This window comes from Psychroserpens sp. BH13MA-6 (assembly GCF_052983595.1).
This window is the reverse complement of sequence record NZ_JBRJGE010000004.1, coordinates 57,672-115,342: the sequence shown is the minus strand read 5'-3', so window position 1 is coordinate 115,342 and position 57,671 is coordinate 57,672. Positions and strand designations below refer to the sequence as shown.

At 36.6% G+C, this 57,671-nt stretch carries 50 protein-coding genes (2 of these 50 cut by a window edge); 15 read left to right on the top strand and 35 right to left on the bottom strand.

Going from position 1 to position 57,671, the window contains the following annotated elements; all coding sequences use genetic code 11:
• Positions 1 to 1,988, top strand: the 3' portion of a protein-coding gene (gene secA, locus ACU8DI_RS09605; RefSeq protein ID WP_447112557.1) for a preprotein translocase subunit SecA. Its footprint begins 1,369 nt before the window's first position; 1,988 of the gene's 3,357 nt are visible here — the last part of the coding sequence; its start codon lies beyond the left edge, outside the window; it ends in the stop codon at positions 1,986 to 1,988.
• 53 nt (positions 1,989 to 2,041) lie between these two features.
• Here secA and ACU8DI_RS09600 read toward each other — a convergent pair whose 3' ends face one another.
• The 5 genes from ACU8DI_RS09600 to ACU8DI_RS09580 form a co-directional block, all read right to left on the bottom strand.
• Positions 2,042 to 2,731 (bottom strand): peptidoglycan DD-metalloendopeptidase family protein, encoded by a 690-nt coding sequence (locus ACU8DI_RS09600; protein WP_447112556.1) that lies wholly within the window; start codon positions 2,729 to 2,731, stop codon positions 2,042 to 2,044.
• Between the two features lie 5 nt (positions 2,732 to 2,736).
• Positions 2,737 to 4,248 carry a serine hydrolase gene (locus ACU8DI_RS09595; protein ID WP_447112555.1) on the bottom strand — a complete coding sequence of 504 codons (1,512 nt, stop codon included), beginning with the start codon at positions 4,246 to 4,248 and terminating at the stop codon, positions 2,737 to 2,739.
• 41 nt (positions 4,249 to 4,289) lie between these two features.
• Positions 4,290 to 5,870 carry a hypothetical protein gene (locus ACU8DI_RS09590; RefSeq protein WP_447112554.1) on the bottom strand — a complete coding sequence of 527 codons (1,581 nt, stop codon included), beginning with the start codon at positions 5,868 to 5,870 and terminating at the stop codon, positions 4,290 to 4,292.
• Between the two features lie 71 nt (positions 5,871 to 5,941).
• Entirely contained in the window at positions 5,942 to 6,526 is a 585-nt protein-coding gene (locus tag ACU8DI_RS09585) for a hypothetical protein (protein WP_447112553.1), read from the bottom strand.
• A complete protein-coding gene (locus ACU8DI_RS09580) occupies positions 6,510 to 7,067 on the bottom strand; it encodes an RNA polymerase sigma factor (RefSeq protein WP_447112552.1) in 558 nt (185 codons plus the stop codon). The genes ACU8DI_RS09585 and ACU8DI_RS09580 overlap by 17 nt, the downstream gene beginning before the upstream one ends.
• Positions 7,068 to 7,231: 164 nt before the next feature.
• Here ACU8DI_RS09580 and ACU8DI_RS09575 point away from each other — a divergent pair, with 164 nt between their 5' ends.
• Together ACU8DI_RS09575 and meaB are read left to right on the top strand one after the other, a co-directional pair.
• Complete coding sequence (locus ACU8DI_RS09575) at positions 7,232 to 7,804, top strand: DUF2911 domain-containing protein (protein WP_447112551.1); 573 nt, start codon at positions 7,232 to 7,234, stop codon at positions 7,802 to 7,804.
• A gap of 6 nt (positions 7,805 to 7,810) precedes the next feature.
• On the top strand, positions 7,811 to 8,887 hold the full coding sequence (gene meaB / locus ACU8DI_RS09570; protein WP_447112550.1) for a methylmalonyl Co-A mutase-associated GTPase MeaB: 1,077 nt from the start codon (positions 7,811 to 7,813) through the stop codon (positions 8,885 to 8,887).
• Positions 8,888 to 8,895: 8 nt separating this feature from the next.
• Here the strand turns inward: meaB and ACU8DI_RS09565 are convergent, their stop codons facing one another.
• Complete coding sequence (locus tag ACU8DI_RS09565; protein ID WP_447112549.1) at positions 8,896 to 9,834, bottom strand: NAD-dependent epimerase/dehydratase family protein; 939 nt, start codon at positions 9,832 to 9,834, stop codon at positions 8,896 to 8,898.
• A 95-nt stretch (positions 9,835 to 9,929) separates the two neighbouring features.
• Here ACU8DI_RS09565 and ACU8DI_RS09560 point away from each other — a divergent pair, with 95 nt between their 5' ends.
• A complete protein-coding gene (locus ACU8DI_RS09560; RefSeq protein WP_447112548.1) occupies positions 9,930 to 10,646 on the top strand; it encodes a glycosyltransferase in 717 nt (238 codons plus the stop codon).
• Between the two features lie 4 nt (positions 10,647 to 10,650).
• Here ACU8DI_RS09560 and ACU8DI_RS09555 read toward each other — a convergent pair whose 3' ends face one another.
• Genes ACU8DI_RS09555 through ACU8DI_RS09545 form a run of 3 tightly spaced genes read right to left on the bottom strand, consistent with a single transcriptional unit; the run spans position 10,651 to position 12,839 of the window.
• Positions 10,651 to 11,223, bottom strand: a complete 573-nt coding sequence (locus ACU8DI_RS09555; protein ID WP_447112547.1) for a phosphatase PAP2 family protein — start codon at positions 11,221 to 11,223, stop codon at positions 10,651 to 10,653.
• Positions 11,223 to 11,450 (bottom strand): hypothetical protein, encoded by a 228-nt coding sequence (locus ACU8DI_RS09550; protein ID WP_447112546.1) that lies wholly within the window; start codon positions 11,448 to 11,450, stop codon positions 11,223 to 11,225. Before ACU8DI_RS09550 ends, ACU8DI_RS09555 begins: the two co-directional genes overlap by 1 nt.
• 6 nt (positions 11,451 to 11,456) lie before the next feature.
• The gene (locus tag ACU8DI_RS09545; protein ID WP_447112545.1) at positions 11,457 to 12,839 is read right to left on the bottom strand and encodes an MATE family efflux transporter; all 1,383 of its coding nucleotides are present in this window, start codon (positions 12,837 to 12,839) and stop codon (positions 11,457 to 11,459) included.
• A gap of 368 nt (positions 12,840 to 13,207) precedes the next feature.
• On the opposite strand from ACU8DI_RS09545, the gene ACU8DI_RS09540 reads away from it, so the two are divergent.
• Positions 13,208 to 13,417 (top strand): hypothetical protein, encoded by a 210-nt coding sequence (locus tag ACU8DI_RS09540; protein ID WP_447112544.1) that lies wholly within the window; start codon positions 13,208 to 13,210, stop codon positions 13,415 to 13,417.
• A gap of 300 nt (positions 13,418 to 13,717) precedes the next feature.
• Here the strand turns inward: ACU8DI_RS09540 and ACU8DI_RS09535 are convergent, their stop codons facing one another.
• The 5 genes from ACU8DI_RS09535 to ACU8DI_RS09515 all read right to left on the bottom strand — a co-directional run bounded on the left by ACU8DI_RS09535 (position 13,718) and on the right by ACU8DI_RS09515 (position 19,461).
• Entirely contained in the window at positions 13,718 to 14,812 is a 1,095-nt protein-coding gene (locus ACU8DI_RS09535; RefSeq protein ID WP_447112543.1) for an ATP-grasp domain-containing protein, read from the bottom strand.
• A gap of 46 nt (positions 14,813 to 14,858) precedes the next feature.
• Entirely contained in the window at positions 14,859 to 15,806 is a 948-nt protein-coding gene (locus ACU8DI_RS09530; RefSeq protein WP_447112542.1) for an NAD(P)H-dependent flavin oxidoreductase, read from the bottom strand.
• A gap of 1 nt (position 15,807) precedes the next feature.
• Positions 15,808 to 17,415: a S8/S53 family peptidase gene (locus tag ACU8DI_RS09525; protein ID WP_447112541.1), complete on the bottom strand. Its 1,608-nt coding sequence runs from the start codon at positions 17,413 to 17,415 to the stop codon at positions 15,808 to 15,810.
• A 72-nt stretch (positions 17,416 to 17,487) separates the two neighbouring features.
• Positions 17,488 to 18,675 (bottom strand): tRNA 2-thiouridine(34) synthase MnmA, encoded by a 1,188-nt coding sequence (mnmA, locus tag ACU8DI_RS09520; RefSeq protein ID WP_447112540.1) that lies wholly within the window; start codon positions 18,673 to 18,675, stop codon positions 17,488 to 17,490.
• 78 nt (positions 18,676 to 18,753) lie between these two features.
• Positions 18,754 to 19,461: a toxin-antitoxin system YwqK family antitoxin gene (locus tag ACU8DI_RS09515; RefSeq protein WP_447112539.1), complete on the bottom strand. Its 708-nt coding sequence runs from the start codon at positions 19,459 to 19,461 to the stop codon at positions 18,754 to 18,756.
• Positions 19,462 to 19,541: 80 nt separating this feature from the next.
• On the opposite strand from ACU8DI_RS09515, the gene ACU8DI_RS09510 reads away from it, so the two are divergent.
• On the top strand, positions 19,542 to 20,960 hold the full coding sequence (locus tag ACU8DI_RS09510; RefSeq protein WP_447112538.1) for a fasciclin domain-containing protein: 1,419 nt from the start codon (positions 19,542 to 19,544) through the stop codon (positions 20,958 to 20,960).
• Between the two features lie 164 nt (positions 20,961 to 21,124).
• On the opposite strand, the gene yidC is transcribed toward ACU8DI_RS09510, so the two are convergent.
• The 7 genes from yidC to guaA form a co-directional block, all read right to left on the bottom strand.
• Positions 21,125 to 23,038 (bottom strand): membrane protein insertase YidC, encoded by a 1,914-nt coding sequence (gene yidC / locus ACU8DI_RS09505; protein WP_447112537.1) that lies wholly within the window; start codon positions 23,036 to 23,038, stop codon positions 21,125 to 21,127.
• A gap of 67 nt (positions 23,039 to 23,105) precedes the next feature.
• Positions 23,106 to 24,743 carry a CTP synthase gene (locus ACU8DI_RS09500; protein ID WP_447112536.1) on the bottom strand — a complete coding sequence of 546 codons (1,638 nt, stop codon included), beginning with the start codon at positions 24,741 to 24,743 and terminating at the stop codon, positions 23,106 to 23,108.
• A gap of 137 nt (positions 24,744 to 24,880) precedes the next feature.
• Complete coding sequence (locus tag ACU8DI_RS09495; RefSeq protein ID WP_447112535.1) at positions 24,881 to 25,342, bottom strand: DUF2383 domain-containing protein; 462 nt, start codon at positions 25,340 to 25,342, stop codon at positions 24,881 to 24,883.
• 178 nt (positions 25,343 to 25,520) lie between these two features.
• Entirely contained in the window at positions 25,521 to 25,751 is a 231-nt protein-coding gene (locus ACU8DI_RS09490) for a DUF3820 family protein (protein ID WP_447112863.1), read from the bottom strand.
• Between the two features lies 1 nt (position 25,752).
• Positions 25,753 to 26,295 (bottom strand): DUF922 domain-containing protein, encoded by a 543-nt coding sequence (locus tag ACU8DI_RS09485; protein ID WP_447112534.1) that lies wholly within the window; start codon positions 26,293 to 26,295, stop codon positions 25,753 to 25,755.
• Between the two features lie 162 nt (positions 26,296 to 26,457).
• On the bottom strand, positions 26,458 to 28,365 hold the full coding sequence (locus tag ACU8DI_RS09480) for a LysM peptidoglycan-binding domain-containing protein (protein WP_447112533.1): 1,908 nt from the start codon (positions 28,363 to 28,365) through the stop codon (positions 26,458 to 26,460).
• A gap of 28 nt (positions 28,366 to 28,393) precedes the next feature.
• The gene (gene guaA / locus ACU8DI_RS09475; RefSeq protein WP_447112532.1) at positions 28,394 to 29,929 is read right to left on the bottom strand and encodes a glutamine-hydrolyzing GMP synthase; all 1,536 of its coding nucleotides are present in this window, start codon (positions 29,927 to 29,929) and stop codon (positions 28,394 to 28,396) included.
• Between the two features lie 192 nt (positions 29,930 to 30,121).
• Here guaA and ACU8DI_RS09470 point away from each other — a divergent pair, with 192 nt between their 5' ends.
• The 4 genes from ACU8DI_RS09470 (at position 30,122) to ACU8DI_RS09455 (ending at position 36,179) form a co-directional block, all read left to right on the top strand.
• Entirely contained in the window at positions 30,122 to 30,967 is an 846-nt protein-coding gene (locus ACU8DI_RS09470) for a hypothetical protein (protein WP_447112531.1), read from the top strand.
• Positions 30,968 to 31,120: 153 nt separating this feature from the next.
• Positions 31,121 to 32,986, top strand: a complete 1,866-nt coding sequence (locus ACU8DI_RS09465) for a tetratricopeptide repeat protein (protein WP_447112530.1) — start codon at positions 31,121 to 31,123, stop codon at positions 32,984 to 32,986.
• Positions 32,987 to 33,218: 232 nt separating this feature from the next.
• Positions 33,219 to 34,886, top strand: a complete 1,668-nt coding sequence (locus ACU8DI_RS09460; protein ID WP_447112529.1) for a hypothetical protein — start codon at positions 33,219 to 33,221, stop codon at positions 34,884 to 34,886.
• A gap of 57 nt (positions 34,887 to 34,943) precedes the next feature.
• Positions 34,944 to 36,179, top strand: coding sequence for a choice-of-anchor J domain-containing protein (locus ACU8DI_RS09455; protein WP_447112528.1), 1,236 nt, complete (start codon positions 34,944 to 34,946; stop codon positions 36,177 to 36,179).
• Positions 36,180 to 36,231: 52 nt separating this feature from the next.
• Here the strand turns inward: ACU8DI_RS09455 and bshC are convergent, their stop codons facing one another.
• Positions 36,232 to 37,833, bottom strand: coding sequence for a bacillithiol biosynthesis cysteine-adding enzyme BshC (gene bshC, locus ACU8DI_RS09450; RefSeq protein WP_447112527.1), 1,602 nt, complete (start codon positions 37,831 to 37,833; stop codon positions 36,232 to 36,234).
• Positions 37,834 to 37,952: 119 nt separating this feature from the next.
• On the opposite strand from bshC, the gene ACU8DI_RS09445 reads away from it, so the two are divergent.
• Entirely contained in the window at positions 37,953 to 40,445 is a 2,493-nt protein-coding gene (locus ACU8DI_RS09445) for a M14 family metallopeptidase (protein ID WP_447112526.1), read from the top strand.
• Positions 40,446 to 40,514: 69 nt separating this feature from the next.
• Here ACU8DI_RS09445 and ACU8DI_RS09440 read toward each other — a convergent pair whose 3' ends face one another.
• The 3 genes from ACU8DI_RS09440 to ACU8DI_RS09430 are packed head-to-tail and all read right to left on the bottom strand — an operon-like array spanning position 40,515 to position 43,957.
• Positions 40,515 to 42,797 carry a hypothetical protein gene (locus tag ACU8DI_RS09440; protein ID WP_447112525.1) on the bottom strand — a complete coding sequence of 761 codons (2,283 nt, stop codon included), beginning with the start codon at positions 42,795 to 42,797 and terminating at the stop codon, positions 40,515 to 40,517.
• 11 nt (positions 42,798 to 42,808) lie between these two features.
• Complete coding sequence (locus tag ACU8DI_RS09435; RefSeq protein WP_447112524.1) at positions 42,809 to 43,456, bottom strand: hypothetical protein; 648 nt, start codon at positions 43,454 to 43,456, stop codon at positions 42,809 to 42,811.
• Between the two features lie 3 nt (positions 43,457 to 43,459).
• Positions 43,460 to 43,957, bottom strand: coding sequence for a T9SS type A sorting domain-containing protein (locus tag ACU8DI_RS09430; protein WP_447112523.1), 498 nt, complete (start codon positions 43,955 to 43,957; stop codon positions 43,460 to 43,462).
• 459 nt (positions 43,958 to 44,416) lie between these two features.
• On the opposite strand from ACU8DI_RS09430, the gene ACU8DI_RS09425 reads away from it, so the two are divergent.
• Positions 44,417 to 46,285, top strand: coding sequence for a tetratricopeptide repeat protein (locus ACU8DI_RS09425; RefSeq protein WP_447112522.1), 1,869 nt, complete (start codon positions 44,417 to 44,419; stop codon positions 46,283 to 46,285).
• A 224-nt stretch (positions 46,286 to 46,509) separates the two neighbouring features.
• Positions 46,510 to 47,463, top strand: coding sequence for a cadherin repeat domain-containing protein (locus ACU8DI_RS09420; RefSeq protein ID WP_447112521.1), 954 nt, complete (start codon positions 46,510 to 46,512; stop codon positions 47,461 to 47,463).
• Between the two features lie 136 nt (positions 47,464 to 47,599).
• On the opposite strand, the gene rimO is transcribed toward ACU8DI_RS09420, so the two are convergent.
• Entirely contained in the window at positions 47,600 to 48,904 is a 1,305-nt protein-coding gene (gene rimO, locus ACU8DI_RS09415; protein ID WP_447112520.1) for a 30S ribosomal protein S12 methylthiotransferase RimO, read from the bottom strand.
• A gap of 127 nt (positions 48,905 to 49,031) precedes the next feature.
• Between rimO and ACU8DI_RS09410 the strand changes: the two genes are divergently transcribed.
• Both ACU8DI_RS09410 and ACU8DI_RS09405 read left to right on the top strand, forming a co-directional pair.
• Positions 49,032 to 50,354, top strand: a complete 1,323-nt coding sequence (locus tag ACU8DI_RS09410; protein ID WP_447112519.1) for a fibronectin type III domain-containing protein — start codon at positions 49,032 to 49,034, stop codon at positions 50,352 to 50,354.
• A gap of 144 nt (positions 50,355 to 50,498) precedes the next feature.
• The gene (locus tag ACU8DI_RS09405) at positions 50,499 to 51,587 is read left to right on the top strand and encodes a serine hydrolase domain-containing protein (protein ID WP_447112518.1); all 1,089 of its coding nucleotides are present in this window, start codon (positions 50,499 to 50,501) and stop codon (positions 51,585 to 51,587) included.
• Here ACU8DI_RS09405 and ACU8DI_RS09400 read toward each other — a convergent pair.
• The 9 genes from ACU8DI_RS09400 to ACU8DI_RS09360 all read right to left on the bottom strand — a co-directional run.
• Positions 51,584 to 53,254 (bottom strand): amidase family protein, encoded by a 1,671-nt coding sequence (locus tag ACU8DI_RS09400; RefSeq protein WP_447112517.1) that lies wholly within the window; start codon positions 53,252 to 53,254, stop codon positions 51,584 to 51,586. The two genes, ACU8DI_RS09405 and ACU8DI_RS09400, sit on opposite strands and share 4 nt — an antisense overlap.
• Before the next feature lie 58 nt (positions 53,255 to 53,312).
• Positions 53,313 to 53,741: an SRPBCC family protein gene (locus ACU8DI_RS09395; protein WP_447112516.1), complete on the bottom strand. Its 429-nt coding sequence runs from the start codon at positions 53,739 to 53,741 to the stop codon at positions 53,313 to 53,315.
• A 2-nt stretch (positions 53,742 to 53,743) separates the two neighbouring features.
• Positions 53,744 to 54,718 (bottom strand): signal recognition particle-docking protein FtsY, encoded by a 975-nt coding sequence (gene ftsY, locus ACU8DI_RS09390; RefSeq protein WP_447112515.1) that lies wholly within the window; start codon positions 54,716 to 54,718, stop codon positions 53,744 to 53,746.
• Between the two features lie 144 nt (positions 54,719 to 54,862).
• A complete protein-coding gene (locus tag ACU8DI_RS09385; RefSeq protein ID WP_008271041.1) occupies positions 54,863 to 55,015 on the bottom strand; it encodes a DUF4295 domain-containing protein in 153 nt (50 codons plus the stop codon).
• Positions 55,016 to 55,022: 7 nt separating this feature from the next.
• A complete protein-coding gene (gene rpmG / locus ACU8DI_RS09380) occupies positions 55,023 to 55,205 on the bottom strand; it encodes a 50S ribosomal protein L33 (protein WP_031444791.1) in 183 nt (60 codons plus the stop codon).
• Between the two features lie 27 nt (positions 55,206 to 55,232).
• Complete coding sequence (gene rpmB, locus ACU8DI_RS09375) at positions 55,233 to 55,469, bottom strand: 50S ribosomal protein L28 (RefSeq protein WP_299224996.1); 237 nt, start codon at positions 55,467 to 55,469, stop codon at positions 55,233 to 55,235.
• 81 nt (positions 55,470 to 55,550) lie between these two features.
• Positions 55,551 to 56,798: a competence/damage-inducible protein A gene (locus tag ACU8DI_RS09370; RefSeq protein WP_447112514.1), complete on the bottom strand. Its 1,248-nt coding sequence runs from the start codon at positions 56,796 to 56,798 to the stop codon at positions 55,551 to 55,553.
• Positions 56,798 to 57,139, bottom strand: a complete 342-nt coding sequence (locus ACU8DI_RS09365) for an Hpt domain-containing protein (RefSeq protein WP_447112513.1) — start codon at positions 57,137 to 57,139, stop codon at positions 56,798 to 56,800. The genes ACU8DI_RS09370 and ACU8DI_RS09365 overlap by 1 nt, the downstream gene beginning before the upstream one ends.
• Positions 57,140 to 57,141: 2 nt before the next feature.
• A protein-coding gene (locus ACU8DI_RS09360) for a fumarylacetoacetate hydrolase family protein (protein WP_447112512.1) crosses the window boundary here: on the bottom strand, positions 57,142 to 57,671 show its 3' portion. Its footprint extends 82 nt past the window's final position; the window shows 530 of its 612 coding nt (coding positions 83–612); the start codon falls outside the window, past its right edge — the gene reads right to left on this strand; it ends in the stop codon at positions 57,142 to 57,144.

Below are 57,671 nucleotides of genomic sequence, written 5' to 3'. Positions count from 1 at the left end.
CTAAAATTGAGTCACAAGGCTTATCCAAAGAAGAAGAAGCTGAAGCCAAAGAAGAATTGTTTAGAGATTTCGGTATCAAATCGGAACGTATCCATACCTTAAATCAATTATTAAAAGCTTACGCTTTATTTGAAAAAGACATTCAATATGTCGTGATGGATAATAAAGTGATGATTGTAGATGAGCAAACGGGTCGTATTATGGATGGACGTCGTTATAGCGATGGTCTGCACCAAGCGATAGAAGCCAAGGAAAATGTAAAAATTGAAGATGCCACGCAAACCTTTGCTACAGTGACGCTTCAGAATTATTTCAGAATGTATCGCAAACTCTCTGGTATGACAGGTACAGCAGTTACAGAAGCTGGTGAGTTTTGGGAAATTTACAAATTGGATGTGGTTGAAATTCCAACCAACAGACCTATCGCACGTGATGACAGAGAGGATTTGGTGTATAAGACCAAACGTGAAAAATACAATGCGGTTATTGACGAAGTGACCAAATTATCACAAGCTGGCAGACCAGTTCTTATTGGTACAACATCTGTAGAAATTTCAGAATTGCTCGGAAAAATGTTGAGTATTCGCAAAGTACCGCATAATGTACTGAACGCGAAATTACATAAGAAAGAGGCTGATATTGTTGCTGAAGCTGGACAACCAGGACAGGTAACTATTGCCACAAACATGGCAGGTCGTGGTACAGATATTAAACTAACGGATGCCGTAAAAGAAGCTGGTGGTTTAGCCATCGTTGGTACAGAACGCCATGATTCACGTCGTGTTGACAGACAGTTACGTGGTCGTGCTGGTCGTCAAGGAGATCCAGGTAGTTCACAGTTTTATGTGTCATTGGAAGATAACTTGATGCGTCTTTTTGGTAGTGAACGTATTGCTAAGATGATGGATAAAATGGGTCTTCAGGAAGGTGAAGTAATTCAGCATTCTATGATTTCCAAGTCCATTGAGCGTGCTCAGAAAAAAGTTGAAGAAAACCAGTTTGGTGTTCGTAAGCGATTATTAGAATATGATGATGTGATGAACGCACAACGTGAAGTGGTTTACAAACGTCGTCGTCATGCCTTACATGGAGAGCGTTTACGTGTAGATTTAGCCAACATGATTTATGACACTTCGGAAGGTATTGCTACGACAAATAAAGAGGCGAGCGATTATAAGAATTTCGAATTTGAATTGATTCGTTACTTCTCTATGAGTTCTCCAATTTCCGAAGCGGAATTCGATAAGTTATCTACTCAAGACATTGCAGGTAAAGTTTACAAAGCGGCATTTGAACATTACAAAGAAAAAATGCGTCGCAATGCTGAATTGGCATTTCCGGTTATTGAAAGTGTGTATGAAAATCAACGTGATAAGTACAAAAGAATCGTGGTGCCATTTACGGATGGTGTCAAAAGTCTTCAGGTTGTAACCGATTTAGAAAAAGCTTACGAATCGAAAGGCACACAGTTGATCAACGATTTTGAGAAAAATATCACCTTGGCTATTGTGGATGATGCTTGGAAAACCCATTTGAGAAAAATGGACGAATTAAAGCAGTCGGTGCAATTAGCCGTTCACGAACAAAAAGATCCTTTATTGATTTATAAGTTTGAGGCCTTTGAATTATTCAAAGAAATGATTGACCAAGTGAATAAAGATGTGATTTCTTTCCTATTTAAGGGCGAGTTACCAACGGAAACACAAGATACAATTAGAGAAGCTAAAGCTAGAAAGCGAGAAAAGCTTCAAACGCAAAAGGATGAAATCCCGAATATGGATGAGCGTGCGGCTCAAAGTCGAGCAGCAGGTCAAAATACACAGCGTCAACCAGAGGTTGTGGAAACGATTGTTCGTGATAAACCAAAAATTGGACGTAATGATCGTGTCACCATTAAACATGTGATGAGTGGTGAAAATAAAGTGGTTAAATACAAACAAGCAGAACCCTTAATTGCAAAAGGCGAATGGGTTTTGATTGAAGATTAAATTCATTACTACCTATATAAAAGTAGCCCAAGTTGTTAAACGACTTGGGTTTTTTATGTTTTAAGACGCAGCAGTAAGTTTGGATCAGGACAATTGTTTTTATAAAACGCCAAATTAATTTTAGAGCAAACACCAGGATAATCCCCATCATGGTCTTGTAAATCTTTTATGATTTGAAAATGCAAATGTGGTGCATAATCACCATTCACGCTGGCGTCACCTAACGTCGCTATTTGTGCTCCTTGTTGAAATTGTTGTCCCACACTTAAACCTTGGATAGAAGCCAAACTCAAATGGCCGTATAAGGTGTAAAATTCCATACTATCAATCTTGTGCTTCAAAATAATCGTGGGTCCATAATCACCGTAATTGGTATTATTTTTAAAGCTGTGAACCTCGCCATTTAATGGTGCGTAAACTGGTGATTCCTCAGCTAGCCATAAATCGAGACCCAAATGGATATTGCGCTCAGTTTGCGGATTGGCGTTCTTAAAATAACGGCTACGTTGGTAGATATTACGGGTTTCCAAATAGCCGCCATAAGCAACGGTTGCCTGATGTTTTTGTTTATGCTCATTGATATAAGCCTCTAAAATTTCCGAAGAAGACACATCTAAAGCTGCCAATTCGGAATTCGACTGAGACAAATCCAATGGAACAAATTCAGATTCGGGAATAGAAGGCTCCAAAACACCAGCTTTAGGTAATGAATTTAAAACAGCTTCCAGTGACTCTCTAACCATAGTGTTTACTCTTGAAATTTATAGGCAATTTCCAAGGCTTCTACTTTGTCTTGAGCATATTGCAGCGTGCTATCCATTTCTATGCACTTTCGGTAATTCTTCAAGGCGTTTAACGTATCCCCATTTCTAACCAAAGCATCGGCATAGCTATCGTAAGTATTGGCGGAATTTGGGAATTCTTTGGTGTTTAGTTTAAATATGGCAAGTGCATCATCGATTCGATTTTCATTAAGCAATTGATATCCCAATTGATTAAGATCCTCCTCAAAATCCTCGTAATGTAATGTGTCTGTTTTTACTTGGTGATAATGTGAAATGGCTTTGTTTACATCTTCTTTAAAAATAAGTTTCGCCATCTCGTTATGAATTCGATTCTTAGGTAATTCATAGTTACCTCCTGCTCTTATAGTTGCAATACCGGTTAAAATATCACTGTAATAATTAGTGGTGTTGTTTGTTAACATAATAAAACCGCTTTTAGTTTCCACTTCATTGAATAAGAATGTTCCAAAGCCAACCCATCCACCTGAATGAAAAACGGTTTGCGGTTTCGAGGTGTCATCTTCAATAAACCAACCAAAACCGTATTCTGTAACTTCACCATTATTCAAAGTTCCAGGTGTCCAAGCTTCATCTAAATAGTCTTTTGAAATAATGGTGTGATTCACTAATGCCATATTCCATTTATACAAATCGTCAAGGGTGGAATAAATACCTCCATCACCTCTCACATCATTGACAATATCGTAATCGTTTAGTTCTAAATCTTCTTGATTTAGTTTTTTTCTATAGCCAAACACGCGATTAGGCATATTTGGGTCTGCTTGCTGTTGATACTTGTATAGTGTGGTATTTGTCATCCCTAAAGGCTCTGTTATTTGCTCCTTTAGAAATGTTCTAAAATGTTGTCCTGATACTTTTTCTACGATGGATGCTAGCACCATATAACCTGTGTTGCTATACTCCCATTTGTCACCAGGTTGAAAATCAAGTGGTGGATCTACCCGATAAAATTCTTTAAGAATTTCGTCATTGCCTAATATATAAGTTTTAGTCGTGTCTGATTTTACAAAATTTTCAGCAATTAAACGCTCGTAATCAGTGAGACCAGATGTGTGATATAATAGGTGACGAATGGTGATATTATCATATGGAAAATCGGTTAGAATGGTTTGTACATTCTGATCGTAATCTAATTTTTCGGCTTCTTTTAGCTTCATAATCGCCATTCCCGTAAACTGTTTGCTAACGGATGCTAACCTGAACTGATCGTCTAGACTTAAAGAATCTATAGGATTGATGGATCGTAATCCTCGTGAGCTTTTAAAAATAACTTTACCTTGATCATAAACTAGGATATTTCCAGTCGCAATTCCTAAACTATCCATATCACTGATAAAATGAGCATAAGTATCGGTGATTTCATTTGCTGAGATAGTGGCTTTGGTATCGCTTTTACATGAAAAAAAGCATGCCGAAATAAGACATACTAGTGCAAGTTGTTTGAAGGATGACATACGATTTAGTTTAAGTAGTTCTATGTCATAAATGTAATCTTTTAATTCTTAAGTACCACATCACTAAATTTAGCATTCAGGACAATGGTTTTTCCAGAGCTCAAATTATTTGGCGTGTGATCGATGGTTTTTTGAGTCGTTAATTCATTATTTAACTTTGAGCGATTGCCTTTAAAATAAACACTACAAGCGGTATTTGGTAACTTAATCACTGCTTCACTATTTTCCAATATGATATTTAAATGTGTGAACGTTTCTGCAATATTGGCTATGGATAGATCTCCAAAACTACCATCAATAATGGCATTATCAGTCAGGTTATCTATGTACATATCTGAAGAGTTACTATTGAGTCTCAAACGCTCAACAGTTTTCAGATGTGCCTCTTCGACATATTTCAAATGAAGTTCACCATCACTCCATAACGTCACATTCACTGGTGAATAAGACACATTGATGGAAGTCTCACTTCCATCAATGTGATTAGCTACTAAAGTCGCATGCGATATATCGGCTTTTAGGTTATTAATGACCGAAGACATCTTTAATTCACCATGTCTTACATTCAAATTCAATTTAGCGCCTTTAGGCATTTTGATCTTTATGGTTTTTTTCACCTTATCTCCGCGAAGTTCTAAACGCTTGACATTATGCTCACGACGTTTTTCATGTACTTTTTGGCGTTCTTCCATACGTTTAGCAATTTCCTCTTGGCGCTTAACTATTTCCTTATCGCGCTTAGCCATTTGCTTATCACGTTCTGCTATATGTTTTTCACGTTCTGCCAATCGTAACTCCATCACCTTAGCTCGTTCTTCCATTTGCTTACCGTATTTTTCGCCCCAAGCTTCCATCTTTTTGGACCACTCACCATCAAACCTTTCAGCAAACTCATCGCCCCAAGCCTCCATTTTTTTACTGTATTCTTCGCCAAATTGCTTACCGAATTTTTCACCCCAAGCTTCCATTTTTCGCTCATAGGCCGTAAAATCCATTTTCGCCATTTCACGTGCCCATTTTTTCATTTTCTCTTTGTATTCGGCACCGTACTTTTGCTCATAGTCTTTGCTCCATTTTTCCAAATAAGCTTCACCGCCTTTTTTATAAGCTTCTGTGTCAAAGCTCACGTTATTAACACCTTCAGGCAGTTCAGGAAGTTCCGGCATCTCTGGCATCTCTGGCATTTCCATACGTGCTATTTCAGGCATTTCAGGCATTTCTGGCATCTCTGGCATGTCCCCTAAATCCAAATCATGAATAATCATCATGGGTTCGAAATCCAATTCGATATTACCCAATTGGTCTTCCCATGAACCATGTAAACCGCCTTCTGAAGAAATACTTACCCGACTTCCTGAGCCTTCAACTTTTAAACGCCAGTCTTTCAAGGCCTTTTCAAGTGCTTCTTGAGACAATTTCTCACCTTCAATATAGGCTTCAACTTCTAAGGTTTTCTTATTCCAAGTGTCAATTTCAATTTGCACAAAACTGGTATTTAAATCGATGTTCACATCTTTGGTCACATCTATGCTCTTGGACAACTTGGTTAATTTCTGCTGAGCAGCAACACTCAAAGTGACGCCAAAAAGCATGACTACTACTAATTTTAATTTTGTTTTCATTGGTTTAATGTGTTTACTCTAATCACTGGTGATAATACTATGATGTCATAGTGAATCCAGATCATTTTTGTTTATACTTTGCTGGCTTCTTCTGAAGCGTTTAAATCATGTAATTGTTCTTTAAGACGATATAATAAGTTCAATCGAAGTTTGAGATTATCAATCAGTGCGCTTACGGTCAATTCATTTGGACCGTTTTCGGTAAGCTCTAACGACAATTTCTTGTATTCTTGATTCAATTCTCCCAATCGGATGACATACCCATCAAATAGCTCTTTATTATCTGGTGTCAATTTCACTTTAGACAATTCCAAATTAATATGCGCTAGATAATAATCTTCAACCTTTTTTAAGTCGGGAGAAATATCTCCCAAAGATTTGAGCTGTTGCTCCTTCACATGACTATCTGTATCTGCAATGCTTTCAGTGCTATCTCCAACAGGCTTCTGAAAAACATGATAGATCCCATATCCCAAACCTAATAGCAATAGGAAACTTGCCGCTATTTGCCACATTTGGAACCGCCATCCCACAGGTTTAGCTATTGGAATGGCCTGGTCTAATTTATTAAGAAACCGCTCTTCATGGCCTTCAGTCATGTGCAATGTGGATTGCTTGTCTTTTTCTTTGAATAAGTCTCTAAGATCTTGTGCCATTTTTTATGGGTATTAATAGTTCTTTTAATTTCGATTTACCTCTTGATAACTGTGTCCTAGAAGCGACCTCAGTGATATTTAATATGTCTGAGATTTCTTGATGATCGTATCCTTCCACCAAATAAAGCATCACAACATAGCGATATTTATCTGGCAATCGTTCAATCGCCTCCTTTACTGCGTGCACGGTTATCGTGTCATCTACCAACCATTCGTTGTCATAGTCATCATCAACTACTTTGAGGTGCACCTCGTCTAATTCTTGCAAATGCTGTTTCTTAGACTTTAAGCAATCGATGGCTTTATTAACAACGATACGTTTTAACCAAGCTCCAAAAGTGACCTCAGCGCGATACTGATTGAGTTTTGCAAAGGCTTTTATAAAGGCTTCCTGTACGATATCTTCAGCTTCCATGGAATCCTTGACAAAACGCATAGCTACCGTATACATCCCATCGCAATATTGGTTGTATAATTTTAGCTGAGCAGTTCGATCATTCTGCTTGCATTGCTCAATAATGTCTATTTGAACGGTATTCAAATGTCTTTTGGTTTGGTTGTGTTCATTATAAAGACGACACAAAAAAGGAAGTGTTGCAAAAAATAAACGATTTTCATAAATTAATAAGAAAAATTGATATCTCACCGTTATTAATTTAGCTTTTCATTTATCTTTGAATTTAAATTAGTTACAATTTTATTGCTATGAACACGTTTTTAAAACGCCTACTGATTGTACTCACCGTGGTTGCTGTTGGCCTATTTCTTTACTCCTATTTTGTTGAAGATATTTTTTCAAAACGATTAAGCCCTAAGGATACCGTAGAGTTTAAACTCAACGATTTGGAGCTAGAAGTCTTTTACAATAGACCCTTTAAAAAAAATCGAGAAATCTTCGGAGCTTTAGTGCCTTACGAAAAGGTCTGGAGAACAGGTGCGAATGAAGCGACAACATTTGAAACTAATAAAAACTTATTGATCAAAGGACTCTATCTTCCTAAAGGAAAATATACCTTATGGACGGTTCCTGGTGACTCTTCTTGGAATGTGATTTTTAATACCAAACAATATAAATGGGGTGTTGATGAAGAAATGCAACCGATGTGGGATCCTAACTATGATTTATTGGAAATTGATGTTCCTGTAGAACAACTTGATACTGTTGTTGAGCAATTCACCATAGCATTTGATAACACGACAGATAACCTTAAACTGACCATGGCTTGGGATAACATAAAAATTGCTGTACCTTTAAATGTAGTAAAAGACAAAAACTAGAAGCACTTGTCTAAGCGATCAAAATCTTCAGCCATACATGAAAATGAAGGGGTTTCTCCATCAGATATCACCAACACGGCTTCTATTCAAAATATTAAAAACAAACGCAAGTCTCAACCTGATTCAAAAACTTTAGTTTCAGACATCTTAAAAGGTAATATTACAGCGCTAAGCAGAGCGATTACACTTATAGAAAGTGCCAATCCGAAACACCAAGAAAAAGCCAACGAGATTATCAATAAGTGTTTAGCACATGCCAATCAATCGGTGCGTATTGGGATTACGGGTGTTCCTGGCGTTGGTAAAAGCACCTTTATAGAAGCTTTGGGCTTACATTTAACCAACATGGATAGAAAAGTGGCTGTCTTGGCTGTAGATCCAAGTAGCAGTTTAAGTAAAGGCAGTATTTTAGGTGACAAAACTCGCATGGAGGATTTAGTTAAAAGCGATAGTGCCTTTATTAGGCCTTCTCCTTCCGGCACCTCCTTAGGTGGTGTTGCCAGAAAAACACGTGAGACTATTATTTTGTGCGAAGCTGCAGGATTTGACACCATAATTATTGAAACTGTCGGTGTTGGTCAAAGTGAAACAGCCGTGCACAGTATGGTAGATTTCTTTTTATTACTTAAAATTGCAGGTGCTGGTGACGAATTACAAGGTATTAAACGTGGCATTATTGAAATGGCAGATACGATTGCCATCAACAAAGCAGATGGCGACAATCTTAAAGCTGCCAAATTAGCCAAAGTAGAATTTAATAGAGCGTTACATCTGTATCCTGAAAAAGATTCAAAATGGCAACCTAAAGTAGTGCTTTGTAGCGCTTTGGAACGACATGGGATTTCAGACATATGGGAAGTAATTTCGTCTTATATCGAACATACAAAAACGACCAACTATTTTGAAAGCCATCGTAGGGAACAGAATAAGTTTTGGTTACTTCAAACCATCGAAGAGCGATTGAAGTCGGATTTTTTCAATAAACCCATCATTAAATCAGAACTCAACAAGCAATTGTCTCTCATTGAAAAAGGTCAAACAACTCCCTTTATGGCTGCAGATTATTTGTTGCAATTACCCTAAATAAAAGATTAAAAATTTTCCTTGTACCATTCCACCTGCTTTTCTACCGCTTGCAATAAGGTGGTTTGAGGATTATAATTTAGCAATTTTCTCGCCTTATCTATGTTCGCTTTGGTTCGATTTTGATCTCCAGGACGTTTTGGAATGACGTTAATTGCGATAGACCTTCCTAGTACCTTTTCAACCGCTTCGATCCCTTCTTGAGTGGTGTGTTCTACTTCGGTACCTAAATTAATGATCTCGCCATTGACTTTTTCTTCATTGCCAATGACACTCACAATACCATCAACGATATCACCAACATAGGTAAAGCTCCGTAGGTGTTTGTCGCTCCCTTCAAACAATGGAAACGCCTTTCCTTCCAATCCTAAGGCAATAAGCTTGGTATACATTTTCTCAGGACGCTCTCTTGGCCCAATCACAGAATATAGTCGTAATGAGCAAGCCTTCATTTGCTGTTCTCTGCTCTTTTGAAGTACCAACTGTTCCGCAGCTAATTTGGTCACACCGTAATAAGACGCTGGTTTTGGAGCTACATCTTCTGGAAAGGTTGCTTCTAATCCGTAAATTGATGATGTCCCAATATTGACAAATAATTTTAAGTCGCCACAAGACAAGGCAAAATCTACCAAATTCTTTGTTGCGATCACGTTATTTGAAAAATAATCTTCAAAAGTAGAAGTTTGTGAAATACCTGGTTGTGCCGCAAAATGAATGATGTACTCTATATCGTTTGGTAAGCTATCGACGAAGCTAGCATCGCGTAAATCCAGATTTAAAACTTCGATACCCTTATCTGTCAAAGCTTTAGCGTTTAACTGTTTCAATGCTAAACTGTAGTAGTCATTAAAATTATCTAATGCGATGACCTGATGTCCCAGACCATGCAAACGTTCAGCAGTGTGAGAGCCAATAAAACCGACAGCGCCAGTAATGAGTATTTTCATTGATAAAATTTGAATTCAAAAATAACAATTTTTAAATCAAACACATTAACCGAAAAGCGGATAAAAGAATATTTTTGTCTTAACATTGTTAAATCATGACATACCAATTTACCATTATCGTACCGATTTTTAATGAAGAGGACAACTTAGTTCGATTAGGTAAAGCATTGAATGCGTATGTAAATATCGCGAGCTTAACAACCAAAATAGTTTTAATTAACGACGGATCCACAGACCATAGTCAACAGTTCATTGAACAGCTTTGTTCCGAATATGCGCATTTTGAATTTCTTGAATTTAGTAGTAATCAAGGTTTAAGTACGGCATTGAAAGCTGGTTTTGATTATTGTAGCAGTGAACTTATAGGTTATATCGATGCTGATTTACAAACCGCACCTGAAGATTTTGAATTGTTACTGCCGTATCTTTCCACTTACGATTTAGTGACGGGAATACGTGTTGACAGGCATGATGGACTTATCAAAAATTGGTCTTCCAAAATTGCCAACGCCATCCGAAGATTCTTTACTCAAGATGGTATGGATGATACCGGTTGCCCTCTAAAAGTCATCAAAACTGACCATGCTAAAAACATTCCAATGTTTAAGGGATTACACCGTTTTCTTCCTGCCATGATTTTACTTCAAAATGGCACCATCAAGCAAGTCCCTGTGCGACATTTTCCAAGAACAGCTGGAAACTCTAAATTTGGTTTTAGAAATCGGCTTCTAGCATCTTTAAGTGATTGTTTTGCCTACGCATGGATGAAACGAAAAAGCATTCATTACGACATCAAGAACAAAAGCAGATAGGTAGTTAACGTAACTGAAATCGCGATTGCAGGTATTTATCTAATTTATAAAATCCTAATCCTGAAAGTCCGCCAAACAACATGCCACTTAGTACATCCAATGGATAATGCGCTCCTACATAAATGCGACTATATCCCATGGCAAAAGCCCAAATAATTAAAAGGAAAATAAGATACTTGAATTTACTTCTCAACATCAATCCAACAAAAATGGCCAATGCCATAGAATTGCTGGAATGCCCAGAAAAATAACCAAACTTTCCGCCACAGTGAGATCGCACTAATCGCATATATTCTGCCACACCGTCTTCATAACAAGGTCGAAACCGACCAATGCCCGATTTGAATAAATTTGTCACTTGGTCTGTGAAAGATATCATGAGAGCAACCACTACTAATGTTAGAACAAACATTTTTGTGTTCAGTCGCTTATACATGAGATATCCCAAAACGGCGTAAAATGGAATCCAATTTAACTTGTATGTGTATGCTAGCCAGAATCCATCCCAATTCGGATTCCCTAACCCATTTAAAAATAAAAATAACTCTTGATCGTATTTAACTAATTCTTCTAACATTATTCGTCATATCTAGCCACTTCCCGATCATAAAAATCGGTTGCTGCCTGTATTAAGTTTTCGGCTTCTTTTTCAATTTCTTTTTGATCATGCTCATCAAATTCTTCAAACCACTCCACCTCATCATCTTCCAAATTGATTATAAATCTAGGAAAATCTGTATGAATCACAAAGATGGCATTAGGATGATCCGTGTTATCGCCGAGAATAAATTTTGGTAGTTCCATGTTTGTTTAGTGCTTAGTATTTGACAAAATTAACTTTTTCGTTAGATAATCAAATCTTATATATAATAATATTGCAGCCGTAGTTAAGCCAGCCAATAGACCCAACCAAATACCAAAACTGCCATAGGCATCAGACTTTCCTAAAAAATAACTCACAGGAAATCCTATGAGCCAATAAGAGATAAAGGTGATGATTGTGGGAATTTTTACGTCTTGCAAGCCTCTTAATGCGCCTAATACCACCACTTGAATACTATCACTTATTTGAAAAATAGCTGCAGCTATCATTAATTTGGCAGCGATGGAAACCACTTCGGTATTGTCTAATAAATTTTTGGAGTCGTCAAAATCGACATACAATTTTGGCAGCTCATTATGAAATATAAAGAATATAGCTCCAAAACAAATGGCTAATAAAATCGCTAATAAAAACAAAGAAAATGCGATCCGTCTTAATTCAAAATATTGGTGCAACCCCTTTTGATTTCCTACCCTAATCATAGAAGCCACACTTAAACCCATAGCCACCATAAATGTCATGGATGATAAGTTTAAAGCGATTTGATTCGCTGCTTGAGGATTCTTGCCTAATAAACCACTTAACCAAATTGCTGCTGTAAAAATAGCGACTTCAAAAAACATTTGCATTGCACTCGGCGTTCCAAGTCCTATAATCTTTTTCAGCATTAATTTATCAAGAATAAAGAATTTAATTTGCGTTACAAATGCCTTGGATTTCTCTTTCTTAGTCAATAACCACCACAGATGTGCTACCATTACAAATCGTGAAACTAAGGTTCCGTAGGCAGCACCTACAATGCCTAATTCAGGACATCCAAATTTTCCAAAAATCAGCATATAGTTGAGAACAACATTAAAGATATTGGCCAAAATTGTGGCATACATTGGGTATCTGGTCATTGATAAACCATCACTAAATTGTTTGAATGCCTGAAAAACAATGAGCGGAATGAGCGAAAATGCCACTAGGTTTAAATAGGGCAATGCCAATTCTACTACTTCTACTGGCTGCTTCATGACATATAATAATGGTTTCGCGACGAATACCGATAAGAACAAAAGGATGCCCAATACCGTACAAAGAAATAACCCGTGTTTGAAAGAGGACTTGCCATTAGCGAAATGATGCGCCGAATCAGCCTCTGCTACTAATGGTGTTATCGCTGTAGAAAAACCAATCCCTATCGACATGGCAATAAACATAAAGCTATTACCTAAGGACACTGCAGCTAATTCTGCTGTTCCTAATTGACCCACCATAATATTATCGATAAAACTCACAAAAGTGTGTCCCAACATTCCCAAGATGACAGGAGCTGCCAACTTGAAATTATAATTAAATTCTTTGGTAAATTGTGATAGCATCAACGGGAATTAGTATTGAGAATTCAAAGTTAATTGATTTCTATGGCCTGCAAAATACGCGCTACGACTTTCCTTAAAATAAAATTCAATGATTTGATTATTAAAAAGTTATAAACGTTAATTGTTAATAAGTTACCTAATTAAAACAATTGTAACATAGACTATTCTCTTATTTTTATAGCCATAAATACCATATTGTAGTAGGTTTGGTATTTGGGGTAGAAACTTTTTTAGCTATTATTTTAGAGGGATTTAAAAATTTTGTTGTTAAAAAACGTTTCAGGCAAAAAGAGGCTCAGCCTCTTTTTGTTATTTAGGGCTATCATGAATGAACAAAATTTTTAAATAAGCTAGGATCTTAATTTTGTAATTTGGTAGGAAAGTTTCCTGATGAGATCATTAATAATTCTCTCCCTTTTATTACCCGCTTTATTTTTTCACAATCAGAGCAACCAACCGTTAGACCATTTTTAAAGACGATTGTTTCCAAATTTCCAAACGTGAGAGATATGGCGATGTCTACAAAGAAGGACGAGGTTATTTTTTCAGCACAAAGTGTGATGGGTAAAATTCAGCTTTAGACACTGCCAAATGGTACGAGGGTAATTGGACATCAGAACAAGTTTTTAAATCAGTTTTAAGCAAGAAGACGCTACTTGGAGCTAAGTCAAAAACATGGGACTAAAAGTCAATTCAAATAAAATGGATTATTGCCCCTTTGTGAATACGAAGTCTTAAACCTTATTTTTTACAAGTAAAAGGATCAACGTATTGAAGGCTTTTGAAACGCCTTTAGATATTGAAAGTTTATTGGAAATATTTGATTCCTATGACAATGGATCGAGTAGATTGTACCAAGTTGATATTTCTGGTTTTCTCAATTAAAGACGGCGACCCAACCATTCTCTAAATTTATAAGCAGTAGGTAATGGATCTTTTAAAAAAGCCTTGACCTCAGTATAATCCATTAAAAATTTCGTATTGAATATAAATGACGGCCTTCGCTTGATAGATTTCAAAACACCTTTAAGTCTCATATAAGGAATTGCATCAAAATCCGTATCAGGAATAACCCCATTGATGGCTAATTGAATTGCTAAGTGTGGAAAGTTAACACCTGCTCTTTCTGAAGCTTCAACACTGCCCCAAAAACGAGCGTTAATCTCAATCAATTTATAATCCTGGGCTAATTCGTCGTAACGCAAATCTAAATGTGCAACACCCGACCAATTGAGCTTAGACATGATATTTGATACCACTTTAAGAACCTCTTCATTCTTTATAAAATCGAAGCCTAATTGTGGCGCAAAAGCACTATGTCCTTTTAGATTCCCTTTTTGTACCGTATGTGTCAAGATGTTTCCATTGAGACACAAAACACTACAATCTATATCATAACCTTCAATATACTCTTGGATAAACAAGGCTGATTTACTGCGCTTTGGAAACTTATCTTTGCTAGAGATTTTTTTAATACCATCACCACCCTTTTCATTCAAGGGTTTTATTAAGACTGGAAACGTCGCCTCGAGCAGAAATGTCTTCCGCTCTTCTTCATTAGAAACATAAAAAGATCTCGGATGCGAAATTTGATGTTTTAAGGCAAAATCACTCAATCGTTTTTTGTTTGTAGCAATCTCAAAAGCCTCTAAACTTGGTAATGGAATAATCTTAGCAGAAGGATTTAGTAAGGCTTCGTGTTTGATAAAAAAAGAAATCTCATGTTCTGCAATTGGCACAACAATATCGATAGATTTTGAAGCAATTTCAGCATTTACTAATTGCAACCATTGCTCATCATCACCTCTTTTTAAAAAATTAAAAGCAGCCGTATATCGAGAATATTTGGTGGCTGCGCGTTTTTTATGAGCAAGTACAAAAATCTTGTAGTCTTCAACCTGCGATAAACACCTAATCACAGACAAAGCCCAAGTACTATTACCATCTGGCACCAAAACATGAAGTCTTGAGCTCATATATTCTCTCTAAGCAATTAATTATTAGGTTCTCAAATATAGTATATTAAAATGAAATTTGATTTGCTGAAATTTTCGCTTCCTCAAATTCTTGGATCATATCGGACACGATTTTCGCAGCGGGTTTGATATCATGAATTAAACCTGCTATTTGACCAATTTCTAATTCACCATCTTCCAAATCACCTTCAAACATGCCGCGCTTTGCACGTGCCCTTCCTAATAATTCCTTCAGTGCTTCGATGCTTGGACCCGACTTATAGAGTTCTTGCACTTCATTAAAGAATTTATTTTTAACCAATCTTACTGGTGCTAATTCCTTTAGAGTCAATTGTGTATCACCTTCTTTAGCATCAACAACAACCTTCTTAAAAGCTTGATGCGCAGAAGACTCTTCACTTGCCACAAAGCGACTTCCCACTTGTACCGCATCTGCTCCCAAAATCATAACCGCTAGCATAATTCGTCCAGTCGCAATACCGCCTGCCGCAATAAGCGGAATATCTAATTGCTCTTTGACCATAGGGATTAACGTTAATGTGGTGGTTTCTTCTCTTCCATTATGACCTCCAGCTTCAAAACCTTCAGCTACTACCGCATCTACACCTGCTTCTTGCGCTTTCAGTGCAAATTTCACACTGCTCACTACATGGACAACAGTCACACCACGTTCCTTGAGCCAAGCAGTCCATGTTTTTGGATTCCCAGCAGAAGTAAAAACAATCTTAACACCTTCCTCTACGATGATGTTCATGATTTCTTCAATATTTGGATATAACATTGGAACGTTGACACCAAAGGGTTTATCGGTAGCTTTTTTACATTTTTGAATATGTTCTCGTAAGACATCAGGATACATCGAACCTGCGCCAATTAAACCTAGTGCTCCAGCATTACTAGCGGCTGAAGCCAATCGCCAACCACTATTCCATATCATGCCAGCTTGAATGATTGGATATTCAATTTGGAACAATTCCGTTATTTTGTTTGTCATGTTATGATTTGATGAGTTTATAGGTTTTTATTGTTTCACCAGATTGAAAATTCAAAATATACATCCCAGGTGCCATCGCAGACGTATCCAAAGACGTAGAAGATTCTGTAATATTCTGTTCCAATACCTTTTTACCTAGAATATCAAAAACTCTAAGTACAGTGACATCATTTAAGGTTGGAATTTGTACGTTGAGAATGTCGTTAACAGGATTTGGAAAAACCTTAAATTGAAGGTATGTCACCTCTTGTAAAGACAAGCCGATATTTAATGCAAGCTGAAAATCAGGAATACCGTAACCTATCAAATAATCAGGTGTCGTGTATTGGGATGCCGACATTCGGACATAATTTTTTATATCTTCATTAGTGGCATTTGGCAAGGCTTGCCATAAAGACGCAATTCCGCCAGCCACAATTGGCGAACTAAAAGAAGTCCCATTATTGCTGACAATGGTGTTTGAAGCATTTACGACAGCGGCTGCCGCGCCTTGAGCGGCCACATCTGGTTTTTGAGTTGTCTGAAATGCACTTCCTTGCGAGCTGAAAGCCACATAATCACCATTAGCATCAACTGCAGCGATACTTAGAACACCAGTACCATCGGCAGGCGCACCAACACCAGCCGTTCCTGAATTTCCTGCGGAAGTCACTACCAAAATGCCTTTTTCATTGGCAATATTTGCGCCTCGAGTAATAAATGTCGTGTTACCGTCTAAATCGGCATCTGTATGTGAATAATTTGGATTATCATACGTTTTGTATCCTAATGAAGTATTAATTAAGTGAACTCCCAAGCTATCGGAACGTTCAGCAGCTTCCACCCAGTAAGCTTCTTCTACAGGTGTTTCCGAGGCTACATCTTCTGTTCTGAATAAATAATAAGACGCATCAGGAGCCGTTCCTACAAACTGATCTTGAATAAAACCAGCCATATCACTCAACACTTTCGTACCATGGTCATTCCCTGTGAAGGCATAGACATTATCTGTTCTATCCACAAAATCATAACCATCCAACAAATCATTATTATCTCTTAACCTCTGAAATGCACCCATGGTATCAACGTTTGAAAAACCAGAGTCTAGTACTGCTACAATCACCCCTTCTCCTGTATAATCATCAAGATGAAGGGCATCCACATTAATCATTGTAACTTGGTTTTGTGTATCGCCATAATTAAATGTGACGGCTGCCTCTTCTACTGAAAATTTGTCGTCAATAGTGCCTACTCTGGAATTGGAATTTAAACTATTGTCTGCAAATTCCACAGACGCCACAAAGTCAAAGTCGGTTACCAAGGCATTAATAGCTTCTTCCGTGCCTCTCACATACACCGCATTCATCCATTTGGATTTGGCAAATACAGTGACACCCGTTTCAGGCGCTTTTAACTGTGAGATGTAATTTTCATTAACAGGGACATCACGAGCATCAATCGCTATGCCTTGGGCATTTTTTCTATCAATGGCTTGTTGCGTTAGAATTGAAATGGGATTATTAATTGACGACTGGACATTTTCCTTATCGCTAAAAAACACCCACGCATCTTGTTGCGCATAGGCATTAAATTGACATAAAATAACAAAAAACAGCAGGACTTTTTTCATAACAATAGGACATTAAGAATTATAATTTTCAGTCTGATAATCTGAAAAAGAATAACTTTTCTTTACTGCAATTTAAGAAATTACTCCCGAACCTACTAATTCGTCATCGAGATACCAAGCCACGAATTGACCTTCTGTAATAGCCGATTGCAGCTTCTCAAATTCAACATATAAGCCACGATCTACTTTATAAAGTGTTGCCTTTTCTAATGGTTGCCTGTATCTAATACGTGCTTTAACCACCATCGATTCGTCGATAGCTAATTGTAAGTCTTCACGTACCCAATGCAATTCATCATCATTCACAAAAAGGACTCGTTTTAAAAGACCAGGATGGTTTTTTCCTTGTCCGGTGTAAATCACATTATCGATAACATCTGTATCAATAACAAAAAGAGGCTCCACAGTACCACCCACTGCAAGACCTTTACGCTGTCCTTTCGTAAAATAGTGGGCACCTTGATGGTGACCTACTACATTCCCATCTGCTGGAATATAGCGATCTTTCTCACTTAGATATTGCAGTTCTTGAATTTTAGATTCGAAATCTGGAAGTGCCCTCGTATACCTAGTATGCGCTTTTGGAATCTCTACGATCACACCTTCTTTTGGTTTGAGTTTTTGTTGTAGAAATTCTGGGAGCCGCACTTTACCAATAAAGCAGAGACCTTGTGAATCCTTCTTATCAGCCGTTACTAAATCCAATTTGGCAGCGATGTCCCGAACTTCTGGTTTGGTTAGTTCCCCTATTGGAAAAAGCGCTTTGGATAATTGTTGTTGGGACAGCTGGCATAAAAAATACGATTGATCTTTGTTTGAATCAACTCCAGATAACAACTGATAGACCAATTTACCATCCTTTTCAATAGTTCCTTTTCTACAATAATGACCTGTTGCTACAAAATCGGCACCTAAATCAAGTGCAATTTTCATAAAAACATCAAACTTAATCTCCCTGTTACATAAGACATCAGGGTTTGGAGTTCTACCCTTCTGGTATTCATCAAACATATAGTCGACTATACGTTCTTTATACTGCTCACTTAAATCAATAGTTTGAAAAGGAATACCGAGCTTATCGGCTACCAACATAGCATCATTACTATCGTCCAACCACGGACATTCATCAGAAATGGTCACAGAATCATCGTGCCAATTCTTCATAAAAAGCCCTATAACCTCGTAGCCTTGTTCTTTTAATAAATAAGCTGCGACGCTTGAGTCTACACCTCCTGAAAGTCCTACTATTACTCTTTGCATGATGCAAAATTAAGAAATAAAAACAGCAACATAACGCTAGTTACCATTCTAAATACATATGATATGTATTGATTTAAGCTATTGCTTTTTCGGGTTTTTGCTACGCTTTGTATGATCTTTAGTTTCCACCAACTTACCATCTTCATAATAACTCCAAACACCATGTTTTAAATTGTTTCTGTAAAGTCCCTCTGCTTTAATGTTACCTTCAGCATCGAAATACTTCGTGATACCATTTAACTCATCATTTTTATAGAGGAATCTTTTTAAAACTGTGCCATTCTCAGCATACCATATAGATTCACCATCTAGCATACCATTTATATAATGAGATTTTTCGGCGGTGTTTCCATTAGGGTAGAATACTTGTCGTTCTCCTTCCAATTTACCTTGGTCATTATAATACTCAATGGTCATGATGGCATCCGATTTGTTATGATAATAAATCCATTTACCATAATATAGCTTTCCTATCATTTGACCTTCACTTATGAGTTTTCCTGTAGATGACAAAAATTTAACGGCCACCTGATTTGAGTTCGGATTAAATACTTTCGTAGCACTTAAGACACTCTTACCTCCTTTTAACGTGTAAAACTTAAACGTACCAACTTCTTTGCCGTGGTCAAATTCGCCTTCATACCGAAGCTCTTTCGTTTTATCGAAGTATTTTCGCCATACGCCATGACGGTTTCCATCCTTATCAAATTGATTAACAATATTTTGAGCATTCAAACCTAAAGTAAATACTGTTAAAATATATATAAAAATAAAGGGTTTTTTCATTTTTTGTTTAATGATTTAGTAATTTTATTAAACAGACTAATTATTTATTAATAAATGTTGAACAATAAAAACTCAAAAAAATGAAAATTATTTCAAAAACCTTTAAATTAATCCCAGTATTTTTACTCATCTTCTCTCTTTATGGATGCAGTAGCGATGATGATTCAGGAACAATTGTTCCAACGCCTTTAAACATTGTAGAACTAGCAAGTGCTAATCCAAATTTAAGTAGTTTGGTTGCTGCACTCCAAGCCGCTGATGGTGATTTAGTGACCACCTTAAGTGGTAGTGGTCCATACACAGTTTTAGCGCCTACTAATGATGCTTTTGATGCATTCTTAGGAGATAATGAATTACAAGACATCCCTACGGATGTGTTAAGACAAGTACTTTTAAATCATGTTATTTCTGCTGATTTATCAGCAGCAGATCTAGCCGGTTTAGGTTCTGGTTACACAAACACCAATGCTACTGGTGCTGGTGGACAAAATATTAGTATTTATTTTGACACTTCAAGTGGTGGTGTTGATTTCAATGGTGTGTCTTCCGTAGTTCCTGGTGGTGCAGATATTGATGCTTCCAACGGTACAATTCATGTGGTTGATGCTGTAATAGGATTACCGAGTATTGTGGATCACGCTTCTGCTAATAATGACTTAAGTAGTCTGGTGGCCGCTTTAAGTGCTGCTGATTTAGTAGGTGCGGTAAGTGGAGACAGTCCATTAACAATTTTAGCACCAAACAACACGGCATTCAATACGTTCCTAGATGGAAGTTCATTAGGTGATGTACCAGCCGATGTATTAACCAATTTATTATTGAATCACGTGATTACAGGAGCTGTACCATCTAGTACACTTACTAATGCTGGATCAGGATATACAAAAACCAATGCTGTAGGACCAGAAGATTTAGCAATGACAGCTAACAATTTGAGTCTTTATTATGACACGTCTGATGGTGTACGTTTTAATGATGTTTCGTCTGTAGCACAAGCTGATATCGTTGCGACCAACGGAATTATTCACGTCGTAGATGCGGTGATTGACATTCCATCTATCGTAACTTTTGCCACAGCTGACCCTAATTTCTCTACGTTGGTAACAGCGTTAACCGACTTAACACCTGGAACTGATTTCGTTGCGACCTTATCAACTCCAAACGGTACGAGTCCTGCGCCATTTACAGTATTCGCACCAGTTAATTCTGCCTTCGATGCTTTAGCTGAAATTCCAGCCGAAGATGTACTAACTCAAGTATTATTACACCATGTTTTGGGAGATGCTAATGTGACTTCAGAAAACTTAACAGATGGTACATCGCCAACAATGTTAAATGGTCAGTCAATTACTATCAACTTACCAGGTTCCGCAGGAAATATTGCAGATATTACTGATGGTGCCGGAAACACTGGAATTGGTGTTATTGCCGTTGATGTACAAGCTGGGAATGGCGTCATTCACGTTTTAGACACAGTGATGTTACCTGCTAATGATTAATCATATAGATATTCATTTGGATTGATTAATAGCATCCTTTTTTAAATGAATATTTTGAAAGAGTCTTTAGAATTTTTCTAGAGACTCTTTTTAATTTCAATAGATAGAAGTTTACAAAAAAAAGCCTTCCGATTGGAAGGCTTTTTAAATGCTATAAGCATAAGTTATTTTTTACGTCTTTGTTGCGCTTGTTTTTGCTGTTCTGCTTGCTCCATCATCTCTGCCATTTTCTTTTGAAATTTATTCTGCTTTTTAGGCTTCTTCTTATTCTCCTGAATTTGAGCATGAATTTTGTCTTCATCCAAAATATAGTTCTTGATAACAAGCATGATACCAATACTAATCAGGTTAGAAATAAAATAGTATAAACTTAAACCGGAAGCATATTGATTAAAGAAGACCAGCATTAATAATGGAGAGAAGTATATCATGTACTTCATCATCTTAGCCATATCTGGCATTCCCTCTTGCGTAGGTTGTGACGCCATTTGTTGACCGGTTGTCATTTTCATATAAAAGAAAATGGCGATGGCCGCTAATATTGGAAACAAACTTACGTGATCTCCATAAAAAGGAATTGTAAATGGTAATTCTGCAATCACGTCATAGGATGACAAATCATCCGCCCAAAGGAAGCTTTTTTGACGCAATGCAAATGCCGTAGGGAAGAACATAAATAAGGCATAAAACACTGGCAATTGTATCAATCCTGGCAAACATCCAGCCAAAGGACTGGCACCAGCCTTATTTTGTAAGGCCATCGTTTCTTGTTGCGCCTTCATTTTATTGTCCTTATGCTTTTCTCTAATCGCATCCAATTCTGGCTTTAAGACCCGCATCTTAGCTTGCGACAAAAATTGTTTATACTGTACAAAGGACATTAATAATTTAATTAGGATTGTCATGACAATAATAGCAATCCCATAAGGCAAGAATGAACTCAAGAAGCTAAAGAGCGGGATAAACAATGATTTGTTAATCCACCCAAAAATACCCCAACCAAAAGGAATACTTTCCTCTAAGTCATAATCGTAAGCTTTTAAAACTTTACTATCTGTAGGACCAAAGTAAAACTTAAAGTTATTATTCGCTTCACCATTCGTAAAAGTAAGTGGCAATTTTGAAGCAAATTCCTTAGTGTAAATAGTGTCAATCTCTTCATCTTCCACAAGTGTTTTAGAAGCGATAGTTGCCTTTTTAAATGGTTGATCTGCGACTAATATCGAACTAAAAAAGTGTTGTCTATAAGACAGCCAACGCGCGTCTTCAATAATTTCTTCATCGTCTCCAGCTTGTGCCAATTTGTCTATTTTATCACCTTCATACATGTAAGTTAATCGCGTGTAGCGGTTTTCATAGGTGATACTCTGATCATGACGATAGGTTTTCAGCGCCCAATCCAAATCAATATTCTGCGAGGAATTAATCACATTATTCAAGCCTTTAGATCGGATTGAAAAATCTATCATATAATCATCAGGTTTCAACTCATAACGATACTCCAAAAACTGAGATTCAGACACTTTCAGTTTCATCGAAACCACCGTGTTTTCTCCATTTTTAGTAACAGACGGTTGAAAGTATTGATCATTCGTATTTAAAATTCGATTATCAGTCGTTGGAAAATTAATATTGAACTGCTCATTACCATCTTGTATCAAGGCAATCGGTACAGAGTCATAATCCACAAATTTTTTCAGAATGACTTCGGAAAGAAAACCACCTTTATTACTGAATTTTAAATCAAATACATTCGTTTGAACTGAGGTTTGCGTATCCGTTGCGGAAGGTAAAGTTGCCGCGAAGGCAAAAGCACCCAATTTATTTTTGAGCATTTCATACTTGAGTGAATCGCCAACATTGAGATTTGAGAAGTCTTCAGATGTGGTCACTTTAGTGTCGGTAGTCGCTTCTTTTTCGTTATTTTTTGCTTCTTCTGCCGCCTTTAATTGCTCTTGTTTTTCTTGTTCGGCAAGCTCCTCAGGAGTTGGCGTGTTTTGCCACATCATAAAGAGTAATATTCCGAAGATAAGAACGAATCCTATGATGGATTTGATATCTAATTTTTTTTCTTCCATGGGTAAAATTTAGTTGCTCCTTTGCTTAGGAGAGGATAGCTATTGCTTAACAAAAAGCTAACCAATATTAGTTTTGTGCCATACTGACACTATTGTTCTTGGTTTTAAAATTCAAAGCAGCTTTCACGAAAGCAACAAAAAGGGGATGTGGATTCGCTACGGTGCTCTTATATTCTGGATGATACTGAACACCAACAAACCAATTGTGAGATGGAATTTCAATAATTTCCACTAAGCCTGTTTCAGGATTAAGACCAGTCGCCTTCATTCCTGCCTCCTCAATTTGAGATTTATAAGCATTGTTAAATTCGTAACGATGTCTATGACGTTCTTTTATAGTATGCGACTGATACACCTTACTCGCAATACTGTCATTGGCTATGTCACAATCCCAAGCGCCTAATCGCATGGTACCACCTTTATCAACAATATCTTTCTGCGATGCCATTAAATCAATTACAGGATGTGCTGTTGTGTCATCCATTTCAGTGGAATTAGCCTCTTTTAAGCCCAATACATTCCTTGAATATTCGATGACTGCCATTTGCATGCCCAAGCAAATTCCCAAGAATGGAATATTGTGTTCTCTCACATACTTGACCGCTTCAATTTTTCCTTCAATACCACGCTCTCCAAAACCTGGAGCAACTAAAACACCATGTAAATGTTTCAATTTTTTTGCTGCGTTTTTAGAAGTCAAGTGTTCGGAATGAATGGATTCTATATGCACTTTGACTTCATTCTCTGCTCCTGCATGAATGAATGCTTCTAATATGGATTTATAAGAATCTTGTAATTCTACATATTTCCCTATCAAACCGATAGTCACTTCACCGATGGGGTTTTTATGGCGATCAAGAAATTGATTCCATTGGGTTAGGTCTGGCTCTGAGCTATCTAGTCCTAATTTTTTAAGAACAACCGTATCTAAACCTTGATCCAACATCAAATTAGGCACATCATAAATTGTTGACGCATCTATAGACTGAATTACGGCTTCTGGTCTAACATTACAAAATTTTGCTAGCTTATCTCTTAAATCCTCGGGTAATTCATGTTCTGTTCTGCAAACCAAGACGTCTGCCATAACACCACTTTCCATTAAGGTTTTAACGCTATGCTGTGTTGGCTTGGTTTTCAATTCGCCTGCAGCTGATAAATAGGGAATCAACGTGAGGTGGATCACAATAGCATTGCTCTCTCCAAGTTCCCATTTTAATTGTCTAACAGCTTCTACATAGGGTAAAGACTCAATATCACCAACCGTTCCTCCTATTTCTGTAATAACGATATCATAATCACCAGATTTCCCTAAAATTTGTACACGATGCTTAATTTCATCTGTTATATGAGGTATAACCTGCACGGTTTTTCCTAAGAATTCACCACGACGTTCCTTTTCAATGACACTTTGATAAATGCGTCCAGTAGTTACGTTATTAGATTGACTTGTTGGGACATTTAAGAAGCGTTCGTAATGGCCTAAATCCAAATCCGTTTCAGCACCATCATCTGTTACGTAACACTCACCGTGCTCATAAGGATTTAAGGTTCCTGGATCTACATTAATGTATGGATCTAATTTTTGGATGGTAGTTCTATAACCTTGAGCCTGAAGTAATTTTGCTAAAGAAGCAGCAATAATTCCTTTCCCTAAAGAGGAAGTCACACCTCCAGTTACAAAAATATATTTAGTAGTTGTCATGTTGCGCTGTTAAACGCAGGCAAATTTACAAAATTTAAATAGTTATTGTTGTATCAATTTAGTGTTTAATTATCAACATCTCGAATGCTTACTTTTGAAAGGCGTTAAGCATCTATAATACGAAAGACCGAATATGATTAACCTAATAAAACGTTTTGATTCTCCAATTGTTTTATAGGTCTTCTTCTAATGGCTTCAATTTGCTTGCTATACAATTGATATAGCGTGTCTGTTACTACAGCCGACCTTTTAACATTGGAAAGACTACTGAGATAAACACCGTCAATATTTAGACATTCTCTAATAACCATTTCGTCATCTTTGCGCGTCATTATGGACTTTAATTCAGCCATTAATTTCATCATGCGCAGTTGCATTTTTGATATGGATATCGGTTCAATTCCCATCGTTTCCAAATGTATTTGAACTTCCAAAATAAAATCATCAATACTTTTTATTTTGGTTGTCAACCATTTTTGAATGTACGGGTTTTCCGTTTGCTGTTGTAAGTGTCGATAAGCCTGCTTTGCTTTGATACTCGTCATAAGTATTTTCTGAAGCGTTTCAGAACCCACTGTATAGGTTATTGATGTTTTCATAAGATAGGACTTTAAGCCAAGGGCTGAAGTAATTAGTCGTGCTAAATTCCTACAATTTTTAACAATTCATGTGTCCTATCACATTTAAAATTAATCCAATTCAACTTGAAACTATAAGCATAGAAAACAGATCACCAATATGTTACGATTACAGAGATGCATCACTAAGACACACTTGTCATTGAGGATATCGCTTTTGAATATCACGTATCAAATACTCCAATCCATTTAATTTGAGCTCATATACTTGCGTGAGCATAGCTCCTAATTGACCTTTCGGAAATCCCTTATTGTGATACCAAACGATATAATATTCAGGTAAGTCAATCAGATATCGTCCTTCATATTTACCGAAAGGCATCTTGGTATGAGCTAATTTAATTAGAAAATCCTTATCTGGTTGCAGCATCCTATTGTGAGCGATACGCTCTAAACTTTTGAAGTTCAGCACTCACAAAGGCCTTCCATTTTGCTTGTTGCTCCTTATGGATGGAGTTTTCACTTTGCGTATCGTAGTCGTATTGCATTTGCGCTAAATTGATATTCGCACGTTCATGTAATGCACGCAATTCACTTTTAATTCGGTTGGAGACTTTTAGCTTAGAGATCTCATATCGCAACATCCTTACATGCAATTCTGTAATATCAAAATGAAGTTGTTCATGGGCTAAAATATGATCATTGCCTTTTTCCTTTACATACCAAGACTTTTTAGGATAAAAATGTGCACTTACATCTGCTTCAAAGCTCAAGACCATATTCTCACGTTCTTTTACTGAAAACGAAAATGTGATGCCTGACGCTGTCACAGCAACAGCATCTGAACCTGGATCCACAGGTCCTTGAAAATCTTCCCATGTTAATTTTTCAGAAGCCTTCCACGAAATAGTCTCTTCCTTATCTGAAGACACATTCAGACAATATAATACGATAATTAAGAAGCGTAATATCATTGCGATTTATTTCGAATTAAACACCTAAATTTTCAGATGAATAGGTGTTAAAAGTAACGTGGTAAAAACCTGAATATTGTGTCGTTCTATTTTAAAAAAACAGAATTGAAATCACCCATTATCAATCTCTTACCTATAAAAAAGTGAACGACTTGAGTTCGATTATTTTGCCTCTACAATGGTAAGGTTGTCGTACTTAACCACATAAACGGCTTCATTATAATAACCACCAAAAAGCTTTTTAGAATATCGAAATTTATTTTCAACATATTCGGTCTCAATGGTACTGTTCGAGGTCTTATACAAATCATCACCACTCGCCAAACGTAAAAGCAAGTCCATGGTTAGATCAAATCCTCTCACCGCATAACGGTTTGGGCTCACATTGTAAATTCTTCGGTAAGTTCTAATAAAAGCATTATCTGCTGTTGCAATATCAGTGGTTTTATTCACCGATGGGTAATGAAATTTCAGATTTGATAAGTGGTAATTAGAAATTTCTCTTCCTTCAAACGCTCTATTTTTATTAGTAGTCATAAGAATGATTTCTTTACGAGCATCATTCAAGCCATTAATCATACTTATAACATTTGAGGCAAACCCTTCATTATCTGTTTCCAAAAAGACAATATTATTTCCATTTTGAAAAACATTCACTAAATCATTCTGATATATAAAATACGCCTCTTCACCCTTCTTATTTTTTCTAGAGTAGATTTGCTTAGCTGAAGGGAAATCACCTTTTAATTTATCACTTATATTTTTATGCTTGGAATCGGCAATAATGACGATGTGCTTCTGTACAGAATCTTTTTTTACATAATTCACGATGGTTTCTACTAATAATTCACTCGAAGGCACCGTTTGAAATACATTATCGTAGAGATTCTCTGGCATCGAATAAGGCGACACTATAGGCACATTATCTTTCTTCAGTGATGCAGCGACACGATCGAAGTTTTTCGGTAACAGTGGTCCAACGACCACATCATATTCTGAAAAATCATTAGATGACAATATTTCAGAAATTTGAGAAGGTTGATTTCGTGTATCAAACACCTTCAGGTGTGTCGATATCCCTAAACGCTTTGCTGAGTCAATCGCTATTAATGCACCAGCGTGGAAATCTAAAGAGACTGAAAGCAAACGATCTGTTCTAATTTTTTTCTTCGCCTCTTCAATAGAATCCACATCAATTCTATTGGTTCTATAAGGCAGCATCAATGCGATTTTTTTGGTATTTAAATTAGTAAGCTCTTTCGACAAATCAGTATTTGCGATATCCTTTACTACATAATCCGTTTTCACATTCGCAGGCACTCGCAACACCATTCCCAATTTAAGTCCACTTTCTTTTAATCCAGGATTTAAAGATTCTAGTTCCTCTTGGGTGACACCTAGTTTTCTATTAAGTGCCATGTAGCCTTCACTTTTCAGAACCGTATAATAGTTGTACGTTTCTTCTACCGTCTTTTCTTCATTATTACTAATATTAGGAACGTTAACCTCTTGACCTGGCTGCAAGACCTCACCTAAATTAGGATTGAGCGCTTCTAACTCTGGTACGGTTATCCCAAACTTATAGGCCACGCGCCATTTACCTTCTTTTGGTAGTACCTTATATTTTTTGATGGTATTCGTTAGTGACACTTGACTCACGATGGTTTTAAACTTCGGAATCTTTATTTTATCACCTTTTCTTAAATTTTCAGAATATAAATACTTGTTGTACTTCTTAATATCCTCAATGGCCACACTGTATTTTTGGGAAATACTAAAAAGTGTTTCCTTGCGTTTGACCTTGTGAGTTTTAAAACTGACCACTTCTTTTACAGGCTCTGTTGGCGCTTCATTTTTAACTTTCGTATCTGGAATAATCAATACTGTGTTATCATCCAAAGCTGTTTTTGCATCTGGATTCAATGCATAAATATCGAAAGGTGTGACCATGTACATTTTGGCAATACTTTCGATGGTTTCACCTTTTTTTACTTTATGAGTCTTGTAACCTTGCGCTATAGCAGTGGCAGAGTACAAGAGAACAATAATAACAACAACGAGTTTTTTCATTTATATGTAATTTAATCCTGTAGGTAGTTTACTCCCACTCAATAGTTGCTGGTGGTTTGGAACTGATATCGTAAACCACCCTATTGACACCTTTCACTTTATTTATAATTTCATTTGAAGTTTTTTGTAAAAACTCATACGGAAGATTTACCCAATCGGCAGTCATTCCATCCGTACTTTCTACGGCTCTCAATGCCACACATTTCTCATAGGTACGCTCATCTCCCATCACTCCTACACTGTTTACTGGCAACAACATAGCTCCCGCTTGCCAAACTTTATCGTATAAATTCCATGAACGCAGGTTATTAATAAAAATAGCATCTACCTCCTGTAATATACGAACTTTCTCAGGAGTTAGATCACCGAGGATACGAATGGCGAGTCCTGGTCCAGGAAAAGGATGGCGGCCAAGCAATTGAGTATCCATATTCATGGAAGCACCAACACGTCTTACCTCATCTTTAAACAAGGCTTTCAGTGGTTCTACCACTTTCAGCTTCATAAAATCGGGAAGACCACCAACATTATGATGACTTTTTATGGTCGCACTCGGACCACCAGTTGCCGAAACACTTTCAATGACATCTGGATAAATAGTCCCTTGTGCCAGCCATTTAACATTCGATATATCATTTGCTTCATCATCAAAAACTTCAATGAACACGCGGCCTATGGTTTTTCGTTTTTCTTCTGGGTCGCTCTTTCCTGCTAAGGCATCCAAAAAGCGTGCCGAAGCATCAACACCCTTCACATTGAGTCCCATACCTTCGTATTGATGCAATACATCTTCAAACTCATTTTTTCGTAACAAACCGTTATTCACAAAAATACAATACAAATTCTCGCCAATCGCCTTATGCAAGAGCATGGCTGCCACCGAAGAATCTACACCACCCGATAATCCTAAAACCACTTTATCATTACCAAGTTTTGCTTTTAAGTCATTAACGGTTTCTTCAACAAAAGATTGTGGTGTCCAATCTTGTTCAATTTCAGCGATTTTAATCAAAAAATTATGCAATAATTGATGGCCATCCGTAGAATGATACACCTCTGGATGAAATTGAATCGCATAGGTCGTCTCGCCTTCAATTTTATAGGCCGCATTTTCAACATCACTAGTACTAGCAAGTAAAACGCCTCCTGTTGGTAATTTCTTGATGGTATCACTATGACTCATCCACACTTGGCTGCCTTCATGGATATTCTCAAAAAAATCTTCATCTGATTTTACATAGGCCAAGTTGGCTCTTCCGTACTCCCTCGTATTGGATTCTGCAACCTCTCCACCAGAGAAATGTGCCAAATATTGTGCGCCATAACAAACGGCCAACATTGGTTTTTTTCCTCGGAAATTGGACAAGTCAGGATGAAGTACCTCTTCGCCTCTTACAGAATTAGGACTTCCTGATAAAATCACGGCTTTGAAGCTGTCTGAATCGTTTGGAATTTTATTGAATGGATGAATTTCGCAATAGATATTTAACTCTCTTACGCGACGCGCAATCAACTGAGTGTATTGCGAACCGAAATCTAAAATAAGGACTTTGTTGTGTTGCATGTGCAAAAGTAATGATTGATTTTAAATTGACGATTTACTCTTTATGAATTTTTGATTTTTTTTTAACTACCTTTAATGCAAATGGTTATAAAGAATTACATATTAACACCTTGTGTTTTAACACTTTTATTTTCCATAACGCTAAGTTGTAGTGACGACTCAAAATCTTCAAACAGCATTCAACCACAGTTAATGGTAGAAGATTTCACTACTTCTATTGATGAACTTCCCTTGGCTGGTGGCGATTTTCTTGGAACTTTAGTGAGTAATAAGTCCGTGAATTTTAATATCACAAGTCAAACGCCTCAAGGTGCTTTGACTGTGGACACTTCATCTGGAGCTATTTTTATAGCGAATCCTACGTTGTTCGATTATGAAATTAATACGGTCATACAAGCAACGGTAGAAGCAGAAATTTCTGAAGAAACGGCCATATCAACCATTACCATCAACATCAACAATTTAGATGACATTGAATTTTATTTAACCAATTCTAAACAAAGCTATATAGACGCTGCAGCCACCGATTGGGTTTTGATTACGGAAGATGAATATCATACGCTTGCCACGAGTTTGAAGGAGGTTAGCAAAATAGCAACATCAGATGCTTATTTCGATTTAAATGAAACTATTTTTGGAGCAAATGCACCTGCAACTTGGGCGCATGACAATGGTGTAACAATTCCTAATAACAGTTACGTATTTGCATTAAAATATTACTCCTTTGATGACAATGCGACTGGTGCAAAAGTGAAACAATCGGAAGTCAGTGTTTCTGATGGCTATAGTGATTTAGGAAATACTTTGCCGACACATAATAGTGGCACACATTATTTTGTAATGAAAGGTAATAGCTCTGCAACTTCAGCTACGGGTTATTTGGCTATTTATTCTCCTGTGTCTATTGGATTCAAACCGTTTCCAGAGAGTATGTACGTAGGAGAACCTGGTGATGTTAATTCATTTGATAATATTGATCTCAGTAATTCTATAATTATGTATCAAGGACTGAGTACCACACTTAAGCAATGGGACTAGCTAAATTAAGAACCATTGTATACTAATTAAACAAGCACTATAATGCTTACTAATAAAATATGAGATTTTGCAATGTTGTACCCCTTTTGTCCTACCTTATTCTCTTGAGCTATTTCCATTAATACTATCTTTATGTTGTTAGAAAACAGCCTTATGAAGAGATCAAAGAAAATCAGTTTCGTTTTACTACTAGTTACAAGTGTTTTTTATGCTCAAAATGAACAGCAGATTGACAGTTTAAAAAACGTGATTCAAACTACAAAAGTAGATAGTGTCAAAGCTTTAAATCATTTAAAGATTGCTCAGTTATCAATGAACAGCAATCCTGATGCGACTAAAAACAATCTTTTGATTGCTGAAGACTTATACAAAAAAAGCGCAAGTCTTAGGGGTTTAGCAAATTTAAATAGTGTTAAAGCTCAATACATGTTCACGCAAAACAAGTATGACTCTGCGATGGCTTATGTTGAAAGTGCAGGCAATCTTTTCTACAGAAATGGTGATAGTGTCAAAGGTGCTACAATTAAGTCCAACTTGGCTAATATCGTTAGAATGCTTACCAGTGATTATGATCGAATTCAGTCTATTTATGATGAAATTGAGCCTATAGCCTACAAGTACCAGGACACTTCTTTGATAGCCATTGTATTATCGGGAAAATCTGATATTGCTCTGCATAAAGGTCATCGGAATATTGCCATTGCACTTACCAAAGAGGTCATTAAGCTAAAAGAAGCTCAAAACGATTCGATGAGGCTTCCGCAAGAATATTTTAGAATTGGAAAAATTTATCAGGAATTGTTCGATTTTGAAGCATCTATCTCCAATTTAGATGAGGGCATTACTATTGCCAAAGCGACAAGCAATTTACGAATGATGCCAGATTTACTTCGATTAAAAGGAACATCACAGATCAAACTCAAACAATTTGAAGTTGCTAAAAAAAGTCTTGAGGAAGCATTATCTATTTCAAAAACCATCAATAGTAAAACGAATGAATTGCAAGCGCTCATCCGATTAGGTCTTCTGGAAGTTGATCGTGAAAATTTCGAAAAGGCCGATGATTATGTGAATCAGGCTCAATCCATGATGACGCTTACCAATACCTTCAGTGTTGATTATAACTACAATTTAATTAAAGGACGTATTAGTTTAGGGCAAAAACAGTACAGAACTGCTATTGACTATTTCCAGAACTGTGTTGATTTAGCAGAAAAAAATGAATCTTTGGTCAATTTGAGTTTTTCTAAAAAGTTTCAATCCCTAGCCATGGAAAAACTGGGTGACTATAAAAACGCGCTGGCACTTTATAAAGAAAGTAGTGACGCAAAAGACTCCCTAACCTCACAATTAAGGACTGCATTAGCCATTGAGCAAAAGATTATTTTTGAAACTGAACAAAAAGAGAAAGCCATAGCACTTCAGAAAAAAGACATTGAAATTTTAAAACAAAAAGAACAAGCAGGAAAGCTTCGCAACAACATTCTAATAATTGCTATTCTTAGTCTTCTTATCATAGCCTCATTACTGTTTTATGCTATCAGACAAAAGATGAAGAAAAATAAAGTCATTAGGGAAAACTTAAATAAAGATCTTGAATATAAAACCAAAGAATTAACAACGCACGCCTTACATCTAGCAAAGAAAAATGAAGTTCTGAACGATTTAAAAGAAAAAGCTAAGGTATTCAAAGCCGATACCAATGCTGATCCTGGATATCAAATGCTGATACAGACCATTAATTTTGATCTACAAGATGATAATAATTGGGAAAATTTCAGGAAATATTTTGAAGAAGTCCATAAAGATTTCAATGCCAATGCACAAAAAAAATATCCTAATATTACGCCTAATGACTTGCGCTTAATGGCTTTATTAAAAATGAACTTGTCCTCGAAAGAGATCGCCAATATTTTAAATATCTCTAGTGATGGTATTAAAAAAGCCAGACAACGACTTCGTAAGAAAATGGGCATCAATCCTAATGACTCTTTAGAAGCTATCGTGATTGCCATTTAGATAAAAACTTAAAACTAAAACCTTTTAAAACACCTGTAAACACAGGTGTTTTTTTATGTACCCCTTTTGTACCCAAGCCTTTTTTTGATACTGATAATCAGTCCTATATGTTTGTTCCGTCATTAGTTTGACAATAACCGTTTTTGTGGTGTGCTTGTTCGAAAAGACTGCAGACTTTCTTCGGGCAAGTCACACACAAAACGATATAATAAACCACAAAAATCAATGTATTATGAAATCTTTTAAAACGATCTTGTTACTTGTTACTATTAACTTCATGATCTCCTGTTCAAAAGAAGAGCCAACTTCAGACCCTCAAAACCCAGGTAACAGCGAGCTCATAGAATCACCTGGACAAATAACTGAGGAAGACTTTGAATCCTTTGCTGGCGAAATAGGACTTATCTTGAACGCAAGACCTTTAGTACGTAAAGGTTATAAGCCTACTCAAGTTTCACTTACTATTCTCGCTAATTCTGGTGATTTTTCGCAAACAGTCCCTATTGAAGAACATACCTTTATGGGACAACTCAAAATTCCTTTGGAAGGCCTAAGTGATGCTGCCAAAACTGAACTGACCAGTGGTGTGCAAGTTACAGCAGAATACAAAGATGAAAATGGGACCACCATTTTTACTGAACCAGCGTTTACATATTCTTTACAGTCTAATCCTAATGCCAGGACTGCGAATGCAACAACGCTTTCGGAAACACCTGAGAACCAAACTTTAAGTTTTAATCAAAACAGCTCCTATTACATTCAACGTATGAATGCCGATGGTAGTGGAAACAGTTTTGCGTGGAGACACCTACCAGGAACAACCTATAATGATCTTATTACGGCGAACAACACAGAATTTAATGGGAATGAACCAGATCGCGGATTTACCTTTATTCCAATTCCTGGTGAAGTCAACACCTTTGCCATTCGTCATACAGCATCATTACGCTATATAAAGGTAGCACCAGTATTTATCAATACCATTCCTTTTGCCGTTCATAATGCTCCAGTGTTATCTAACAATACCTCATTGACTGTCATTCAAAATTTATCTGATTATAATTCATTTAAGTTTCGTTTTGAGCAAGCTGAAAATGATACCTATATTATCACATCATTAGGTGCTGGACCCAATGGCTTAGCTATAAAACAAGTTGAAGAGTATGGACTAACGGTAGATCCAATGGTGAATGCTAATCAATCTGAAGAGAGATTTTGGCGTGTGATATCGACTGGTATCGAATGGAATGTTACTACAATCGGCACCTCGTTTTTAGAACCAGTACTGCCAAAACCAGAATTTGGCATTCAATACAACAGTGTATTAACCAATTGTGGAAGTGGCGCCCTGACTCAAACCGTAAATTCTGAAATTACAGAAACCTTAACCACTACTGCTGGTCTCGAAGAATCGCTTTCTATGAGCACTTCAAATGACATTAGTGTTACGGCTGGAGTAAACGTAGAATTTTCAGCAGAACTCTTTGGCGTTGGCACTACTGTAAATGCCAGTTTGGAATCCACTTATTCGCATTCATGGTCTGCAACAGAAACAAGTAGCAGCTGGCAAGTTGAAAACAACACAACTCAGATTTCACTTTTTACCTCGCGAGAAGTCATTGTACCTTCTGGAAGTGCCTCTTTAGTTTACGATGTTCAACAATTTTATCCTGAAACTAAAGTGAATTTCGTACAACGTTTACGTGTAGAAGGCACAGATAACGGACAACCACTTACGGGTAATGAGATAAGGACCTTATTCTATTTAACAAATTTTACTGGCGTTATTACTGATATTGAACCAAACTCAATTGTTGTGACCCTTAAAGGGACCATAACCTTAGACAAAATCGTTAAATCTGAAAGTAATGTCCAAGACGTTCCAGCAAATTGTAATTAATATGATAAAAAGCAAGTGCGTGAAAATCGCACTTGCTTTTTGAAACTACAGAAGATTATGAAAACTTTCGTTACATATAGCCTTCTCCTCGTTTTAGGTTTAGGTTTACAAGCGCAAAACACCATACTCAGTGAAGATTTTGAAGGCAGCTCATTCCCTCCAGAAGGTTGGGCAACTTTTAGAGATCTTGACGACAATGATCCTAATCACAATTGGACAGAAAGCTACAATGGCCTGAATGCTACGAAATGTGCTTTTAGTAGGTATTCCGATATTGGCACATTACCATCAGAATCATGGTTAGTGACCTCGCAAATTGATTTGACAAATTCAACAAATGCTATCTTAACATTTTTCAGCCGAGAAGAATATGGTGACACTTGGGTTTCACAATACGATATAAGAATATCAACTAATTCTCAAACGACCCATTCAGATTTTAGCACAGTTATAACTTTTGGTGAGTTTAATCCATTAAATTATGAGGAAATCACGGTAGATCTTTCGGCCTACGACGGACAACAAATATACATTGCTTTTGTGCATGTGGACGAATACCAAGACGATTGGCGCGTGGATGCTATTGAAGTCACAGGCACCATTGTGTGTGATATTAACAATGTATCAGATTCCAATAATAATTTTGGAATTGATGGCACAACACGACTCTATGCCCAAGAGTTTGTCCCTCCTTGCTATGGCACTCTCAATACGTTTCAGTTTTATGTCTATGTCATTCCTTCAATAGAACAGCTATTAGCAGCTGGCACTTTTAACATTTATGAAGGTGATCTTGCTAGTGGGACTATTATTCATAGTCAAGATTTTGATGATATGATCCCTGTTGGTGCTGATGGTGTTCTACAATTTGGTATAAATGGTAACCTAGCTTTACAAGCCAATCAAATGTACACCTTTGAGTTTCCTGTAACTTCGCTTTCCATAGAAAGTATGCCACCAGAATCATATCCACTAGGGAATGCTTATATTGACGGAAATCCCTCAACTTTCGCTGACTTCAAATTTAGCACTAGCATGACGGAAGAATCTCTACATGCCTCTACAATTCAAGAATCACTTGAAATAGCGATATATCCTAATCCAACTTCAGATTACATTTCTATTTCCAATATGAAAACCACGGAAACATATAGCATATATAATGTTTTGGGAAAAGTAGTGTCCTCTGGATATCTATTTGAAAACAGGCCAATTTCAGTGGAACACTTAGAAAAGGGTATCTACTTTTTGAAACTAGAGCACTATAAAACATTCAAATTTATTAAAACATAACACTTTTAAAGTTTAGTTTACAAAAAAGCAAATCGAAAGATGTGCTTTTTTTTTATAAGGTAAGAATAGAGAATGTGCCTTCTAAAGGTTTCAATTCTCTAACTAATTTCTGAATAAATGAACTACCGTACTCTAGATAGAATTCCGAAAAATTCATTTGACGTTCTTGTAAACTTTGATTTGGGAACAAGGTATCTTGGAGTAAAGTGACACGTTCTAAATGGTCTTTCAGTTTTCGTTTTTGTGCTTTTAACAACCGCTTTTCCAAATGCTCTAAACCTTTAATTTGCTTACGTTCTTGAGCTGCCACAGCACCTATAAACGATTTATCAGTTTCATTTGCCAGCTCGTACAAATCTTTAAACTGTTGCTTCAAATGCTCTTTTTGAGGTGTAAAATCTATTGAAATATCTGAAATTTGCTTTGTAACTTTCGACCTTAGTTCACTTTGCTTCAAAAACAAGTCCCTGACGCTTACGCCCAATTTATCTAATTTTTCCTGTTGTTTATCAGTTATTAACAAGACAGAATTCCGAAGTAATAACATTGGAAAAACCACGTTTTGTGATTCAAAGTTCGACTTCAATTGTAACCAATAGGCCAATTCACCGCCTCCACCTATATAACATAAATTTGGCAAGATGACTTCCTGAAATAAGGGTCGCATAATCACATTCGGACTGAAGCGTTCTGGGTGCTCCGAAAGTTCTCTTTTAATGTCATTTTGGTTCCAAGAAATGTCGGTATTTAGGACCTGATACACACCATCTATCTCAACAATACGCTCTCTTACACCTTCTGTGATGTAAAACAAGTTAATTTTCCTTGGATTCACTTGAATTTTATAATTTCCGTCTAAAGCATTTAATTCTTCGTTGGATTGAGAGACCTTATCATAAGACGTTTGCGCCACTAATTCTTCCTCCATATAAGGCACAAATAAACGCTTCAACTGAGCATCATTACCATCCACTATGACCAATCCGTAATCTTTAAACAATTCATTGACCAAATAACGCATGGCATCAGTCAAATTAACATGTTCTAAATAAGCTTTTTGATATAATTCTTTAAGTTCAGAAGCATTGGTGGTCGTATTCAACTGTTTAGCAAATGCCTGATAGACTTGATCTAAACCGTCTAAATTTAAGGCTCCAACAGCACCAGAAGCGTCTCTAGCCCATTGTACTTTTTGTCCACGAAAATTAAAATAATTAATCTCCTCAAAATCATGATCTTCTGTGGCCATCCAATACATGGGCACAAAATTATAATTCGGGTAAGTTGTTTTTAACTGCTCACACAAATTGATTGTGGAGATGATTTTGTAGAAAAAATAAAGCGGTCCTGTAAAAAGGTTCAATTGGTGTCCTGTAGTTATCGTGAAGGTGTTGGACTCCCCTAATGAATCAATATTCAGCTTAGTCGCGTCAGAAATACTTATTTCCTTGTATTGTGCATGTAAAGACTGAACTAAAACTTGTCTAGATTCTAGCGTAAATTGAGATGCCTTTTCTTCAATCTGGGATTCAAAATTATCAAGTTTTGGGAATCGATTATAAAAAGGCGCTAAAGCCTCATGTTGATCGAGATAATCGCAAATTAATTCAGAAAAATAATTAGTGTCCCTAAAGGAAATACAATCGGTTGGCATAGTAAAGATTCAATTCTTTTGTAAAGATAAACTTCTTCATTTTTTTTAAGTCCTAAATTTTAGTTAATTCATATGTCCTTCCTATCTTTACTCCTAATCATATTCAAAAGCGTTTTTCCATGAAAATATCCTTAGCGTTTATCATCTCCATATTCACAGTAGTTTCTGCAGTGGCACAACTGAAATCGCCATCAGAGTTTTTAGGCTACGAATTAGGTTCGAAATTTACGAGACACCATGAAGTTATCGACTATTTCAATCATGTTGCATACGAAAAATCCAATCAGGTTCAACTAGAAATCTATGGAACAACCAATGAAAGACGACCTTTAATTTTAACGTATATTTCCTCTGAAGCTAATATAAATAATCTTGAAACAATTAGACAGAACAACCTCAGAAATGCAGGTGTTTTAAACGGAAAAGGGACTCAAAGTGATATCGCGATTGTTTGGTTAAGTTACAATGTACATGGCAATGAAGCTTCAAGTACTGAAGCCGCTATGAATACAATTTATAAACTCTTAACGGAAAAGGCGTCTTATTTAGAAAACACCGTAGTTATCATAGATCCTTGTATTAATCCCGATGGTCGCGATCGTTATGTCAATTGGTACCACGAGACGGCAAGTGTGCCATACGACATTGACCAACAAGCCAGTGAACACCATGAGCCATGGCCAGGTGGACGACCAAATCATTATTTATTTGATCTCAACAGAGATTGGGCATGGGCCACACAGGTGGAATCAGCATCACGTTTAAAAGTTTATAATAAATGGTTGCCGCATATTCATGTCGATTTTCATGAACAAGGCATCAATGAGCCGTACTATTTCGCGCCTGCCGCCGAACCTTTTCACGAAGTCATTAGTGATTGGCAGCGTGATTTTCAAACGCAAATTGGAAAAAACCATTCGCAATATTTTGATGCTGAAGGTTGGTTATATTTTACCAGAGAGCGTTTTGATTTATTATATCCAAGCTATGGCGATACCTACCCAACATTTATGGGAGCTATTGGCATGACTTACGAACAAGCAGGCCATGGGTTTGCGGGATTAGGTATTTTAAATGATGAAGGAAACGTTCTAACACTTGTAGATCGAATGACACATCATACAACCACAGGACTGTCCACCATTGAAATAGCGTCTAAAAATGCCACTAAACTAAACACTGAATTTGCTAAATTTTTTGACAATACGAATCTAAGATATAAAAGCTATGTTCTCAAAGGACATAAAGACAAGATAGATCGTTTGACAGCCTTATTAGATAAGCATGAGATCGCCTACGGTTTTGCTAAAGTAGACAAAGTAACTGGGTATGACTATAAAAGTGCGAAACCAGGTCAAATGAATACAACGAAAAATGATCTCGTGGTGCCTACCAATCAGCCCAAAGGAAAAATGGTTAAGGTGTTATTCGAGCCGGACGCAAAACTTGCAGATTCATTAACATACGACATTACTGCCTGGTCAATTCCTTACGCTTATGGCTTTGACGCGATTGCTAGTAAAACAGAAGTTGACACAGTAGCGAGCACGTCCACTATGGTAGCAAAAAACAATCCTGAACCTAAGGCTGCAGGATATGCCATTGATTGGAACAGTATTAATGATGCTCAGTTTTTATCAGCTTTATTGAAAGCCGACATTCAAGTCCGTTTTACTGAAAAACCGTTTACTTCAGAAGGAAAAACTTTTAATAGAGGCTCCTTAATTATCGTAAGAGGTGACAATAAATCGACTGAAAAATTTGACGACTTAGTGATTAAAATAGCTGATGAGAATCAAAGGGTATTGACAGCATTATCATCAGGGTTTTCAACGTCTGGTCCCGATTTTGGATCACCAGACATCAAATTGGTTAATCCACCGAAAATCGCCATGTTGTCTGGCAACTACACGTCCCCTAACAATTATGGCGAGTTATGGCACTTTTTCGAGCAACAACTTCATTACCCTGTGACATCTGTAAACACAGAAAATTTAAGCAACACACAGCTCTCAAAATATAACGTACTAATCTTGCCAAATGGCTATTATACTGGGTTGCTAGATGATAAACTCATGGAAAAACTCAAATCATGGATCAGATCTGGAGGAAAATTAATCGCTATTGATGGTGCTTTAAATAGTTTCGCTGGTAAAGAAGGGTTCGGATTACAACGCAACAAAGTAGAAGATACATCTGAGAGCCAAGACGACTCCAAACGCATTAAATATGCCGATAGAGAACGTGACAATACTAAAAACCTCATCACTGGTGCTATTTTTAAAACGGATGTGGACCCTACACATCCTATGGCTTTTGGATATGAAGATCATTACTTTACACTCAAAAGAGGTAGTTCATCATTTAGTTTACTCGATAAAGGTTATAACGTCGCATATTTAGGAGATCATCCAAAAAACATTTCAGGGTTTGCGGGTAAAGCGGCTCTGAATAAACTGGATAACTCTTTAATTTTTGGCGAACAACGTATGGGAAATGGAAGCATCATCTACATGGCTGAAAATGTCATGTTTAGGAGTTTTTGGGAAAATGGAAAACTCTTTTTTGCCAATGCCATTTTCTTTGTAAATAATAATTTATACGAGTTGTAAGCATCCAAATATTGATAAAAACTCGAAAAAGGTTTTAATAACATTTATTTGTTGTATCAACGCCACCTTTTATTTTCGCTCTGATACAATAGCTCTGAGATTTTTTAATACTTTTCTGTAATGATTATTAAATGCTTCAATATTGGCTTTAGTTGGATGATTAAGCACCTCTTCTAAATATGGAAAATTCTCCAACTTCATGATGTCATTATCAGCATCTTCAAATAAAGATTTCATCATGTCAATAGCATTTTTATCAGGATATTTCTGAGATGTAACCAAAGCTTGAAGGGTGGGTGACTTCGATTGACTAGATGTCTTCAAATTAGTTACATTCGCATCTGTATCAAAAAATAAAGGCTTATAATTTGGGTTCACATCTGCCAATGCCTTTTGCATCTGATTCATAACTTGTTGCATTTGATTAATGACATTTGACATATCGTTCGAATTAATTCCTACGGCAGTATTGATATATGAAAACATTGCATCTCCTTTAGAAGCTTCCCAAGCCACACCTACAATTCTTTTATAATCCAGAGCTTTCATTGCATCAGGACTTACAGCCATTGCCAATCCGTCTAAATTTCCAGATGGAAGGATATAATCGCCTTTGTTCACTTTACCTATGACCTTCACCGGAATTTGACCTAAAAACGCGATTTCTTTATAATCACCTTCATTCGCTTCAGGTGGCATTGCTCCAATAACCATCGGGTTTTGAGAGACTACCATAAACTGTTCTGCTGTATCAAATGATTTTGAAATTTCGCCACCTCTAACACCAACCACATCACCAAAAGTAAACGTTTCATCCCTATCATACTTTTTTAACCACTCGGCATAATCGGCACCACCAGATTCAAAAGCTACACCTTTATTGATTTCATTGTACAGGATATAAGCAGATAATTGTATACCTTGAGTAAATGACTGAACGGTCGCCCAAACGACGTCGTCACAATCACCTGCAAGGCCAATACCAACAATACATGCCGTTAAATTAATTCCAAAATTAATGAGTGCTTCCACAAAATCAATCGTTTCAAATAGTAGTCCTAGCGTATAATCATTATTGAAATATTGCAGGAGAACTCCTGGAACTCCTGGAGGTGGTGCATTGTCATCATCTTCAATGTCTTCAGCCTCATCTTCATCGGGTTCATCAATGATTGATAATATAATGTCTCTACTTATGCCTGAAAGCGTTTGAAAACCTTCAATACGACCAACGATAGTTCCATTATCATCCCAAAAGGACACAAAATTATGACTTCGTCCAGGACTTACTTCAGTGACCTTTATTGCAATCCCATTTTTACTTCCTTCAACCTTTAAGGGATAAGCATCATAAGAGAAATCTGTGTCTAGTGGCATTTCTGCTCGGATCAAAACTGGTCCTAGCAAACTACTACTGTCATCCACCTGCAAAGATCCTGTTAAATGTGTTGGTGCCGCATTTTCAACATTTAAATTATTGTTTAAAACAGTCAAACCATCCACCTCTAAGTCGTCATTTAAATCGGTTCTTCCATCCACATTCAAATTGCCTGTTAAGTTGGTCAGGTTCGCGTTGTTCACATTAAAGGCATTATTAATATTGGTCTCACCATCTGCTGTCAGAGTATTTAAGCTTGAATGTTGATTCACGGTGAGATTATCGAATACGCCATCGGTAAAAAACGCGGTTCCAAACACATATAAATCTCCAGATAGGGTCGTTGTACTTTCATTATTGACAAAAAAATCACTTTCAATATTGGTTTCTCCATCCACTGTTAGCGTACCACTCAGAGTTGTTGGACTCTCGTTATTAACCGACAAGCTGTTATTTAAATTGGTCGCTCCATCAACATCTAAAGTAGAAGTGGCTATAATCTCACGATGTCTCACATAAGGGATATATGTCAAATTTTGATGACTGAAAAGGACCAAGCCATTACCATCAAACAAATCAATTTCAACCTTTAAGTGTTTTGGTTGATCCCAATATACTTGGTCAAACACGGAAGGGCTTTGGGAAGTGATTGCTCCTTGGCCAATCATGAGATTAATCATTCCAAAAGGATCAGTTTCGGTTTGATGCGTCTCTTGATACACAACGATCCCAGCATCATCTTCAATGGTAAAACGCACTTCTAATGGTTGATTTGGCAAATTATTGCTTGGGATATCTACTCCTGGAATTTCTTGAGGATTATTATCGATAATAACAGCTTGATAATTAATTCCATCAGTTTGCGCAAATACCGCAGTATGCAGCATAATACATACGAATAAGCATGTTAATGTTTGACTAAGTAAGTAGTTCTTGCTTTTCTTTTGGTCGTGATGTCTCTTTAGAAAATTCATGATTATTGGTTTTAAAATGGACAGTTACAATTGGGCAGACTAATGATAATTCCAAAGCCAAATTGATGCGCTGTGAGTCGTAATTCTTCTTGATCTGATGCATTGCCTTTATCAAGTAATACGGTTTTCCCTAAGCTATAATTAGCTGTTATTAAAGTGTTTCTTGAAATGGGATAGGTCATCATTAGTCCTCCCCTAACAAAAAAAATATGATTGTTAAATTCTTCTTCACCTACAAGGTTAAATACCTGATTATTAATGGTCTGATTTCCTTGAATCAGGAACTCCGCAGAAGCAGACCCTTTTAGGTAAAAAGAAAAGTCACGCAAACGAAAAAGCCGATAATCTAAACCTGCCTGAAAACCTACATAAGTGACATCCCATTCAAAAAAATTATCTAAAGTTCTATCACTTCCTATCGCGCCATAACCGTTATAATTAGCACCTAAAGAAAAAAAGAGGGTTTCGTTATTGTCAATGACATCTCTATAGCCCATTTTGAGATACATATTCGGTTTAGATTGTAAATTCTCAAGCTCAGCACCTAATGAATTTCTATAATCAAATCCAGAACTGGTTTTTCCTATTTCCATATACATTTGTTGACTATTAGAATGGCTCGTAATGGCTAAAAAGAATAAGATGACTAATCGCTTCATAACTTATCTTCTCACGAGTTTAGCCATCATAATTTCTGTTCGCATTTGCAATCGAAAGAGGTAACTTCCAGAACTTAAATCTCCAAAATTGATGATAATCGTTTGCGATGGATCAAAGCGCTTCTCATAAACCAATCGACCTAAAATATCATGAACTGTGACGGTTATCACATCAAATACAGGCTCTTGAAATTGCACATTTACATGATCAACAAATGGATTTGGATAGAAGTATCCCAGTAAGTTATCATCTAAGTTTTTTGAAAGCAATGAGGCATCAATAGGTTGCAAAAAGCCTTGACGTAAACTATAGTCATTGGCATCATATGTTCTAATAACACTTCGTTGTCCAATACTCTCTTGAATATAATAACTTTTCGCATTGGCGTAAACAATGTGCGTTGATCCTTGAATTCCCAAAGATTGTCGCTTTAAAATTTGCGCATATCCTAATAAAGAGAAGAGCATTAAACTTGTAAAAATCCAGTTTTGATGTGACATAATTAGCACGTTTAATTTTATCGAAGGTAGGACAGGGAATCTCTAAAAAAAAGCAAAAAACGCGATGTCCACTATTTGTCCACTATAAAATAAATGCGTCGTTCAAAATTTTATGGATATTTATATGAGTTATCTTAATGTCTTAATATTTAATATAACACGTTGTTTTACAATTAATTAGTTTTGTTTAAAAAAATAACTAATAACAGAAAAACGAACCTCGACAAAACATGCAATCTCAATCAAACCTAAATTTTGTCCCTTTTTTAAAATCGCATAATAATGTCTACTTTGAGGTGGACATACAAACGTTTCTAATGTCATTTAGATCCTTGGAATTTCTTTTATTTTCTCTATTCAAAGAATTAAAAAGACAAGATATCCTTTACGAAAAAAAATTAAATGTCACCACTGAAGACTCTCTTCAAGAATTAGTTAATGAACTTTAAATCAAAAGATATGACATTTCAAAACTGGCATAAATACATCATCATTATTATTGCGGCTTCATTAGTTACAACACTACAAGCGCAAACATCAGAGCACGATAGTTTAATACATATTTCTAAGTCACAAGAGGGCTTAGAAAAACTGAGAACTTTAGAACAATTATACACTAGCATTCGCTTTAAAGACCCAAACAAAGCTAAAGACTATGTGATGGATGCGCTACAACTTTCTGAGTCTCTTGGCGACAATTTAGGCCTAGCAACAGCGAATTATAGAATGGGCTCAATCATGAAAAGAATCAATTTAGATTCTGCCATTTACTATTATAAGAATGCTCAAAAATTCGCTCAAAAGACTGAAAATAGGGAGTTAGAAGGCTATACTTATTCTGGTATGAGTGACGCTATGCGATTAAAAGGAGACTATGACAAAGCTCTTGAACTTACAGACAAATCCACTACCATAGCTCGCGAATTAAAAGATTGGCTCGATGTAAGTATTTCACTAACCAATAAAAGCAGTATATACAGAAATAAAGGCAACTATATGCTGGCCTATAAAAATGCGATAGCCGCACAAAAAATAATAGATACCATTTCAGGACAGGCACTGAGAAAAGCCGATCTCTTTAAAGATATTGGTGAAATAGAGTTCCAAAGAGCCAATTATGATGACGCTATAAGATATTACAAAAAAGCATTAGATGTTTACCAAACTGAAGAAGATATTGAATTTGAAGTCATGACACTCAATAGAATTGCAAATTCTTTTATAGCCATGAAGTCCTTTGATAATGCTAAGGAATATGCTGAAAAAGCATTGGAAATATCTAAGGAAAAAGGGATGACCAATAGTTATAATATATCGCAAATTAATCTAGGCATAATTTTGAATGAAACAGGCGACTATCAAGAAGCTAAATCTATTATGGAAGGCACATTAAAATCGTTTAGAGAAGAGCAAAATATTAACGCCATATATTCAACCTTACTGGTATTAGGCCAAGTTTATGATAATATGAAACTCTATCAAAAAGCTGAAACTTCCTATAACGAAGGACTACTTATTGCAGATACTATTAATGCACCCAGAGAGTCACAAGAGTTCTATTTGTTTAAATCAAAACTCAACTTTAATAGAGGGCAGTATAAACAAGCGTATTTGGATCAGTTGCAGTTTATACAACTGAAGGACAGTTTGTCTGAAGTAAACAACGAACGCAATATAGAAGAGCTGACGACCATATATGAAACCGAAAAGAAAGAGAAGGAGCTCGCACTTCAAAAAGCTGAAATTGAAGTTCTTAAGCAGAAGGAGGACATCTCAAAAAATAGACAACGTCTATTAGGAATTGGTAGTCTGCTACTGGTACTTTTTGCAGGAGCCTTAATCTATGGACTTCGACAAAAAATGAAACGCCATAAAGTAGAACGTGAAAAATTAGATAATTCACTTCAGTTTAAAGAAAAAGAATTAACCACCCACGCTTTACACTTAGCACACAAAAATGAGGTATTACTGGATTTGAAATCCCAATTAAAAGCATTGAAATCAAACGCTGACAATTCTAGAAACTTCCAAAAAGTCATCAACACTATCAATATAGATATCAACAATGACACTAATTGGGAACAATTTAGAACCTATTTTGAAGATGTTCATAAAGATTTCAATGCCAATGTGAAACGCTCTTTTCCAGAGGTCACCACCAATGATCTCCGTTTAATGGCCTTGCTCAAGATGAATTTATCATCAAAGGAAATTGCCAATATTTTGAATATTTCCTCAGAAGGCGTCAAAAAAGCACGATATCGTCTACGTAAAAAGCTCAATTTGACCACGGAAGACTCCTTACAAGAATTAGTTATAGACCTGTAAATCGACAATACAAATATACAAGTCCACTATTTGTCCAATTCATTTATTTAAGGTGTCCACAGATTGTCCACTGCCATAATTTGATAATACAATTATCTGATTATAGGTTTGTTATGTCATTAATTTGACAACCAGTTTTGTGGTGCCTTGCTCTGGTATTGCTGCAGACATACCAGTTGCAAGTCGCTACGAAAACTTATAACAAACCACAAAACATGAGCATTATGAATTACGCAAAAACCAACCCATTTAAAATAGGTCTTATCCTACTATCCATACTATTTATTACTGCATCCTGCAGTGATGAGGATGATTCTTCAAATAATCCACCAACGAATAATAATATAGAGGTTTCTATCAATGAATACCCTAATACAGGGGATCTTATTACGACCGTCACCTCTAGTTTATCGGGAGATTTAAACTTCAGTATCACATCCCAATCTATATCTCAAGCACTCAATATCAATAGCGCTACTGGTGAGTTACGTGTTTTAGCCTGGCAATTATTTGATTACGAAACAAATCCTGTAATTACCGTGACAGTTGATGTAAACAACGGTACAGAAACCGAAAACAGAATTATTATTATTTCAATTAATAACACGGATGATATTTCATCTTTTTTAAATAATTCAAGAACTGCTTATATCAACGCCTCTAATGGTGAATGGATAAGTATCACACAAAGTGAATACAACGACCTAGCTAACTATCTATCTAGTGTTTCGAAAAGTGGACAAACAGATGATGCGTTTCAAAGTACATCTGGGATTAATACAGGAGGTGCCAATTTTACAGTTTCTATCAACAATGCAGCAACACTTCCTGAAGGCAGCTATTTATTCGCATTTAGATATTATTGTAATGAAAATAATATAGTAGACACTAAGGTTAAGGTCTCAGAAACATCATATCAAAACAATTTTGAAACTATGGGTTCTAATCTTCCAGAACACCATGCAGGATTTAATTATTTTGTACTAAAAGGAAATAATGCCCCAACCTCTACAACCGCATACTTAGGTATTTATGAATCCAATACTATTGGTTATAAAAATACAAGCGGAAACTCTTACTTTTATGAGTCTGGTGATGCTGAAGATTTAACTAACGACAGTACCAACAGAGCGTATTTATACCAAGGTTTAAGTACCACGATAAAGCAATGGGATTAGCCAAAAACCATTAGTTTGTTTAGAAAGGATAAGTGTATTTACTTATCCTTTTTTTAATGTGAATAATCGCAAAGACGAACACTAAACAATTTTAGTTGAAACGTACTTCTATTAATACTAAAAATTGTGAATAAATCTACTGAACGACTTCAGCGTACAAATCAAAATCCTCAGCTTCAATCACTTTAACCTTTGTAAACTCACCAGTTTTAAGATAGGTTTTAGTCGCATCAATCAAAACTTCATTATCCACATCGGGCGAATCGTATTCCGTGCGTCCCACAAAATAGTTACCTTCTTTACGGTCAATCACCACCTTAAATTCCTGTCCGATTTTTGCCTGATTCAATTCCCATGAAATTTGTGATTGAATTTCCATGATTTGATTGGCTCTATCTATCTTAACTTCTTCTGGAACATCATCTTCTAAATTATAGGCATGGGTATTTTCTTCGTGAGAATAGGTAAAACAACCCAAACGCTCAAAACGCATGTCTTTCACCCACTGCTTTAAGTTTTGAAAGTCTGCCTCCGTTTCTCCAGGATAGCCTACAATTAATGTAGTTCTTATGGTCATCTCTGGGACTTTAGCTCTGAATTCCTTCAGTAATTTTGTGGTTTTTTCCTGAGTCGTCCCTCGACGCATACTTTTTAATATCGTATCTGAAATGTGCTGTAATGGAATATCGAGATAATTACAAACTTTAGGCTCTCTTTTCATCACATCTAAAACATCCATTGGGAATCCCGTAGGAAAAGCATAGTGTAATCGGATCCATTCAATACCTTCAACTTTTACTAAATGCTCTAATAACTCGGCCAGATTTCTTTTTTTGTATAAATCCAATCCATAATAAGTGAGGTCTTGTGCTATCAGAATCAACTCCTTCACGCCATTGGCAGCTAATTTTTCTGCTTCCGTTACCAAATCCTCGATGGGTGTACTTTTATGTTTTCCTCGCATTAACGGAATGGCACAAAAACTACACGGACGATCACAACCTTCGGCAATTTTTAAATAGGCATAGTTTTTCGGTGTAGTCGTTAAACGTTCCCCAATCAATTCATGCTTATAATCGGCACCGAGCGCTTTTAACAACTGCGGTAATTCAGTGGTTCCGAAATATTGATCTACGTTAGGTATTTCCTTTTGTAAATCTGGTTTATAACGTTCACTAAGACACCCTGTCACAAAGACTTTGTCAACGTCTCCAGCTTCCTTCTTCTGCATAAATTCTAAGATCGTATTGACACTCTCTTCCTTCGCATTATTGATAAAACCACAGGTATTGATGACAACAACATTTCCTTCCTCTTCGTGTACCACGTCCTTTCCACTTGCCTTGAGCTGCCCCATCAACACCTCACTGTCGTAGACATTTTTACTGCAACCTAGAGTCACTACGTTGATTTTATTCTTTTTAAGCGATTTAGTTCTCATAATCAAATTTCAGGCTGCAAAGATACAGAATGATTTGCGATAAACATTTTAGCGTTTTTATTATTTTCCTCTAATCTTATACAAATACTTATATATTTGTGTTCAAATTAAAATTTAATCAAAACAAATGAAAAAACTTTTATCACTAGTTTCAATAATTTGCCTGATTTATTCATGCTCTAGTAATGATGAGACTAACAATGACGACCCTACCTGTGGTGCTCCAAGCAACATTGCGAGTAGCGCAATTTCAACCAATTCTGCCACCATTAATTGGTCTTCTAGTGAGACTAGTGCGAGTTATATTATTGAATATGGTGAAACTGGATTTGGTCTTGGAAATGGAACCTCCGTCAATTCAAATAACACAAACACAACATTGAATGGATTAACGAGCAATACGGCTTATCAAGTATATGTGAGAACTGATTGTGATGAGAACGGACTGAGTAGTTTCACAGGACCGTTTAATTTTACGACACTTGAACAAACATGTGATAGTCCAACAGATTTACAAGCATTTAATATCATGTCCTCTAGCGCTACGTTATTCTGGGTTTCTAATGAATCAACGGCTACTTTTGACGTAGAATACGGTGTTTCTGGATTTGGAATTGGTAATGGCACCATTATAACAACATCAATTAACGACCTGCAGTTGACTGGCCTCACACCATCAACTCCATATGAATTTTATGTAAGAACTAATTGTTCAAGCTCAGTCTCGAGTAATTATGCTGGACCTTTTATTTTCACTACAGAAGCAGCATGTTTAATGCCTCTAGGATTAGATTTCGCTAACTTGACGGGTTGTTCTTTTGAAGTTGCTTGGAACGCTAACAACGAGACCTCTTGGGAAGTAGAATATGGCGAAGTTGGTTTTTCTTTAGGTACAGGTACCGTTATTCCTACATCAAATACAATGGTTGTACTGACAGAGAATATAGTTCCAAGTACGACTTACGAAGTGTATGTAAGATCAAATTGTGGATCACAAGGCTTTAGTGCGTATACGGATGCTTTAGTCGTGACGACCAACCCGATTGATGAAACATTTTTTGTAGGTGATTATTTAATTCAAGATGTCGATGCGACTGTAGGACCAGGAAATGGTACCGAAAATTTTGCGAGTGGTATAGTGACTTTGAGCGTTGACCCATCAGATCCGAGTAAAAGAATCTTTTTCTCAAACGTATTGCCAATTTTCAACAATGAATTGGAAGAGATTACCATACAAATAAATACTGATGGCAGTATCTCCTTAGGTGTTGTAGATCCTTCTATTAGCTGTGGTACTGGCAATTATATCTTAACCGATGCAGGTGCTAATAATACAGTGATCACCAACGCTTGTCTTGAAGATAATTTTATTGTCATCAACTATCTTGAAGATCCAGCAAATTCATGTGGAGGACCATTTAATTCCTCATTTAGCTTAACAAAGCAATAAGAGCATAAATCATTGTTTAATATAAATAGCCTGAGTTCATCCCTCAGGCTATTTCAGTTTAATAACATCTCATTACTTACTATATTTGTTATCAAAGGATTAAACCAATGTTAGCCATATTAGTCTAATGTAAAAATGTGTTTTATGAAACCTCTAAATCTACTCCGCCTTTTTGTTTGTATGGTTTGTTTGTGGAATTGTTCTTCGGATGACGCTGAAGGCCCTACAGAAAATGAACCAGATCCTCAAACCGAAGCCATTTATTTTCCGCCGTTAAATTCAGACACATGGGACACCAAATCTGTCTCCGAATTAGGCTGGCATTCTGAAGAACTTCAGCCGCTACTCGATTTTTTAGAGCAAAAAAACACGAAAAGTTTTATCGTACTTCATCATGGTAAAATAGTCGTCGAAGCCTATTTCAATAATCACAATCAAAATTCATTTTGGTATTGGGCCAGTGCTGGCAAAACTTTAACTGCAACCCTTTCTGGCATTGCACAGGACGAAGGATTATTAAACATCGATGCTAAAGTTTCTGATTATTTAGGTACAGGTTGGACTAGTGCGCCTTTAGACAAGGAAAACCTCATTATGAATAAGCATTTATTGTCAATGACATCTGGTTTGAGTGATGAAACAGGTGATGATGTCACTCCTGAAAACCTTTTATATGTGGCAGATGCAGGCACACGTTGGGCTTACCACAATGTTTATGTTAAAATGCAGGATGTAGTAGCACAAGCTTCTAACACTGACTGGGACAGTTATTTTAACACTAGATTAAAAAACAAAATAGGTATGAATGGTAGTTGGATCGCCTTGGATAATTTAAATGTGTATTGGAGTAACACGAGAAGTATGGCTAGATTCGGACTCATGATTTATGCGAATGGTCAATGGGACGATCAACAAATTGTTTCAGAAAACTTTCTATCGGAAGCCACCAATACCTCACAAGATGTGAACTTGGCTTACGGCTATTTATGGTGGCTCAATGGGAAAACAAGCTATCACTTGCCACAAAGTCAGTTTGAATTTTCTGGAGAATTAATCTCAAATGCTCCCAACGACATGTTTGCTGCACTTGGTAAAAATGATCAAAAAATTTATATAGTGCCCAGTCAACAATTAGTGGTTGTAAGAATGGGAGAATCGGCCAACAATACCAATTTTGGACTCTCTGATTTCGATAATGAGCTTTGGTCAAAAATCAATGCGGTCATCAATTAGCGATAAGCTTCAGGTGTTTGTCGTTTTTTTGATGTTTGCTCATATACATAAGCCCAGTCTAACAATAATTTCTCTTGTAGAGGTTTGGCTATAAAGGTTAAGCCTTTAGGAACCCCTTCATTGGTATAACCCATTGGCACTGTAATAGCAGGATATTCTGCCACAGCCGCTTCGCCTGCGTGATAATTATTTATGGAAAGTATACCATCTAAATCGTGGGCTGCCATAGGCTCATCAAAAAACTGTCGGCCATTCGTTTTTAAGACGGATTTAATCATATCAAATTCTTCCGCAGTACTCGAATCTTGAGAAATTCCGTAGAATAATTGTTGTCCATAAGGCATTCTGTTTAAACTATCTTTTTGATTATAAGCAATAACATCTTCAATGGTTGTAAAATCAATATTAGGATTTATATGATTTTTAAAATACTTTGCTAGGTCCACTTTCATATCTAAATTCAACAAGCGAATAAAATCAGGTAGCTTTACCTCAGGGGCTTCGATGTCTATAATTTCAGCACCTTGATTTTTCAATGTTTGAATAGCTGCTACATAAAGGGAGTCATCCATTAGACTCTTAAAAGCACCAAACCGTTTGCTTTTTAAAGTGGCATCATCAAGTTTTTTTGGATAGAACGGACTTTGCCATTCGTTCTTTATCGATTTTGAATCTGATAGATCTTCTCCAAATATGGCATCTAGAACAATAGCATTGTCGCTAACACTTCTCGTTATGGGACCAGCCGTATCTAAGGTTGAAGAAATAGGCACGATGCCCGAGCGACTCACAAGACCAATGGTTGGTTTTAAACCAACGACTGAATTTTGACTTGCAGGTGACAAGATAGAACCTGCAGTTTCGCTGCCAATCGCTGCTGCACAAAAATTTGCCGCAACAGCTACCGCACTTCCCGAACTCGAACCACCCGTGTCTATGATTTTTCTTCCATAAGGGTTTAAGGTTTGACCACCAATAGCGCTATACCCACTAGGACAATCACCACAAAAGAAATACGCCCATTCACTTAAATTTACCTTTCCTAGGATGATGGCATCATGAGCCTTTAATTGCTTGACAATAAAGGCATCATTGGTTTTGTTATCTTGAAGCGCTACAGCACCAGCCGTAGTTGGTATACCAGAAGCATTGATATTGTCCTTTAAAAGTATAGGCATACCATACACCGAGTAATTAAAGTTTTGAGAAACATCCATGGTTCGTAACTTTTCATCTTTAGCGATAGCGTCTTTTATAGCTGTTGGATTCAAGCTTATGACTGCATTAAGTGACTTTGGATTCATACGGTCATATTTTCGAATCCGATATAAATAAAATTTGGTCAGAAGTTCGTAAGTTAGTTGCCCCTCTTGGATGTGCTTGTGTAAGGTAGGAATATCTTGGTCCATCACCAAAGGCTTTATTTGTTGGTAAGTGGCTTCAGTAAAATCCGCTAAATCAGCATTGAATGTCTGCCAGAGCGCATCGTTATCAATATACTTGGAATCCAACACCTTAAACTCTCTAAAAGGTTTTGTAGAAATAGCACTCATGTCATCAGAAGCGTTGACTTCCTTTTCATCTTCAATAGCACGAGACGCTTCAGATGTGGCATTCTTACAACATAATAAAAGGCAAGATAAGGCTAGTATAGAAAGATATTTCATAAGTTGTATTTTTAATAAAAATACGGAAAAATCCCTCAAAATCTATTATTGACTACAGTTAACTGCGATACTGAAAGGGAATGACCTCTCCCTTTTCAACGTAATTTTTCAGACCTAATAATAACTGCGACCAACAAAAGGCAGAAAATCGGTAGTGATGATTGTTTTTAGGCCAATTTGTGTGGGAGAATTTTAATAACGTTCGTTCATTCTTTTCTTCCAACGAAATTCCAAAGGTTGTTGGATCCCAGTCAGAATCAGACTCCAACATTTTTAGATAAAAGTGCGTACCAATTTCGACCTCAGATACTTCAGCATACCAATCGTACTTATCTGTAAAATTGAGGTTATAAGTGGTTCCTAATAATGGTGCGCCTGAGGATTTTAAGGTCCACCAATTATTGAGATGATCAGGCAAAGTAAAGGCATCGAACACGTCTTTTTTGGAAGCCTTTATATAAAAATCAAAAAAGATATCGTGTGCCATAATTATTTAAAGAAACTATCGACAAACTCGTACTTGTTGAACACCTGTAAATCCTCTATACCTTCACCCACTCCAATGTACTTCACAGGAATTTTAAACTGATCACTAATGCCAATAACAACACCACCTTTAGCTGTACCATCTAATTTAGTGACCGCCAAAGTGGTGACTTCGGTTGCTGCAGTGAATTGTTTGGCTTGTTCAAAAGCATTTTGACCAGTAGAACCATCCAATACCAATAAGACGTCGTGAGGCGCATCACCTATGACTTTCTGCATGACGCGTTTCACTTTACTCAGCTCATTCATTAAATTCACCTTATTGTGCAAACGACCTGCCGTATCAATAATGATCACATCCGCATCTTGATTCAAACCAGATTGTAATGCATCAAATGCCACACTAGCTGGATCACTTCCCATTTCTTGTCTTACCATGGGCACATCCACACGATCTGCCCACACCTGAAGTTGATCTATGGCTGCTGCTCTAAAGGTATCAGCCGCTCCAAGAACAACTTTAAGACCTTTCTTTTTAAATTGGTAAGCTAGTTTTCCAATAGTGGTTGTTTTTCCAACGCCATTCACGCCAACCACCATAAGGACATAAGGCGTTTTAGAACCATCTTCTTGAGGTGGTAATTGTGGTATAGTATATTCGGTGTCTTCACCAGAATTTGTTTCAGACAATAAAGCCGCTATCTCTTCACGTAGAATTTTATTTAATTCAGAAGTCCCTAAATATTTGTCTTTGGCCACTCGTTCTTCAATGCGCTCAATCACCTTTAGTGTCGTATTGACGCCAACATCACTAGTGACTAAAACTTCTTCGAGGTTATCCAGAACATCGTCATCAACTTTAGACTTCCCGGCGACTGCCTTGTTTAATTTAGAGAAAAATGATGTTTTCGATTTCTCTAACCCTTTATCTAGGGTTTCTTTTTTTTCCGAAGAAAATATGTTTTTAAAAAAACTCATTGGTTAATCATTATAAAAGGTACATGGCAAATGTCGCGCCGAAATTACTTCCTGCTAATTTGGCAGAAAACCCCTCAAATATAGACATAAAAAAACTGCTTTCAAATATGAAAGCAGTTCTACATTAGATAACAACTATCTAATTTATTTCTTGTTTAAAAAATCATTGACAAACTCTGGTGCCATTACTGACTCAACAAACATGTAAGCGCCAGTTTTAGGTGATTTTACCATTTTGATCGCTTTTGTAAGTCTTTTAGATCCTGTTTGTAATGATGCTACTGATTTCTTTGCCATGACTTAATTATTTTATCTCTTTATGAACTGTCATACGCTTAAGGATAGGATTAAATTTCTTAATCTCCATTCTGTCTGGCGTATTCTTTTTATTTTTTGTAGTAATGTAACGTGAAGTTCCTGGCATACCAGATTCCTTATGCTCTGTACACTCTAATATCACTTGTATTCTGTTTCCTTTCTTTGCCATTGTACGTGCCTTTAACGCGTTATGCTATTATTTTAAAAATCCTTTGGATTTAGCTTCTTTAATCGCAGCAGAAATACCAATCTTATTGATCGTCTTTAATGCTGAAGTAGAGACTTTTAAAGTCACCCACTTATCTTCTTCAGGAATGTAGAAACGCTTCTTAATTAAGTTAGCGTTAAATTTACGCTTCGTTTTGTTCATCGCGTGAGAAACGTTGTTCCCAACCATCGCTTTCTTTCCTGTAAGTTCACAAACTCTTGACATTTCTTTCTAACTTTTATTTATGTTTATTTAAAACAGGGTGCAAATTTAAGAAAACTTTACATTACCAACAAACTAAAAGTGTTACTTTTTTAAAATTTCTTTCTGTAACATTTCAAAGGCTTTATTTGCGGCTTTATGGATGACTTTCACCCGATGGTTACCAAAACTAAATCTTTCTGAATAGACAGCATCTTTCGTCGCTATGGCGATAAAGACCACACCCAAATCTTCCGTAGTATCATCTTTTGTTGGCCCAGCATTTCCTGTAGTTGCTACAGCATAATCGGTATCCAATAACTGCAAGGCATTATGAGCCATAGCTTCTGCAACTTCGGCACTTACTACAGAATAGGTATCAATAATCGCTTCGGAAACTTTCAGCACTTGTACCTTTACTTCTTTAGTATAACTAACAATACTCCCTTTGAAATATTTTGAGGCTCCAGGGTTTGCTGTTAAGCGTTCGGCAATCAAACCACCCGTACAGCTTTCTGCTGTAGCGAGTGTTTTTCCTTTTTCAGTTAGGTATTTCCCAATGACCGCTTCTATGGATAAATCCTCTTCAAAACCTACGAAAATATCTTGTATTTGTGGTAATAATATGTTGGTTTGTTTCTCCATTTCCGCTAGAATGGTATCCTTATCAGTCCCTTTAGCAGACAATCGTAAACGCACGCGACCTAAACTTGGTAAATACGCTAATTTGATAAAATCTGGTAAGTTATTTTCAAAAGTTTCTATGCGTTCTGCCAAGGTACTTTCACCCATTCCGTAGGTCAAGAATGTTTTATGCTGAATAAAAGGAAATTTAAAACGAGCTCTTAATTTGGGAATGACTTCATCAGTTATCAACGCCTTCATTTCGTAAGGCACACCTGGTAATGAGATAAACACCTTATTATTTTTTTCCATCCACATTCCTGGAGCACTGCCATATTTGTTCATCAAAACAGTCGCTTTAGAAGGCACGAGTGCTTGATCTAAATTCACTTGCATGATTGGCTTTTTAACATACACTTCCCAAATATGTTCTATGTTTTTCCGCACAGAAATATCTTCAACAAGCGTATCGTTAAAGTAGTGAGCAATGGTGGTTTTGGTAATATCGTCCTTTGTAGGGCCCAAACCTCCTGTAAGAATTACAATATCGGCATTAGTTTCGGCCTCCGCAAGCGATTTAAGGACATGCGCTTGATCGTCTTGTACCGATGTTATTTGAAATACCGATACGCCAATTTTGTTAAGCTCTTGTGCAATAAAAGCAGAATTGGAATCAACTATTTGCCCAATTAGAATTTCATCACCAATGGTAATAATTTCAGCCTGCATTATAAATTAAAATCTTGTTTTAATTCAGCAGTTGCATTTTCGACAGCATTCAGTACTAAGGCTAGTTCCTGAGAACAATCTTCACCCCTTTTTTCAAATTTGCCCCAGTCTTGAACGACAATTAAGTCTTGCAAAACACCCAAGTCGAACAAATCAATGGTAGGCTTCATTTTGTGTGCTGCTTGATAGGCATTGTAATAATCTTCTTCAGCGACCGCCTTTTTAAGGCGTTCAGCATCTTCTGGCACTTCTTCCAAAAATGCTTCGGCTAAGGATTTAACAAAATCCATGTCGTTGTCTGCTAATTCTTTAACTCTATCTAATTTGTAATGTTGCTCCATTATTATTTAACTGTAATTGAGAACAATTGCTTATTCTCGATATATCCCTTTAATTGATCGTTGGCAATTACCTTGCCAACTCCTGATGGTGTTCCCGTAAATATAATGTCTCCAATCTTTAAAGTAAAATATTTTGAGACATATTCGATAATTTCATCAATTTTCCAAAGCATTAAACTCGTATTACCTCGTTGTACTTCTGAATCATTCTTGTGCAAACTAAAGTTGATATTATTTATATCATCGAAGTCCTCTTTTGACAACCACTCTCCTACTACCGCAGCACCATCAAACCCTTTGGCTTTTTCCCATGGCAATCCTTTAGCCTTTAACTGCGCTTGCAAATCTCGTGCTGTAAAATCAATTCCCAAACCAATTTCATCATAATATTTATGAGCAAATTTTTTTGCTATGTGTTTTCCTACGCGATTAATTTTAACTAAGACTTCAACCTCGTAGTGAACATCTTCAGAAAAATCAGGAATAAAAAAGGGCTGTTTCTTCAACAGAATAGACGTATCAGGCTTTAAAA

Coding starts and splice junctions, on each gene's coding strand:
- ACU8DI_RS09455 (WP_447112528.1), top strand. CDS start 34,944: ATGAAAACTTTCGTTACATATAGCCTTCTCCTCGTTTTAGGTTTAGGT.
- ACU8DI_RS09590 (WP_447112554.1), bottom strand. CDS start 5,870: ATGAAAACAAAATTAAAATTAGTAGTAGTCATGCTTTTTGGCGTCACT.
- mnmA (WP_447112540.1), bottom strand. CDS start 18,675: ATGCAAAGAGTAATAGTAGGACTTTCAGGAGGTGTAGACTCAAGCGTC.
- ftsY (WP_447112515.1), bottom strand. CDS start 54,718: ATGAGTTTTTTTAAAAACATATTTTCTTCGGAAAAAAAAGAAACCCTA.
- ACU8DI_RS09460 (WP_447112529.1), top strand. CDS start 33,219: ATGAAATCTTTTAAAACGATCTTGTTACTTGTTACTATTAACTTCATG.
- ACU8DI_RS09495 (WP_447112535.1), bottom strand. CDS start 25,342: ATGAAAACATCAATAACCTATACAGTGGGTTCTGAAACGCTTCAGAAA.
- ACU8DI_RS09420 (WP_447112521.1), top strand. CDS start 46,510: ATGAATTACGCAAAAACCAACCCATTTAAAATAGGTCTTATCCTACTA.
- ACU8DI_RS09395 (WP_447112516.1), bottom strand. CDS start 53,741: ATGGCACACGATATCTTTTTTGATTTTTATATAAAGGCTTCCAAAAAA.
- ACU8DI_RS09575 (WP_447112551.1), top strand. CDS start 7,232: ATGAACACGTTTTTAAAACGCCTACTGATTGTACTCACCGTGGTTGCT.
- bshC (WP_447112527.1), bottom strand. CDS start 37,833: ATGCCAACCGATTGTATTTCCTTTAGGGACACTAATTATTTTTCTGAA.
- rimO (WP_447112520.1), bottom strand. CDS start 48,904: ATGAGAACTAAATCGCTTAAAAAGAATAAAATCAACGTAGTGACTCTA.
- rpmG (WP_031444791.1), bottom strand. CDS start 55,205: ATGGCAAAGAAAGGAAACAGAATACAAGTGATATTAGAGTGTACAGAG.
- ACU8DI_RS09400 (WP_447112517.1), bottom strand. CDS start 53,254: ATGAAATATCTTTCTATACTAGCCTTATCTTGCCTTTTATTATGTTGT.
- ACU8DI_RS09515 (WP_447112539.1), bottom strand. CDS start 19,461: ATGAAAAAACCCTTTATTTTTATATATATTTTAACAGTATTTACTTTA.
- ACU8DI_RS09485 (WP_447112534.1), bottom strand. CDS start 26,295: ATGATATTACGCTTCTTAATTATCGTATTATATTGTCTGAATGTGTCT.
- ACU8DI_RS09445 (WP_447112526.1), top strand. CDS start 37,953: ATGAAAATATCCTTAGCGTTTATCATCTCCATATTCACAGTAGTTTCT.
- ACU8DI_RS09500 (WP_447112536.1), bottom strand. CDS start 24,743: ATGACAACTACTAAATATATTTTTGTAACTGGAGGTGTGACTTCCTCT.
- ACU8DI_RS09595 (WP_447112555.1), bottom strand. CDS start 4,248: ATGTCATCCTTCAAACAACTTGCACTAGTATGTCTTATTTCGGCATGC.
- rpmB (WP_299224996.1), bottom strand. CDS start 55,469: ATGTCAAGAGTTTGTGAACTTACAGGAAAGAAAGCGATGGTTGGGAAC.
- ACU8DI_RS09435 (WP_447112524.1), bottom strand. CDS start 43,456: ATGAAGCGATTAGTCATCTTATTCTTTTTAGCCATTACGAGCCATTCT.
- ACU8DI_RS09600 (WP_447112556.1), bottom strand. CDS start 2,731: ATGGTTAGAGAGTCACTGGAAGCTGTTTTAAATTCATTACCTAAAGCT.
- ACU8DI_RS09490 (WP_447112863.1), bottom strand. CDS start 25,751: ATGCTGCAACCAGATAAGGATTTTCTAATTAAATTAGCTCATACCAAG.
- ACU8DI_RS09365 (WP_447112513.1), bottom strand. CDS start 57,139: ATGGAGCAACATTACAAATTAGATAGAGTTAAAGAATTAGCAGACAAC.
- ACU8DI_RS09510 (WP_447112538.1), top strand. CDS start 19,542: ATGAAAATTATTTCAAAAACCTTTAAATTAATCCCAGTATTTTTACTC.
- ACU8DI_RS09555 (WP_447112547.1), bottom strand. CDS start 11,223: ATGTTAGAAGAATTAGTTAAATACGATCAAGAGTTATTTTTATTTTTA.
- ACU8DI_RS09535 (WP_447112543.1), bottom strand. CDS start 14,812: ATGAGCTCAAGACTTCATGTTTTGGTGCCAGATGGTAATAGTACTTGG.
- ACU8DI_RS09550 (WP_447112546.1), bottom strand. CDS start 11,450: ATGGAACTACCAAAATTTATTCTCGGCGATAACACGGATCATCCTAAT.
- ACU8DI_RS09525 (WP_447112541.1), bottom strand. CDS start 17,415: ATGAAAAAAGTCCTGCTGTTTTTTGTTATTTTATGTCAATTTAATGCC.
- ACU8DI_RS09585 (WP_447112553.1), bottom strand. CDS start 6,526: ATGGCACAAGATCTTAGAGACTTATTCAAAGAAAAAGACAAGCAATCC.
- ACU8DI_RS09405 (WP_447112518.1), top strand. CDS start 50,499: ATGAAACCTCTAAATCTACTCCGCCTTTTTGTTTGTATGGTTTGTTTG.
- ACU8DI_RS09470 (WP_447112531.1), top strand. CDS start 30,122: ATGGTAGAAGATTTCACTACTTCTATTGATGAACTTCCCTTGGCTGGT.
- ACU8DI_RS09410 (WP_447112519.1), top strand. CDS start 49,032: ATGAAAAAACTTTTATCACTAGTTTCAATAATTTGCCTGATTTATTCA.
- ACU8DI_RS09370 (WP_447112514.1), bottom strand. CDS start 56,798: ATGCAGGCTGAAATTATTACCATTGGTGATGAAATTCTAATTGGGCAA.
- ACU8DI_RS09430 (WP_447112523.1), bottom strand. CDS start 43,957: ATGTCACATCAAAACTGGATTTTTACAAGTTTAATGCTCTTCTCTTTA.
- ACU8DI_RS09425 (WP_447112522.1), top strand. CDS start 44,417: ATGACATTTCAAAACTGGCATAAATACATCATCATTATTATTGCGGCT.
- ACU8DI_RS09560 (WP_447112548.1), top strand. CDS start 9,930: ATGACATACCAATTTACCATTATCGTACCGATTTTTAATGAAGAGGAC.
- ACU8DI_RS09385 (WP_008271041.1), bottom strand. CDS start 55,015: ATGGCAAAGAAATCAGTAGCATCATTACAAACAGGATCTAAAAGACTT.
- ACU8DI_RS09530 (WP_447112542.1), bottom strand. CDS start 15,806: ATGACAAACAAAATAACGGAATTGTTCCAAATTGAATATCCAATCATT.
- ACU8DI_RS09565 (WP_447112549.1), bottom strand. CDS start 9,834: ATGAAAATACTCATTACTGGCGCTGTCGGTTTTATTGGCTCTCACACT.
- ACU8DI_RS09465 (WP_447112530.1), top strand. CDS start 31,121: ATGAAGAGATCAAAGAAAATCAGTTTCGTTTTACTACTAGTTACAAGT.
- ACU8DI_RS09480 (WP_447112533.1), bottom strand. CDS start 28,365: ATGAAAAAACTCGTTGTTGTTATTATTGTTCTCTTGTACTCTGCCACT.
- yidC (WP_447112537.1), bottom strand. CDS start 23,038: ATGGAAGAAAAAAAATTAGATATCAAATCCATCATAGGATTCGTTCTT.
- ACU8DI_RS09440 (WP_447112525.1), bottom strand. CDS start 42,797: ATGAATTTTCTAAAGAGACATCACGACCAAAAGAAAAGCAAGAACTAC.
- guaA (WP_447112532.1), bottom strand. CDS start 29,929: ATGCAACACAACAAAGTCCTTATTTTAGATTTCGGTTCGCAATACACT.